The 50433-nt window shown below is 69.1% G+C and carries 41 protein-coding genes, 2 tRNA genes and 2 pseudogenes (1 of these 45 running past the window's edge); 28 read left to right on the top strand and 17 right to left on the bottom strand.

Annotated features, from left to right (window positions below; translation table 11 throughout):
• Nucleotides 1–743: 743 nt before the first annotated feature.
• The 3 genes from HKD39_RS12405 to HKD39_RS12395 all read left to right on the top strand — a co-directional run bounded on the left by HKD39_RS12405 (nt 744) and on the right by HKD39_RS12395 (nt 1111).
• Nucleotides 744–817, top strand: a tRNA-Ile gene (locus tag HKD39_RS12405).
• Nucleotides 818–848: 31 nt separating this feature from the next.
• The gene (locus tag HKD39_RS12400; RefSeq protein WP_246232622.1) at nt 849–1016 is read left to right on the top strand and encodes a DLW-39 family protein; all 168 of its coding nucleotides are present in this window, start codon (nt 849–851) and stop codon (nt 1014–1016) included.
• A 22-nt stretch (nt 1017–1038) separates the two neighbouring features.
• Nucleotides 1039–1111 (top strand) — tRNA-Ala (locus HKD39_RS12395).
• A 496-nt stretch (nt 1112–1607) separates the two neighbouring features.
• Here HKD39_RS12395 and cutA read toward each other — a convergent pair.
• Nucleotides 1608–2114, bottom strand: a complete 507-nt coding sequence (gene cutA, locus HKD39_RS12390; RefSeq protein ID WP_171200173.1) for a divalent-cation tolerance protein CutA — start codon at nt 2112–2114, stop codon at nt 1608–1610.
• A 453-nt stretch (nt 2115–2567) separates the two neighbouring features.
• On the opposite strand from cutA, the gene HKD39_RS12385 reads away from it, so the two are divergent.
• The gene (locus HKD39_RS12385) at nt 2568–4964 is read left to right on the top strand and encodes an Hsp70 family protein (RefSeq protein WP_171200172.1); all 2397 of its coding nucleotides are present in this window, start codon (nt 2568–2570) and stop codon (nt 4962–4964) included.
• A gap of 202 nt (nt 4965–5166) precedes the next feature.
• Here the strand turns inward: HKD39_RS12385 and HKD39_RS12380 are convergent, their stop codons facing one another.
• The 3 genes from HKD39_RS12380 to HKD39_RS12370 all read right to left on the bottom strand — a co-directional run bounded on the left by HKD39_RS12380 (nt 5167) and on the right by HKD39_RS12370 (nt 6906).
• Nucleotides 5167–5433, bottom strand: coding sequence for a hypothetical protein (locus HKD39_RS12380; RefSeq protein ID WP_171200171.1), 267 nt, complete (start codon nt 5431–5433; stop codon nt 5167–5169).
• 9 nt (nt 5434–5442) lie between these two features.
• A complete protein-coding gene (locus HKD39_RS12375; protein ID WP_171200170.1) occupies nt 5443–5811 on the bottom strand; it encodes a GNAT family N-acetyltransferase in 369 nt (122 codons plus the stop codon).
• Nucleotides 5812–5886: 75 nt separating this feature from the next.
• Nucleotides 5887–6906: a pirin family protein gene (locus tag HKD39_RS12370; RefSeq protein ID WP_171200169.1), complete on the bottom strand. Its 1020-nt coding sequence runs from the start codon at nt 6904–6906 to the stop codon at nt 5887–5889.
• Nucleotides 6907–7266: 360 nt separating this feature from the next.
• Here HKD39_RS12370 and HKD39_RS12365 point away from each other — a divergent pair, with 360 nt between their 5' ends.
• Nucleotides 7267–10632: a family 78 glycoside hydrolase catalytic domain gene (locus HKD39_RS12365; RefSeq protein ID WP_171200168.1), complete on the top strand. Its 3366-nt coding sequence runs from the start codon at nt 7267–7269 to the stop codon at nt 10630–10632.
• Nucleotides 10633–10845: 213 nt separating this feature from the next.
• Here HKD39_RS12365 and HKD39_RS12360 read toward each other — a convergent pair whose 3' ends face one another.
• Nucleotides 10846–11367 carry an ArsR family transcriptional regulator gene (locus HKD39_RS12360; RefSeq protein ID WP_212754495.1) on the bottom strand — a complete coding sequence of 174 codons (522 nt, stop codon included), beginning with the start codon at nt 11365–11367 and terminating at the stop codon, nt 10846–10848.
• A 230-nt stretch (nt 11368–11597) separates the two neighbouring features.
• On the opposite strand from HKD39_RS12360, the gene HKD39_RS12355 reads away from it, so the two are divergent.
• The 5 genes from HKD39_RS12355 (at nt 11598) to HKD39_RS12335 (ending at nt 20443) form a co-directional block, all read left to right on the top strand.
• Nucleotides 11598–13040 carry a sigma 54-interacting transcriptional regulator gene (locus HKD39_RS12355; protein ID WP_171200167.1) on the top strand — a complete coding sequence of 481 codons (1443 nt, stop codon included), beginning with the start codon at nt 11598–11600 and terminating at the stop codon, nt 13038–13040.
• 3 nt (nt 13041–13043) lie between these two features.
• Nucleotides 13044–15056 carry a vWA domain-containing protein gene (locus HKD39_RS12350; RefSeq protein WP_171200166.1) on the top strand — a complete coding sequence of 671 codons (2013 nt, stop codon included), beginning with the start codon at nt 13044–13046 and terminating at the stop codon, nt 15054–15056.
• Between the two features lie 489 nt (nt 15057–15545).
• The gene (locus HKD39_RS12345; RefSeq protein ID WP_171200165.1) at nt 15546–16979 is read left to right on the top strand and encodes a glycosyltransferase family 2 protein; all 1434 of its coding nucleotides are present in this window, start codon (nt 15546–15548) and stop codon (nt 16977–16979) included.
• The gene (locus HKD39_RS12340; protein ID WP_212754494.1) at nt 16976–17269 is read left to right on the top strand and encodes a hypothetical protein; all 294 of its coding nucleotides are present in this window, start codon (nt 16976–16978) and stop codon (nt 17267–17269) included. The genes HKD39_RS12345 and HKD39_RS12340 overlap by 4 nt, the downstream gene beginning before the upstream one ends.
• Nucleotides 17270–17389: 120 nt before the next feature.
• Nucleotides 17390–20443 (top strand): PQQ-binding-like beta-propeller repeat protein, encoded by a 3054-nt coding sequence (locus HKD39_RS12335; RefSeq protein ID WP_171200164.1) that lies wholly within the window; start codon nt 17390–17392, stop codon nt 20441–20443.
• 39 nt (nt 20444–20482) lie between these two features.
• Here HKD39_RS12335 and HKD39_RS12330 read toward each other — a convergent pair whose 3' ends face one another.
• Together HKD39_RS12330 and HKD39_RS12325 are read right to left on the bottom strand one after the other, a co-directional pair.
• Nucleotides 20483–21235: an ABC transporter ATP-binding protein gene (locus HKD39_RS12330; RefSeq protein WP_171200163.1), complete on the bottom strand. Its 753-nt coding sequence runs from the start codon at nt 21233–21235 to the stop codon at nt 20483–20485.
• On the bottom strand, nt 21232–22320 hold the full coding sequence (locus tag HKD39_RS12325) for an ABC transporter permease (protein ID WP_171200162.1): 1089 nt from the start codon (nt 22318–22320) through the stop codon (nt 21232–21234). Before HKD39_RS12325 ends, HKD39_RS12330 begins: the two co-directional genes overlap by 4 nt.
• Before the next feature lie 295 nt (nt 22321–22615).
• Between HKD39_RS12325 and HKD39_RS12320 the strand changes: the two genes are divergently transcribed.
• Both HKD39_RS12320 and HKD39_RS12315 read left to right on the top strand, forming a co-directional pair.
• Entirely contained in the window at nt 22616–24049 is a 1434-nt protein-coding gene (locus tag HKD39_RS12320; RefSeq protein ID WP_212754493.1) for a sensor histidine kinase, read from the top strand.
• Complete coding sequence (locus tag HKD39_RS12315) at nt 24046–24684, top strand: response regulator (RefSeq protein ID WP_171200161.1); 639 nt, start codon at nt 24046–24048, stop codon at nt 24682–24684. Before HKD39_RS12320 ends, HKD39_RS12315 begins: the two co-directional genes overlap by 4 nt.
• A gap of 45 nt (nt 24685–24729) precedes the next feature.
• Here HKD39_RS12315 and HKD39_RS12310 read toward each other — a convergent pair whose 3' ends face one another.
• Complete coding sequence (locus tag HKD39_RS12310) at nt 24730–25860, bottom strand: sialidase family protein (protein WP_212754492.1); 1131 nt, start codon at nt 25858–25860, stop codon at nt 24730–24732.
• Between the two features lie 390 nt (nt 25861–26250).
• On the opposite strand from HKD39_RS12310, the gene HKD39_RS12305 reads away from it, so the two are divergent.
• The 4 genes from HKD39_RS12305 to HKD39_RS12290 all read left to right on the top strand — a co-directional run bounded on the left by HKD39_RS12305 (nt 26251) and on the right by HKD39_RS12290 (nt 34226).
• Nucleotides 26251–30510, top strand: coding sequence for a DUF2961 domain-containing protein (locus tag HKD39_RS12305; protein WP_212754491.1), 4260 nt, complete (start codon nt 26251–26253; stop codon nt 30508–30510).
• Between the two features lie 149 nt (nt 30511–30659).
• The gene (locus tag HKD39_RS12300) at nt 30660–31910 is read left to right on the top strand and encodes a sigma-54-dependent transcriptional regulator family protein (RefSeq protein WP_171200159.1); all 1251 of its coding nucleotides are present in this window, start codon (nt 30660–30662) and stop codon (nt 31908–31910) included.
• Nucleotides 31911–32063: 153 nt separating this feature from the next.
• Complete coding sequence (gene exaC / locus HKD39_RS12295) at nt 32064–33587, top strand: acetaldehyde dehydrogenase ExaC (protein ID WP_171200158.1); 1524 nt, start codon at nt 32064–32066, stop codon at nt 33585–33587.
• Nucleotides 33588–33719: 132 nt separating this feature from the next.
• A complete protein-coding gene (locus tag HKD39_RS12290) occupies nt 33720–34226 on the top strand; it encodes a DUF779 domain-containing protein (protein WP_343074698.1) in 507 nt (168 codons plus the stop codon).
• Nucleotides 34227–34354: 128 nt separating this feature from the next.
• On the opposite strand, the gene HKD39_RS12285 is transcribed toward HKD39_RS12290, so the two are convergent.
• Nucleotides 34355–34861 (bottom strand): RrF2 family transcriptional regulator, encoded by a 507-nt coding sequence (locus HKD39_RS12285; protein ID WP_171200156.1) that lies wholly within the window; start codon nt 34859–34861, stop codon nt 34355–34357.
• 93 nt (nt 34862–34954) lie between these two features.
• Between HKD39_RS12285 and HKD39_RS12280 the strand changes: the two genes are divergently transcribed.
• Entirely contained in the window at nt 34955–35734 is a 780-nt protein-coding gene (locus HKD39_RS12280) for an SDR family oxidoreductase (protein ID WP_171200155.1), read from the top strand.
• On the opposite strand, the gene HKD39_RS12275 is transcribed toward HKD39_RS12280, so the two are convergent.
• Nucleotides 35731–37023 (bottom strand): DUF1015 family protein, encoded by a 1293-nt coding sequence (locus HKD39_RS12275; protein WP_171200154.1) that lies wholly within the window; start codon nt 37021–37023, stop codon nt 35731–35733. The genes HKD39_RS12280 and HKD39_RS12275 overlap by 4 nt on opposite strands.
• An 11-nt stretch (nt 37024–37034) precedes the next feature.
• Nucleotides 37035–37586, bottom strand: a complete 552-nt coding sequence (locus tag HKD39_RS12270; protein WP_171200153.1) for an SRPBCC family protein — start codon at nt 37584–37586, stop codon at nt 37035–37037.
• Between the two features lie 115 nt (nt 37587–37701).
• Between HKD39_RS12270 and HKD39_RS12265 the strand changes: the two genes are divergently transcribed.
• Nucleotides 37702–38346 (top strand): TetR family transcriptional regulator, encoded by a 645-nt coding sequence (locus HKD39_RS12265; protein WP_171200152.1) that lies wholly within the window; start codon nt 37702–37704, stop codon nt 38344–38346.
• Between the two features lie 42 nt (nt 38347–38388).
• Here the strand turns inward: HKD39_RS12265 and HKD39_RS12260 are convergent, their stop codons facing one another.
• On the bottom strand, nt 38389–39261 hold the full coding sequence (locus HKD39_RS12260; protein ID WP_171200151.1) for a helix-turn-helix domain-containing protein: 873 nt from the start codon (nt 39259–39261) through the stop codon (nt 38389–38391).
• A gap of 242 nt (nt 39262–39503) precedes the next feature.
• On the opposite strand from HKD39_RS12260, the gene HKD39_RS12255 reads away from it, so the two are divergent.
• The gene (locus HKD39_RS12255; RefSeq protein WP_212754490.1) at nt 39504–40217 is read left to right on the top strand and encodes an SDR family NAD(P)-dependent oxidoreductase; all 714 of its coding nucleotides are present in this window, start codon (nt 39504–39506) and stop codon (nt 40215–40217) included.
• Nucleotides 40218–40301: 84 nt separating this feature from the next.
• Here the strand turns inward: HKD39_RS12255 and HKD39_RS12250 are convergent, their stop codons facing one another.
• On the bottom strand, nt 40302–40526 hold the full coding sequence (locus tag HKD39_RS12250) for a type 1 periplasmic-binding domain-containing protein (protein WP_425488449.1): 225 nt from the start codon (nt 40524–40526) through the stop codon (nt 40302–40304).
• A 50-nt stretch (nt 40527–40576) separates the two neighbouring features.
• Here HKD39_RS12250 and HKD39_RS20580 point away from each other — a divergent pair.
• Nucleotides 40577–41173: pseudogene (locus tag HKD39_RS20580) on the top strand (TIM-barrel domain-containing protein); the annotation flags it as partial.
• Between the two features lie 8 nt (nt 41174–41181).
• On the opposite strand, the gene HKD39_RS19670 reads toward HKD39_RS20580, so the two are convergent.
• Nucleotides 41182–41379, bottom strand: a complete 198-nt coding sequence (locus tag HKD39_RS19670; protein WP_246232521.1) for a hypothetical protein — start codon at nt 41377–41379, stop codon at nt 41182–41184.
• On the opposite strand from HKD39_RS19670, the pseudogene HKD39_RS20575 reads away from it, so the two are divergent.
• The 5 genes and pseudogenes from HKD39_RS20575 to HKD39_RS12225 all read left to right on the top strand — a co-directional run.
• Nucleotides 41327–41443 (top strand): annotated as a pseudogene (locus HKD39_RS20575) (DUF5110 domain-containing protein); the annotation flags it as partial. The gene HKD39_RS19670 and the pseudogene HKD39_RS20575 overlap by 53 nt on opposite strands.
• A 178-nt stretch (nt 41444–41621) precedes the next feature.
• Nucleotides 41622–42590 (top strand): hypothetical protein, encoded by a 969-nt coding sequence (locus tag HKD39_RS19665; protein ID WP_171200003.1) that lies wholly within the window; start codon nt 41622–41624, stop codon nt 42588–42590.
• A 64-nt stretch (nt 42591–42654) separates the two neighbouring features.
• Nucleotides 42655–43764 (top strand): lipoate-protein ligase LplAB, encoded by a 1110-nt coding sequence (gene lplAB, locus HKD39_RS12235; RefSeq protein WP_171200149.1) that lies wholly within the window; start codon nt 42655–42657, stop codon nt 43762–43764.
• Between the two features lie 52 nt (nt 43765–43816).
• The gene (locus HKD39_RS12230; RefSeq protein WP_171200148.1) at nt 43817–44656 is read left to right on the top strand and encodes an aldo/keto reductase; all 840 of its coding nucleotides are present in this window, start codon (nt 43817–43819) and stop codon (nt 44654–44656) included.
• A gap of 207 nt (nt 44657–44863) precedes the next feature.
• The gene (locus HKD39_RS12225; RefSeq protein WP_343074697.1) at nt 44864–46555 is read left to right on the top strand and encodes a DEAD/DEAH box helicase; all 1692 of its coding nucleotides are present in this window, start codon (nt 44864–44866) and stop codon (nt 46553–46555) included.
• A 250-nt stretch (nt 46556–46805) separates the two neighbouring features.
• Here HKD39_RS12225 and HKD39_RS12220 read toward each other — a convergent pair whose 3' ends face one another.
• A complete protein-coding gene (locus tag HKD39_RS12220) occupies nt 46806–47087 on the bottom strand; it encodes a helix-turn-helix domain-containing protein (RefSeq protein ID WP_171200146.1) in 282 nt (93 codons plus the stop codon).
• A 79-nt stretch (nt 47088–47166) separates the two neighbouring features.
• Here HKD39_RS12220 and map point away from each other — a divergent pair, with 79 nt between their 5' ends.
• Nucleotides 47167–47946, top strand: a complete 780-nt coding sequence (gene map / locus HKD39_RS12215; protein WP_171200145.1) for a type I methionyl aminopeptidase — start codon at nt 47167–47169, stop codon at nt 47944–47946.
• A gap of 9 nt (nt 47947–47955) precedes the next feature.
• Here the strand turns inward: map and HKD39_RS12210 are convergent, their stop codons facing one another.
• On the bottom strand, nt 47956–48849 hold the full coding sequence (locus HKD39_RS12210; RefSeq protein WP_171200144.1) for a transporter substrate-binding domain-containing protein: 894 nt from the start codon (nt 48847–48849) through the stop codon (nt 47956–47958).
• Between the two features lie 75 nt (nt 48850–48924).
• Here HKD39_RS12210 and HKD39_RS12205 point away from each other — a divergent pair, with 75 nt between their 5' ends.
• Together HKD39_RS12205 and HKD39_RS12200 are read left to right on the top strand one after the other, a co-directional pair.
• A complete protein-coding gene (locus tag HKD39_RS12205; RefSeq protein ID WP_171200143.1) occupies nt 48925–49293 on the top strand; it encodes a TFIIB-type zinc ribbon-containing protein in 369 nt (122 codons plus the stop codon).
• 148 nt (nt 49294–49441) lie between these two features.
• Nucleotides 49442–50065 (top strand): L-threonylcarbamoyladenylate synthase, encoded by a 624-nt coding sequence (locus HKD39_RS12200; protein WP_171200142.1) that lies wholly within the window; start codon nt 49442–49444, stop codon nt 50063–50065.
• Nucleotides 50066–50188: 123 nt separating this feature from the next.
• Here the strand turns inward: HKD39_RS12200 and HKD39_RS20570 are convergent, their stop codons facing one another.
• A protein-coding gene (locus HKD39_RS20570; protein WP_171200141.1) for a cytochrome c oxidase assembly protein crosses the window boundary here: on the bottom strand, nt 50189–50433 show its final stretch. It continues 2017 nt past the right edge of the window; only the last 245 of its 2262 coding nucleotides appear in the window; its start codon lies beyond the right edge, outside the window; the stop codon is at nt 50189–50191.

Genomic DNA, 50433 nt, shown 5'->3' with positions numbered 1-50433 from the left:
AGCCGGCTGCACTACCAGCCACCCGCCGAGTACGAACAAGCCCACTACGATCGACTACTGACCGTGCTCCAACCAGAGCCGGCCCACACAACACGACCGGTACCAAACCCGTGACGCTTCAGTCGGCCCGACGTACGAGCCAAAGACTGAGGGATTGACTGGCGGGTACGAGCGCTCGGTGGTGCCGGTGGCGCCTGAGTTGCTGGTGCAGGCCGAGGCCAGCAGCGTGAGGGTGGCGCAGATTCCGGCGACCGCGACCGCGCGGCGTCGTCGAAGTGCCTTGCTGGGTAGCGAGGTCATGAGGCTTTCCGTCCGTCTGTCCGACCTGTCCGATGAGGACAACAGCAGAGTGCCTCATCGTCAACCGGGCGAACCGAGTTGTCCACAGTTGTCACCCGGCCGTGACGCGCCAGCTTCAGGTTGTGGATCGACCGTCCCGCCCGAACAGCCGTGACATGATGTTCGGACAAGTGGGGGTTCTGCTCATTGATGACTAGTCCACTGACCATGGCGGTTGTCCACAGCTTGTGCACAAACCGCAGGCTGGGGGTGTGGATAACCTGTGCACAGTGGTGTGAACGCGCCGCGTGACCAGCGCCGATCGGGCGTGTCGAGATCCCGTCGTCGGCGACTGGTCGGAGCCTGGGTAACTGATTTGGGTCGGCTCCACGGGGTGCGGTACCGTATGTGTACGCGGTGCCGATGGCCCAGCAGGGACATTGAGCGCCGCGATTCGCTGTTGCGGGCCTGTAGCTCAGGCGGTTAGAGCGCTTCCCTGATAAGGAAGAGGTCGGAGGTTCAAGTCCTCCCAGGCCCACTCCCAACGCAGCACCGTCGGAGGGTTGACCATGGGCCTGTTCAAGAAGTTGATCGTGGGAGGCGCGCTCGCCGGCGGCGCCAAGGTTCTCGCCGACAAGCGCAAGAAGCAGGCCGAAGCGGAGGCCAAGCTGTGGGACGAGGCCACCGGCCGCACCACCCCGCCGCCGGCGGCACCAGCCGCACCGGCAGCCAATTGAAATCCCGCGCCGACAGGCGCTCGGGGCCGTAGCTCACCTGGTAGAGCGCCGCCTTTGCAAGGCGGAGGTAAGGGGTTCGAGCCCCCTCGGCTCCACCCAAAGTGTCTTACGGGAACACGCGACATCGGAAGATGTGGAGTGTTCCCGTTTGGCTTCCTTGCCTCCGATCGCCTCGGCGACGATCGTCGCGAAGGGTTCCGCGAGGCACGGGCGTAGCTGCTCGTCTTCTGTGATCTCCAGTCGCGTGTAGAACGCTTGGTTTGCCAGCCGCCTGCTTCCGTCGTCGGAGTGGGTGTAGGCACGGTGAGCGTCGGTCAGCAGTCGCAAGGAGTCGTGGAGGAACGCGCGTCCGGCTGCTTTGACAGGCAAAGAACTTCGGGGCCGCCACCCGATTCGACAAGGGTCTGTTCGGCTGCATGGCCGGCCGTCTCGGCGAAGCGGTCGCCGTCGGCGAAGGGGGTGGTGCGTTGGTGAGCTACTGAGAGTGTTCGGCGCCGCGCAAGTCCTCGGCGCCACGCACAGGCTGCCCGCCGCGCAAGTCCTCGGGACACGCACAACCTTGGCGCCACGCACAAGCTCGGCGCTGCGTGCCTATTGCACGCCGGTCTCGTCGACTATCCACCGCAGGTACGCCGCGGTGCCATCGACGATGGGTGTCGCGACCAGCTCCGGCACGTCGTAGTCGTGCCAGCGCGCCAGGTGCGCCTCGATCGCCGGCAGCAGCGACGCGCGGGTCTTCAGCTCGACCCTCCACTCCTGGTCGGTCTGAACCGTGCCGTCCCAGCGGTACACGCTGGTGATCGGCCCGACGACCTGCGCGCACGCGGCCCACCGCTGCTGGACGATGGCGCTCGCCAGCTCCCGCGCCGCGTCTTCGGTTGCGGTGGTCGTGGTGACGACGATGAGGCTCTCGGCTGCTCTCGCCTGCTCCCGCGCCGCGTCTTCGGTTGCGGTGGTCGTCCTGGCGACGATGGGGCGCTCGGTGGCGTTCGGCGGCGGCGGCGCGGGTTTGGAAGCCCCGACGTCGCTGGGAAAGTGTGTGCTGCCGGGTGCCCGGATGCCGTCGGGTGTGCCCTTGGGGTGAACGCGGTCGTCCATCTTCGCCAGCGTAGGAGGGCAGCTGCGCGCCCTTGGCCAGGGATACGCCGGGGCGCCACCGCCGGCGCCACCCCACCGCCACCGGCTCGTCCGGGTGCTGTCGCGCTCACACCAGGTCGTGCTCACACCAGGGACTGCCTGCGCCGACACTCGTACCAGCTCAGCGCCGAGGACGGCAACCCCCGCCCCACCCAGAGCCGAGCATCTCGCCGCGCAACACCCCACAGCGATGGGTAGTCATGGGTAGTTCAGCCCTACCCGTACCCCTCGCGCGGGCCGGAAAGTGGTCCGCACCCCCAGTGTGGCGGCAGTAGGCTGCAGCCAGGGCCCGGCCCCGGGGGAGCGGGCCCGAAAGTGCCGTCGCAGGTAAGACGCCGGCACCGGCTCAGGAAAGACCGGCACCGGCTCAGGAATGACACGAAGCAAGTCGCAGGCAAGGGGGAGAGGGCTGACATGATCGTGCTGTCGATCGACTTCGGCACCTCGAACACGGTTGCCGTGCTGCGGCGGGACGACGCCGCGCCGTACACGCTGGAGTTCGACGGCTCCAGCCTGCTGCCCTCCGCAGTATTCCTCGCCGACGACGGCACCCTGATTGTCGGCCGTGAAGCGCTGCGCAGTGCCCGGATCGATCCGAGCAGGTTCGAACCCAACCCCAAGCGCCGCATCGACGACGGCGACCTGCTGCTGGGCCACAGCCTGCTCACCGTTGTGGACGTGATCGCCGCGGTGCTGCGCACCGTCAACGAAGAGGCCACACGGCAGACCGGCGGCGTGCCCGTCGACCGGGTGGTGCTGACCCACCCTGCGCAGTGGGCGACCCCGCGGCGCAGCACCCTGCTGGCGGCGGCGCGGCAGGCCGGGCTGTCCCAGATCACGCTGATCGTCGAACCAGTGGCAGCGGCAGCCAGGTTCACCCGCGGCCCCGGCCGGGAGATCGCACCGGGCGGGGCGGTCGCCATCTACGACCTGGGTGCCGGCACCTTCGACGCCGCGGTGGTGGGGCGCTCGAGAGGCGCTGGGCCGCAACAGCTTTCGGTGCTCGCCGAAGACGGCATCCCCGATCTGGGCGGTCTCGATTTCGACGAGCAGTTGAAGGATTTTGCCGGGCGGACCGCCAGGGGCCAGCATCCGGAGGCGTGGGACCGGCTGCTGCACCCCACCGATCCGGCCACCCGGAGGGCCGCGCGCGCTTTCGCCGAAGATGTGCGGGCGTCCAAAGAGACGCTGTCGCGCTACCCGCAAACCGACATCCCGCTGCCGCCGCCGGCCGAAGACGTGCACATCTCCCGTCCGGAGTTCGAGGGTCTGGTGCGGGCCGGCATCCAGCGCACGGTCGCGGTGCTGGACGCCACCATCCGCCGCGCCGGGCTCACCCCCGCCGAACTCTCCGGGATCTACCTTGTCGGCGGATCGTCGCGAATCCCGTTGATTTCCAAGACGATTCAGCAGCAACTCGGGGTCACCCCCACCGCGCTGGACCAGCCGGAATCGGTGGTAGCGCTCGGCGCGTCCGACTCGCCCACCGACGGCGGCACCCGCCGCACCGATCACGGTCCCACCCAGGCCGTCCCCTCTGGGCCGCTGCCGCCACCCGCCGGTGCCTTCCCTGCACGCCCGTCCTCCGACCCCGACGCTGCGGCCGACCAGACCACGATGTTCGTTCCGCCGGCCCGCCCGGCCGCCGGCGCCTGGTCCGAGTTGGACGCCGACGACCACCCGCGCACCCGGCAGGAACCCGCCGCCGGGCCGGCCGCGGGCGCCGCCGGTTTCGCCGGCGGACCGGGGCACGGTGGATCGGGGCACGGTGGATCCGGGCACGGCGGATCTGGGCCGGGCGGAGCTGGGCAGGGCGGCCCGCCTGGCCCACCCAGCGGGCCGGGCCCCGCCGGCGCGCTCGGCGCCTACCCGCACCCGGCCGGGGCGTCCCGCTCCGGCCCGCCGCACCAGGACGGTTCCGGACGCCGCCGCGGCAAGATGGCACTCGCCGTCGGCGGCGCGGCGCTGCTGGTCGCCGGCGTGATCACCGCGGGCGCGCTCTGGGCCAGCAGTACCAACGACAAGCCCAGCAACGCTTCCGGCCCGGTCACCACCACGTCCAGCCAGAACGGATCGAACGGTCAGCGACCGCCGGTGCTGCCAGGGCCGGATGCCAGCGGACCGTCCAGCTCGGAGAATTCCAAGCCTCAGCCGTCAACGCAGCCGCCGCCCTCGACAACGCAGCGCAGCGCGCCGGTCAAGAGCGCGCCGACCGTGTCGTCGTCACGCAGCAATCCCGCGCCGAAGCCGGCCCCCAAGCCGACGCCCAAGCCCAAGCCGACGCCGACCACCACGCGGTCCACCCCGCCGCCTCCGCCGACCACCGAAGTGGTCACCACGGTCGAGGTCACCACCGTCCGGCAAACTCCGGACGAGCCGACGCCTGAGCCCACCACCCAGCAGCAAACCCCTGATCCCACAACGGAAAAAGCCGACCCCACACCCGCCGAGAACGGCCCGCCGCCGGCGGAGGCGGAGAACGGTATCGATCTCGGGGTCAGCGTCCCGATCAGCAGCCCAGGCTGCAGCGGGCAGTATGTGGTGTTCGTCGGCTCGGCGGTGGTGCCCGGCAAGTACGCCGAAGACGTGCAGCGCTTCCTCAACAACTACCCGGATGCCCAGTATCTGCGCACCGACGCCACCTGCAGCAGCTTCAGCCCCGACTACAAGGGCAACCCAATCTATTCGGCCTACTACGGCCCGTACAGCTCCAAGGCCAGCGCCTGCGAGCAGCGCAACTCCCTCGGCGGCGACGCCACCGTCAAGCAGGCCATCGACTCCGGTGAGCCGCTCGAGAACGAAAAGTGTTGAGCCAGAACAGCATTCCCACGCGCGTGCGCGCGGTCATAGCGCCGACCACCGGTCATAGCGCCGACCACCGGGCCCAGCGCTAACCACAGAGCACAGCGCTAACCACCGAGCACAGCATCGACCACCGAGCACAGCGCCGACCGCCGGCCCAGCGGCGGCTACCGGGCCGAGCGGCGGCCGCGACCGGGCGCTCAGGCGCCGGCTACTGAGCTGACGATCCGCTCTGCTGATCCCGCTCCAAGGCGGACTCCCGGCGCCGGGTGGTGACGTCGATGGTGTTGTTCACCCTGTCGAGCAGCGGACGGGCTGGTGCGGCGTCACCGTCGCGTTCCACGGCCTCCAGCAGCTCCTGCTGCCAGGCCTGCAGTGCGGCCAGGTCGCGTTCGTAGCGTTCGGCGTCCTGATGCGGCGCGCGACCGCTGATTTCGTTGACGCCGATCTCAATGACGGACAGGTCGGGGCTGGTCATGCTGGCTCCTCAGGCTTGGCCGACGGCGGCGCGAACCGCTTGCAGCGCTTCGGGTGTCACCGGGTCGAGCACGTCGTCGACCTCGTGGTGCCTGGTGACGTACTTGGCAACGTAGGGACATACCGGGACGATCCGCAGCCCGGCGGCCTTGGTCTCGGCGAGCGCCGTCGACACCAGCACCGCCGCCAACCCCCGACCGGCATAGGCGTCGTCCACCTCGGTGTGGAAGAAGATCCGCCGGCCGTCGGAATCGGTATAGGCGGTCAGCCCGGCCAGCGCGCCGTCGACCAGCACCTCGTAGCGGTGTTCGGCGTCGTTGTGGCGGACTTCCGGCTGTCCCGGCGCCGGGCTCTGCTCTGACGGGTCGGTGTCGGTCATGGCTCCACTATGGCGGGAACCGCGCGCCGGTGCCACCGGGTGCCCGTTGTACCGCCGGTATTGCTGCCCCGCGGGTCAACTGTCGGCACGACGGTTTCGCCGGGAGCGCAGCCGACTGGTCGGCATGTCCGGCGCCGGCAGGGTCGTCTCCCCGGCATCGGGGAACCGGCCGAATCGGCCGACGGTGGTGGGGTCGTGATGCGCGTCCTGCCATTCGCGACGGAACTCGACCACCCCGTCGTGACTGCGACCGATGAAGTTCCACCACATCACGATCTCTTCGGTGAACGGCTCGCCGCCGAGCAGCAGCACCCGCGCTGGCTCAGATCCACTGCGCAGCAACAACTCCGGTCTGCCGGCCGGTTGCACCAGGAGTTCGCCGCGCGCCGCGGTGCTGCCGTTGGCGATCACCGTGCCGTTGGCGATCACCGTGCCGTTGGCTGTCACCGTGCCGGAGTCAACCAGCAGTCCGTGCTCGAAGCCGCGGTTCACCGGCAGCCGCAACGCCGAGTCCGGCGGCAGCCGCAGCTCGGCACCGAGTAGCGGCGTGTACGTCGTCACCGGCGAGCGCTGCCCTGCCAGCTCCCCGACGAACACCAGCACAACGGCGCCGTCCACCGAGACCGGCTGCGGCACAAAGTGTTCAAACCCTGCAGCGGTGAACCGGGCGGCATCCGGCAGTGCCACCCAGAGCTGCACACCGTGCAGCGTGGTGGTGTCGGCGGTGGAGAACTCGGAGTGCGCGATGCCGGCCCCGGCCGTCATCAGGTTCACCTCGCCGGGGCGCATGGCATGCGCGCCGGTGGTGTCGCGGTGCTCGATGACGCCGTCGAACAACCACGACACCGTCTGCAGCCCGGTGTGCGGATGCCCCGGCACCTGCATACCGCCGCTGCGCGCCACGTCGTCCGGCCCGTAGTGATCGACAAAGCACCACGCGCCGACGAACGAGCGTTCCTTGCCCGGCAGCGTCCGGTGGACCGTCATGGCTCGCGGCCCACCCAGCGGCACCTCCCGCGGGACGATCAGCTCGGCATCGCCGGGCCGCTCGGCCACGCCATCCAGCTCCGGTGGCGACACTTCCAGGTTGCTCATCCGATGCCCTCCCTGCGATAGGCGGCTGGACGACGGTCGCCCCGTGCTGTCGAGATCGCCACCAACGGTAGCGCTCCGGGTGCAGTTGCCGGCGGGAGCGCGGCGGCAAGGAGCAGAGCGCAGCGGCAAGGAGCAGCAATCATCACCAGCGCGCATGGCGCGCCATCCGCAGTGCGGCACAAGGCCGGGACGAAAGACCCGCAGCCGCAGCGAATCGGGCATCGGTCGATCTGGTCGATGCGATCGACAGGCCAGCGGTTTCGAAGTGACAGTCGCCGAGCTTCGCTTCGGCCGGAACCATTGTCAGGCCAGCGGGCCCCACCTACGGTCGGTAGCCATCGGTCAGCGAAGGAGCTACCTATGGCAACGATGCCGACACCGTCCGATCAGCCCGGCAGGTCCGGCCTCAACCGCCGCACCGTGATCAGGGGTGGCAGCTTGGCCGTCGGCATGGCCGGCGCGGCTGCGCTGAGCTCCGCGCTGCCGGGCCAGGCGTCGGCGGGATCGGCGCCGGCCGGCACCGCGCTGGCCGCGCCAGCCGCCTCCGGAGCCGCTCCGGTGGTGCAGGGCACCAGCGTCAACTACGCCCCCCAGTTGCTCGGTACCGACACCCGGCGTCCGTTGCTGCACTGGTGGTTGCGTCAGCTGGGAACGGAACCCGACGGCTACCAGGTGCAGGTGGCCAGCGCCGCCGCGCTGCTGCTCCGCGGCAACGCCGACGTCTGGGACTCCGGTCTGGTGAGTGGTGACGCGCTGGACGTCCGGTACGGCGGGCCGGAACTGTTGCCGCGCAAGCGATATCACTGGCGGGTCCGGGCCAGGGCGAATGGTCGCGTCGGGCCGTGGTCGTCGGCGAGCTGGTTCGAAACCGGTTTGTTGGACGATGGCTGGGCCGGCGCGCAGTGGATCGGCAACCAGCCGCCGACCACCGACGACCGCACCCTCGACGGCGCGAACTGGATCTGGACGCCGGGTTCCACCGCCAACGGCGGCCCGTCCGGCACCTATCAACTCCGCGGCGCCCTTGCCGTTCCGGCCGGCACCACCGTCAGCAGCGCCTACCTGGTGTTGACCGCGGACGACTACTACACCGCCTATCTCGACGGGGGGCGGATCCTCAGCTCGCCCAACGTCACCGACGGCTGGCGCACCGCAGAAACCGTCGACGTCACCGAGCAGGCCCGCGCCGCGGTCGGCGGTTCGTTGACGGTGGCGGCCGAGGTCACCAACGGCACCGGCGCCAGCATCAACCCCGGCGGGCTGTTGGGCAAGCTGGTGATCCGCACAGCGGACGGCGAGCTGCAGCTGCTCACCGACGGAACCTGGCGGATCACCCAGAACGCCCCGACCGGTTGGCAGCAACCAGGTTTCGACGATGCCGGCTGGGCAGCGGCGCAGCCGCTCGCACCGTACGGGCAGGGACCGTGGGGATCATCGGTGCGCATCGAACTGCCCGCCAAGCCCGCCCCGCTGCTCCGCAAGAACTTCACGACCAGCGCCGGCAAGCAGGTGTCCGCCGCGCGGCTGTACCTCGCCGCCGGCGGCTACGCCGTGTGCTGGATCAACGGAAAGCGGGTGGGCGACCACGTTCTCGACCCGGGGTTCACCGCCTACAACCAGACGGTCCAGTACGTGGTGCACGACGTCACCGCGCTGATCTCGGCCGGTACCAACAGCATCGGTGCCGAGGTGGGGCGCGGATTCTTCGGGCTCGTCACCCCGCCCAACGCCTGGAACTGGGACCGTGCCGTCTGGCACGGCGAACCACGGCTGCTCGCCCGCCTTGTGATCGAGTACCGAGACGGCAGCAGCACCAGCGTGGTCACCGATCCGACCTGGCGGATCAGCGACGGTCCGGTGGTGTTCGAGAGCATGTACGCGGGCGAGACCTTCGACGCTCGGCTGCAGCCGAAGGGTTGGCGCGACAAGGCTTTCGACGATGCCGATTGGTCGAACGCCACCGCCCTCGACCCGCCCGCCGGTGCGCTGGTGGCGCAGGAGTGCCAGCCGATCAGGGTGATCCAGACCGTGCCGGCGCAGGCCATCCGCTCGCCGAAACCGGGGGTGTGGGTGGTCGACTTCGGCCGCACCGTCGCCGGCTGGACCCGGCTCCGCATGACGCTGCCGCGCGGTACCGAGGTATCGGTGGTGCACGGGGAAACCCTCGCGTCCGACGGAACCGTGGTGGCGCGCAACGGCAATGCGGCGGGGCGCTGCCAGCAGAGCAGCTTCATCGCCGCAGGCACCGGCGACGTGGAGGAGTGGGAACCGCAGTTCACCTACTACGGCTTCCGGTACGCCCAACTGACCGGGCTGCCGGCCGGACAGGCGCCGACAGCGCAGAACATCGCGCTGCGGGTGGTGTACTCGGCCGTCGACGACGCCGGCAGGTTCAGCGCCGACGACGAGCTGTACCAGCGGCTGGAAGCCATGATGCGGCGCACCATTCACAACAACCTGCACGCGCTGCCGACCGACACCCCGATGTACGAGAAGAACGGGTGGACCGGCGACGCACAGGTCGGCGCGCCCACCATGGCGCAACAGCTGGCGATGCCCCGGCTGTTCACCAAGTGGCTGGCCGATCTGGCCGACAGCCAGGTCGATTCCGGGCAACTCCCGGTGATCGTGCCCAGCGGCGGTTGGGGCTACCGCGAACTGGCGCCGGCCCCGGAGTGGACAACGGTGTACCCGTTCCTGCTGCGTGAGATGCACCGGTGGTACGGCGATACCGCACTGCTGCAACAGCATCTGCCGGTGGTGACCCGCTACCTGGATTGGGAGTTGGGCCGGCTGCAGAACGGGCTGGCGGTGACGGCGCTCGGTGACTACCTCTCGCCGGGTACCGGCGGCAACCCGCCGGAGGACACCCGCCTCACCGCCACCGCGTACCTCAACAGGGCGCTGCGTTACACCGCAGAGTCCGCCGAGATTGCCGGTCTTGACGGCGCCGATGCCCTCGCCGCGCGGTACCGTGCTGCCGCGGAAGCGTTGCGCACCAGGCTGAACGAGGAGTTCCTGGATCGAGCTGCCGGCCACTACCGCACCAGCAAGGACCCCGGCTACCGGCAGACCAACAACGTGATTCCGTTGGCGTTCGACCTGGCGCCGGACGAGTTCATCACCCCGGTGTTCGAGTCGCTGGTTGCCGACATCACCGCCCGCGGCAACCACCTCAACACCGGATGCCTTGGCACCAGCGAACTTCTGCCGGTGCTGACCCGATTCGGCCGGGCCGACCTGGCGGCCGCGGTTGCTCGCCAGCGCAGCTACCCGAGCTGGGGCTACTGGGTCGACAACGGCGCAGACACCATGTGGGAGTTCTGGCAGCTGCCCGGACGCTCCCGCGACCACTACTTCCAGGGCACCGTTGTGCAGTGGCTGTTGCAGAACGTCGCAGGGCTGCGTCCGCTGGACGACGGCTGGCGCCGCTTCCGGGTGCGGCCGGACGCCAGGGTCGGGCTGAGCAACGCCGAACACGCGCTGACCACGGTGCGCGGCGAGGTGGCCGCGTCCTGGCGGCAGCAGGGTGCGCGACTGACCCTGCGGGTGACGGTGCCGCTGGGCTGCACCGCCGAGGTGCACGTGCCGGCCGCCGCGCTCGCCGATGTGCAGGCCACCTCTGAACTCCCGGCCACCCACAGCGCTCCGGTGCTGCGCGGCGGCTTCGTGGTGAGCACCGTCAGCGGCGGCCGCTGGACCTTCACCTCAACCTCCGCCGCCTGACGGCGACCGTAGATGACGCACCCGCCAGTGACGGCACCGCGTCGGTTCGTCCGACGCAGCGCGCCAACGGTTGCTCATCAGGCCCGGTGTCAATATTCAGCGCGGCTCGCTCCAGCAACAACTCGACGTGTGACGAGTTGGCCGGTATTGGCTCCAAGTGATTGACGCGCAGTAACTCCAGCACGGTGGCGCGGCCCTGTCCCCACTGATCAATCAGTAACCGATCGGTTCATCGCTCTCCTTGAGGTCGACGGCTGGGCCGGCCGCGATGGACGAGAGGAACGGGTCAGAGTCCCTGGCCGCCCAGGTGTCCGGCGATACGGTGACGTAGTTGACCTCGCGACAAAGTCTTTCCTCGACGCCGGTCAATGCATCATGCAGGGTCTCCGGGTCAGGATCGCCAACTATCAACACGTCGATGTCGTGAGGCGGTGGCCCCGTCTTTCCCGCGGACCGTGCGGCCCAGGAACCGTAGATCAGGGCACGTTCAATTCCCTCCACGTCGGCGAGAGCGGATGTGAGGAGTGCACTCGGACCGAACACAATCGTCAGCAATTGCCGCAGTGGCGGGTAGGCGGGGTTGGCCCGGTTCGCCGATACCAACCGAATGCGGCCAACCCACCGATCAACCAATATTTCCGCTTCGACCAGACGCGCTGTCTCCCGATGAACCGTCGGCTGCGGAGCGCCGAGGACACGCGCCAGAGCCGACACCCCGATCTCGTCGTCCGTCAACAGCAGCCGACTGAGGAGCTTGGCCTGCAGCTCCGAACGGAACAGCGGGAGCAGCGCTGGTGCCTTAGTCCTCATATGACGAATAGTATCATTCGCCAAACGAGTACAGTTTGGTCAGCCGGGGGCTGGTCTTCGGCGATCCGAGCACTCCAGATCCCGCGCTCAGCGCTCGGCATAACCGGCCGACGTGATCTTCCCGCCTGCCGCCCCGCGCTCGTACGCTGGGTGAAGTGACCACACCGAGCACCCAAGGCTCCGCCGGCGCCGAGCCCGGCCATGCCAGCCAGCCGCCGTCGCTGACCACCGTCGGCGAGCTGCGCGAAGCCGGCTACAGCTACCGTCCGGTCAAGGCCGAACTGCGCGAGAATCTGCTGCACCGGCTGCGCGCCGGCGAGCCGAGTCTGCCCGGCCTGCAAGGCTTTTCCGACACCGTTGTGCCCGCCGTCGAACGGGCCATTCTGGCCGGGCACGACCTGGTGCTGCTGGGCGAGCGCGGCCAGGGCAAGACCAGGTTGATGCGCACCCTCGCCGGGCTGTTGGACGAGTGGACGCCGGCGTTGGCCGGCACCGAACTTGCCGAACACCCGTTCGCGCCGATCACCGCGACCGCCCAGCGCATTCTGGCCGAGCGCGGTGACGCCGCGCCGATTCGATGGGTGCACCGCAGCCGCCGGTACACCGAGAAGCTGGCCACTCCGGACACCAGCGTCGGCGATCTGATCGGCGATGTCGACCCCACCAAGCTCGCCCAGGGCCTTTCGCTCGGCGACCCGGAGACCGTGCACTACGGGCTGTTGCCCCGCGCGCATCGCGGCATCTTCGGGATCAACGAGCTCCCCGATCTGGCCGAGCGCATCCAGGTCGGGCTGTTCAACGTGTTGGAGGAACGCGACATCCAGATCCGCGGGTACAACCTCGCGCTGCCGCTCGACCTGCTGGTGGTGGCATCGGCGAACCCGGAGGACTACACCAACCGCGGGCGCATCATCACCCCGCTGAAGGATCGTTTCGGCGCCGAGATCCGCACCCACTATCCCCTCGACACCGAGGCCGAAGTGGCGGTGTTGCAACAGGAAGCGGAGCTGGCAGCCGACGTTCCCGATCACCTGCTGCAGGTGATCGCTACGTTGGTCGGGTTGCTCCGCGAGTCGAGCTCGATCGACCAGCGCTCCGGCGTGTCCGCCCGGTTCGGGGTATCCGCCGCCGAAGAGCTCGCGGCCGCGGCGCTCCGCCGTGCGGCGCTCACCGGGGAAGACGTTGCGGTGGCGCGGATCGGCGATCTGGCCGGTGTGCTGGGAGTGTTGCGCGGCAAGCTCGAGTTCGAGATGGGCGAGCAGGATCGCGAGGACGAGGTGCTTGCGCACCTGCTGCGCCGCGCCACCGCCGCCGTGTTCGCCGATCAGCTGCGCGGGCTCGATCTTGCCGGGTTCGCCGCGGTGTTCGCCGACGGCGCCACCGTCGAGACCGGAAACCTGGTCACCGCAAAGGATCTGCTCGACCAGTTCGGGACCGTGCCCGGCCTGGCCGGGGTGCTGCAGGCGCTGCAGATCGATGAGGACTCGGTGACGCCCGGGCAGGTCGCGGCGGCCGTCGAGTTCGTGCTCGAGGGCATGTACCTGACCAGACGGCTGTCCAAGGACAGCGTCGACGGCAGCACCATCTACGGGAGCTGAGCGATGGCTCGCCCTCCCGGTCGGTACCGGTACGGCAGTTTCACCGGCGGCGACGACCCGCTGGCGCCGCCGTTCGACGTCGCCGCCGCTGTCGACCAGCTCGGCGAGCGGGTGCTGAACGGTTCGTCCGTGCGGGACGCCCTGCGTGAGGTGTTGCGCCGCGGCACCGAAGACCGCCAAGGGCTGGACGAGCTGCGCCGACAGATCAGCAAGCGCCGCCGCGAGTTGCGCCGCAGCGGCCAGCTCTCCGGTGCGCTGGATACCGCGCGGGCCGTGCTCGACCAGGCACTCGCCGCCGAGCGGGATGCGTTGCGGCAGCAGGACTCCGACGACGCCGCGCTCGCCCAGCTCACCCTCGATGCGCTACCGGACGATGTGCCAGGTGCGATGCGCGCGTTGACCGACTATCAGTGGCAGTCGCCGCAGGCTCGGGAGCTGTACCAGTCGATCACCAGCACCCTGCGTGACGAGGTGCTGCAGCGGCAGTTCGCCGGGATGAAGCAGGCGCTGCAGGGCGGCAGCCCCGAGGGGCTGGAGCGCATGCAAAACATGCTGGCTGACTTGAACAACCTGCTCGCCAAGCACGCCCGCCGGGAGGACGTTGGCAGCGACTTCGCCGAGTTCATGGACAAGCACGGCGAGTTCTTCCCGGAGAACCCGCGCAACGTCGACGAGTTGGTTGACGCACTGGCCAAACGCCAGGCGGACACCCAGCGCCTGATGGCGTCGCTGACCCCCGAACAACGGGCCGAGCTCAGCGAACTGATCGAGCAGGCGCTCGCCGATGTCGACCTGGCGTCGCAAATGGCCCAGCTCAGCGACAACCTCACCGCCCTGCGCCCCGGCATGATGCAACCTGGCGGCGAACGGGTATCCGGCGAGCAGGGCCTCGGCTACGGCGACGCGGTCGGCGTTGTCTCCGATCTTGCCGATCTCGCCGAGCTGGAAAACCAACTGGCACAGGACTATCCGGGCGCCACCCTGGACGACGTCGACGTCGACGCGCTGGCCAGGCAGCTCTCGCCGGCCGCCGCCAGCGATGTGCGCCGGCTGCAGGAGCTGGAGCGGCAACTGCAGCGTCAGGGTTACCTGCGCCGCAACGGCCAGGAGCTGACGCTGTCGCCGAAAGCCTTGCGGCGCTTGGGCGAGAGCGCGTTGCGGCACATCTTCACCGACCTGGGCGCCAGCGGTCAGGGCGCGCACGACGATCGGCGCAGCGGCAACGCCGGCGAGCCCACCGGGGCATATCTGCCGTGGGAGGTGGGATCCGATCGACCCATCGATGCCGTCCGGAGCGTGCAGAACGCGGTGCAGCGCAACGCTTCCGCGCGCGGCGACGACGACTCGGCGGGCACCGGCGGAGCAGCGGTGACGTCCGGCACGGTGACGTTGGAGCCGGACGATCTGGTCGCCGCCGAGACCGAGCGCCGCACCACAGCGGCGGTGGCGCTGTGTGTCGACCTGTCGTTCTCGATGGTGTTGGGCGATCGCTGGGCGCCGATGAAGCGCACCGCGCTGGCGTTGGCGCATCTGATCGGCACCCGATTCCGGTCGGATGCGTTGCAGATCATCGGGTTCGACCGCACCGCCAGGGTGATGAGCATTGACGAACTGGCCACCGCGGAACCGGACTGGGTGAAGGGCACCAACCTGCAGCACGCCCTGATGTTGGCGTCCAGGCACCTGCGCCGGCACCCCAACGCCGAGCCGGTCGTTTTGGTGGTGACCGACGGTGAGCCCACCGCGCACCTTGAACCCGACGGCGCGGCGGTCTTCGACTACCCGCCGCTGCCGCAGACCATCAGGGTCACCGTCGCGGAAGCCGACGCGGTGGCCCGCCTCGGCGCCACCGTCAACATCTTCCGGCTCGGCGACGACCCCGGGCTGGCCAGGTTCACCGATGCGCTGGCCCGCCGCGTCGCCGGCCGGGTCTTCGCCCCCGAGCCGACCCGGCTGGGCGAGTACGTGGTGAGCGACTACCTGCGCAGCCGCTCCGGGACTCGCCGGGCGGGCTGACTCCGCGCGGGCCGCGCAGGCCCCGCCGGTAGCCGCGCCGGTCCCGCCGGTCGCCCGCGGCCGGTGACGTCACGGCCAGGGCGTCCCGACACCCGTCACCGGGCGCGGCCGGCGCCAGCTGGGCGGCTCACCCGCCCGGGCGCACCGAGTTCTCACCCGATGCGACGAGCGTCACCGGTTTCCCAGCAAGATTCGGGCCAGTTTCACCCGTTCGTGGCGCAATGGAAGGTCCGGAGCGCAGTCCTACTTGGTGTAGTAGGGCAGCAAACGGGTACACCGGCTCCTTCGGCGTAAATGCGGCGGAACCGGCGCCCCTTCGTCGGGTGTTGCTCCCCACTCGCCCACAACTCATCCTTCCGCGCATCGCAGCGTGCCGATGACGGCTGCCGTCGTCCGGTGCTGCCCGATGCGCTCCCCAAGGTGCGAAACGTTTGCCATAGGCCAGTCGGCCGGGTGACCCGCCGCGCCGGAAAGCCAAGGTGTCCCACCATGGGTCGATGGCAGCGCGCGGTCGGCGTGTTCGTCTTGGGCGTCGCCGTGCTCGGCAGTGCGCTCCTGGTTCTTGGCGTCGCACTGACGCTCACCTCCCGGCCACAGCCGACCGATCACAGCGTGATCGTCGGCACCTGGCAGCTGCTCTACAACACCGAGGCGCCGTCCGCCAGCACGCTGTTGATGGCCGTCGGGATCGGTCTGGTCTGCGCCGCCGGCGTCGGGGCGATGGAGCGGCGGATCGCCAACCGCTCGCGCCGCGGATACAACCCGGTGCGTCAGCCGCTGGCCCCGCGGGTGGTGATGACCCGCACCCGCGGCGTCTTCCACGGCCCGATCACCGTCACCGTGTTGATCCCGGCGCACAACGAGCAGGCGTGCATCGGTGCCACCCTGCGCTCGCTCTTCGATCAGAGTGTGGTGCCGGACCGCATCATCGTGGTGGCGGACAACTGCACGGACGACACCGAGCTGATCGCCAGGGCCGCGGGTGCCGAGGTGTTCAGCACCGTCGACAACGTTCACAAAAAGGGCGGTGCGCTGAACCAGGCGCTGCAGCAGCTGCTGCAGCAACAGGGGCACAACGACCTGGTGCTGGTGATGGACGCCGACACCACCATCCACCGTGAGTTCGTCAGCGCCGGTGTGCAACGGATGACCAATGACCGCGCCCTGATGGCGGTCGGCGGGCTGTTCTACGGCGAAGAGGGCGAAGGGCTGCTCGGCCAGTTCCAGCGCAACGAGTACCACCGTTACCAGCGGGACATCCTGCGCCGGCACGGCCGACCGTTCGTCCTGACCGGTACCGCGACGCTGTTCCGATCGGTGGCGCTGCAGCAGGTCGCGGCCGCCCGCGGGCGCTGGCTGCCCGGTGTCCCCGGCGACGTGTACGACACCGCCGCGCTGACCGAGGACAACGAGCTGACCCTTGCGCTGAAATCGATGGGCGCCCTGATGGTGTCGCCGCAGGAGTGCACCGTCGTCACCGAGGTGATGCCGACGTGGCGGGCGCTGTGGGCGCAGCGGCTGCGCTGGCAGCGCGGCGCGCTGGAAAACCTTGGTGCGTACGGCTTCCGGCCGGCCACCTTCCGGTACTGGGTGCAGCAGCTCGGCATCGGATACGGGGTGATCGCGCTGGCCGCGTACCTGCTGCTGATGCTGGTGATGGCGGTGTCGATGAGCAGCTGGGTGTGGTTCCCGTTCTGGCTCGGTATCGGCCTGGTGTTCGTGCTGGAGCGGGTGGTCACGGTCTGGCGGGGCGGCTGGCGCGCCCGGCTGCTGGCCGCAGCGATCTTTCCCGAGCTGATCTATGCAATGTTCCTCGACCTGGTGTACCTCAAGGGCGTAGTGGACATTTCGATGCGGCGCAGCGCGCAATGGCGGCACCTGGTGCCGTCCACTCGCGGTGGGCGACTGGAGGTTTCCCGATGAGCAACTCTGCCGTGACCATCCTTGCCGGCCTGCAATCGACCGGAGCAGTCCCCGTGCAGCGCACCGGACTGCTGCTGCCGGACTCGGTGGTGAGTTCGCCGATCTTCGCCGTGATCGCCACCTTCGTGGCGATCAACACGGTGATTTATGTTGCGCTCGCGGTGGCAAAGATCTTGCCGCGCCCCAACTTCGGCAAGTGGCTGCACCAGCAGGACCGCCGCACCGAGACCCGCAGCATCTACCCGGACGGCTATCTCGCCGACGCGGGCCGGGAGCCTGCGCAGCGTTAGCCGCTCCCCACCCGCGCTGCCGGGCCGCTGCCGCGAGTTCCACCGTTGTGGATAACTCGGGCGCGCAGCTGTGCACAGCGCTAGCTTCAGCTCACTCATTGGTCGGACATTGGGGGAGCGATGGCAGCACGTCGGCAGCACATCACCGCGTTGGCAGCAGGGCTCGCGCTCGTCACGCTCGCCGGGTGCACCGGCGACGGGACGGCCGTCCCGGAGCCGCCGGCCGCAACGTCCGGCTCAGGTCCCGGCTCGGCTGCGGCCTCGGCTGACGGGACGACGAACGGAACGACGGGACGCCCCGCGGGCTCGCCCAGCGCGGCGACCACCGCGCCGACGCCGCAGCGTCCCGCGCCGGAGCAGATCAGGGAACGCTGGCGCACCAAGGGATTCACCCCCTCGGGACCGGTCGCCGTGTTCGATCGCACGGCCGTCGCCTACGGCCTCATCGGCAAACAGCTGAACCTGATCGGCATCGACCTGTCCGAGGGGTCGACCAAGTGGCGCAAGCCGGCCCAGCTGCCGGCCGATGCCACCCAACTGTCGTACGTTGGCACCGACGGGCGCGACGTACGGTTCCTGCAACCGGTGGCCGGACATCCGTTGTGGCAGAGCCAGTTGGCCTCGGTCGACCCGGAAACCGGACACGTCAACGTGATCAGCGCGCCGTGGGCATTCGTCGGTAACAACGGCTGCGCCGGTACCTGTTACGAGGTGGCGCCGCCGGACGACCTCATCGCCACCAAGACCCTGCAACTGGATCTTCGCACCGCGAAGCTGACGCCGGTGGACGGCTCCAACGACTTGGGCGGCTGGACCGCCCTGCGCAAGGGCATCGTGATGAAGCTGGGCGACGGCGCCGTCGAGATTTCCGTCGAGCGGAACGGGAAAGTACTTGCTCCGCAACGCATCGCGATGCCCCGTTGGTACCGCACGACCAGCAGGGTGCGGCTGCGGACGACGGCGCGCTCTGGTGGGGTCCAGATGGTCACCATCCTGCCCGCGGGTGCCGAAGAACCAGGCACCAGCAACCTCGCCGACGCCGTCGTTGTCACCATGGACACCGCGCGCGGAAAGAAGTTGTGGACGGCGCCAGGCGAGGCAATGTGCGGCGGTTTCGTGGTGCTGGACGCCGGGCTGGCGGTTACCTGCCGCAGCACCGGAACCCGCACGGTCGTCTCCAAGAGCGACGCCGTAGTGGCGGGCGAGATCACCTACCAGCGTCAGCGGACGGTGTTGTCCGGCCGGGACGCGCGGACCGGCAAGGTTCGGTGGACCTACAACGCGGGCGCCAACAAGGGCATCGATGTGTCCAACCCTGGCATGAACGCCATTGACGATCGCCGGGTGCTGCTGTCGGGCGGTGCGGGCGGTCCCGTCGTGATCGACAGCGACACCGGAAAGACCGCCCCCGCCAAGGCGGATCAGGTCAGTTGGTGTCTCGCCATCCGCCGCTTCGACACCGCTCAGACCGGATGGGTAGACGGTCGGCGCGTCGGGCAGATGGAGGGACTCGAGGCTTGGCAAACGTGCACACCCCAAGGGAAGGCTACGTCCGCGGTGCCGGCAACGGGTGCGCTCGGCCCGATCGCCAGTAAGGCAGGCGTCGACGGCGAGTCCCTCACCCTCGTCACCCAGGCGGATGCCGTGGTGGCCTACACGACCCAGCCGGCAGCCACCGCAGGTTCAGCGGCGGCGTCGACCTCGTCCGGTCCCGCGCCTCGCGGCCCTACCGCGCCGCGTACCTCCACCACGCCGCGCGGCCCTACCGCACCGAAAATCATTGGCCCGCCGAAGGGCTCGGCCGCGCCAACGGTCGCGTGGAAGGCCAGCGTGCGACCGGTCACCGATGTTGTCGAGCTGAGCGGCGTGCTCGTCTATTACGGGCTGGACCCGGCCGACCAGTTGTTGCTGATCGGCCTCGACCCTCGGTCGGGCAAGCAGAAGTGGCGACAGCCGGCCACCACATCGGGCCTGCACCCGGACAATGCACTGACAATCCGCACGTTTCGCGGGTACGTTGCCTACTTCCAGCCGGGCGGCCAACCGCTGGAAGGCGCCCCGGCGTTGCTGGATCCGCGCAACGGCACGGCGGTGACGGTCGGCGGCCCGCTGGAGTACTGGAACATCCCCCGCCGCTGTACCGATGAGACGGGCAAGGCCCGCAAGCCCGAAAAGCTCTGTGCCGAAGGGCGTGTCGAGGGTCAGTGGCGGAACATCGAGCTGGCCGACCGGGTCACCACCCCGGTGCCGGGGTCGGAGGATGCCGCCGGTAGCGGCAGGTGGGTCGATCTGACCTGGACCGACAAGAGTGTCAGTGCGAGCCGAGCGGGCCGCACCCTGTGGACCAGGAACTGGCGGCAACTACTCGGCGCCGATGCGACCGACGTCGGGTACCTGGCCTGGAACGCCTGGGAAGGCGACTCCGACACCGTCATCGCGACGGTGCGCTACAACTGGGCTGCCGGGCCGTCCGGCGACTTCCCGAGGCTTGATGCCCGCCGCAGCCTGATGACCGTCGCGGTGAGCATCAGCACCGGGGCGGTGCGGTGGCGCCGACCAGGCGCCGCGCTTGGCTGCTTGAGCCGCCTCGATTCGGTGGGTCGACTGCCAGACGGTGCCCAACCACTGCTGGCGTGCAGCTACACCGGATCCATCGGCGCGAGCGTCGGCCGCACCGACACCGACGAGCTTGCCGTTCCCCGCGACCAACAGGTCACGCTGCTACAGCTCGATCCCGTCACCGGCAAGCCCTACTGGAGCACCAAGCTCGGCTCGGCCCCCGATATCGGCACCGTCGACGGCCCCAGCGAGCTGGGCTGGCTCGACTCCTGGCGCATCCTGTTGTCCAGCAACGAGAAGCCGGTGGTGGTCGACCTGATCTCCGGGGCAGCGCGCCCGGCCAAGCCGACCGAACTGGGGTGGTGCACCAGCACCACCACCTTCGACAGCGGCGTCGCCTACGAGCAGGACGGGGCACCCAACACGTCGAGAACCGGCGGAGCGCTGACCCGGCCCTGCAGCTCGAAGGGGACCGCCGCCGCGGTTCCGGGACGGATGCCGTCCGGGGTGGGGTTGGACGTCACCGACACGGCGGGCTCATCGGACGCCGGTCCCGACCTGCGGGTGGTGGCGCAGTCGGATGCCGTTGTGGGGTACCGGATTCCACAGCCGTGAGGTGCTGGCCGCGTCGTTGGTCCGCCGGACGCGGCGCCGTCAGGCCGGGCGGCTGGCTGCCAGCTGAGCCGCGGCCGGCTCGGCGGGACCGCGCTCGGCGGGGGCGCTCTCAGCGGGACCACGCTCGGCGGTCATCCGGCCGTCACGCATCGACACCACCGCGTCCATCGCCGGTAGCTGGGACTCGTCGTGCGTCACCAGCAGGGTCGCGGCGCGGTGCTGGTGGGCCAGATCGACGATGAGCCGGACGATCTGCGCGCTGCGCGTCGAATCGAGGGCGCTGGTGGGCTCGTCGACCAGCAGCAGCGACGGTCGGTTCATCAGGGCCCTTGCCACGTTCACCCGCTGACGCTGCCCGCCGGACAGCTGGTGCGGACGCCGACCGGACTCCGCCGACAGACCAACGCTGTCCAGCAGCTCAACCGCCCGGCGCCGCGCCTGCCCGGTCGGACGCCCGTCCATGGCGGCGACCACCAACAGTTGTTCCAGTGCCGTCAGCGACGGCAGCAGGTTCGCCTGCTGGAAGACGAAACCGACGTGGTGCCTGCGGACCGCCGACAGCTCGCCCCGGCGCTGCCCGACCAGTTCGATGCCGTTCAGCCGGACCGACCCCGATTGCGGCCGGATCAGTGTCCCGGCCACGGCCAGCAAGCTGGACTTTCCGGAACCGGACTGGCCGATCACCCCCGTCACCGAGCCGTCCGGCACCGCGAGACTGACCTGGTCAAGGGCCGTCACCCGGCCCTGGCCGTCGGGGAAAGTCAGTGTGACGTCAGAGATTTCCAAGCTCATCGGGTTGCTCCCAACGCGGTCAGCGGGTCGACGGAGGTGATCTTGCGGACCGAAAGTGCGGCGCCCACCGCGCCCAGCAGCACCATCGCCAGCGCAGGCAGCACGGCGGTCGCGACGGTCAGCTCGAACGGCATCGCGGTGGCCGACAGCGCGGCGCCGATGGCCACCACCAGGGACGTGCCAACGGCGGTTCCGGCGACCAGCAACACCAGCGCCTGGCCGAGAGCGTCGCGCAGCAGCGCGCCGGTGGCGGCGCCCATCGCCTTCAACACCGCAACGTCGCCTTGCCGTTGTATGGTCCAGACCGCGAAGAAGGCCGCCATCACCATCGCCGAGATCACCAGCAGCAGGCCACGAATCAATTGCAGCGAACCGTTTTCCGAGGTGTACGAGCCGATCGCGGACAGCGAGTCCGCCGGCGCCTGGCTGACCGTTCCGGCAGCGGCGTCGGTGCTCGCCAGCACGTCGGCCGGAACCTCACCGAGGCCGAGCACGGTGGCGTAGGCAGCACCGTTCTGCGCGGCGGAAAGACCTTGCCACACCGCGAGATCGGTCCATACCACCGGCGTGTGTGAGTAGTAGGCGTCGCCGGTCACCGCTGCCACTGTCAGGGTGCGCCCGCCGATCTGCACCTGGCTGCCCATGCCGACGCCCAAGTCTTCGGCAGCGGCGGCGGACAGCACGGTCTGCCCCTGGTCGAGGTGCCGGGCCGGATCGGGTGCCAACGGCGATCCCGGCCGCACGCCGAAGACGGAAACCCCGGCCGTCACCGCGGTTGCCGGATTGCCGGCTCTGGTGGTGCTGATACCCAGCGGCTCTGCCCGGTCTCCGGTCGCCGACTGCCACTGCCGGTACTGCTGACGGCTGATGCTCGACTGGGCGAACGAGACGGCGGCGTCGCCGCCCGGCTTGGCGAACACCAGTTGCTGCGCCGGCAGCGAGGTGATCGCCGAAACGTTCTGTGCGGCCAACCCGGCCGTCAGCCCCGACAACAGTCCCACCAGCATGGTGAGCAGCACGATCACCGCACCGATCACCGCAAACCGCCCCTTGGCGAACTTCAGATCCCGCCATCCGACAAACATCGCTGCCTTCTCACTCGCTTCGCGTCGTCCACACCGCACAGCCGCCGACGCTGCCGGGCTGTCCCTCGGCCGGAACGTCACTGCTGCCGGCCGATGCCCAGCCTTCCGGCGCCGGCGCTCCGGCACATCCGTCACCGGTCGGGACGGCGACGCGCAAAAGCCGCGGTTGCCGCTCTGTCTTTCGATGGATTCGCGGTCCGTTCGATGGAACTCGGCTGCCGCCGGACGCGGTGACCTGGTGGATCGCGCGCGACGGCTCGGCGGCGGGCTGGTTGTTCTTTACGCTGAACCGGTCATGAACGCACACCTGACCGCCCGGACTTTGATGTGGTGCCTGCACGCACTTGTGGTGGGGCTGCTGGTGCTGGTGGTGGTGCGCGCCGTCCAGCCAGGGAGCGTTCATCCGGCGCTGATCACGGTGCTCGCAGCGGTATTTGCCGGGTGCTACTTCGCCGGCGCGGTGCTGTTGCAGCGCCGTGACGTGACCGGCAGGCACTACGGCTGGCTGGTGCTGCTGTGCCTGTGTTGGACAGCGCTGCTGGTGGTGACGCCGGACGCGCTCTACCTGGCGTTCCCGCTGTACTTCTTGCAGCTGCACCTGTTGCCGGCCTGGCCGGCCATCGGCGCGGTGGTGCTGACCGCGGCCGCCGCCGTCGTCTCGTTCACCGCCCACAACGGCGGCTTCACCCTCGCGGCGGCGCTGGGACCGGCGCTCGGCGCGGCCGTCGCCATTGCGGTCACCCTCGGATACCGCACCCTGCACCGCGAGAATCAGCGTCGCCAGCGGCTGATCGACGAGCTCACCGCCACCCGCGTCGAGCTGGCCTCGGTCGAGCACGCCGCCGGGGTGGCCGCGGAACGCGAGCGGCTGGCCAGGGAGATCCACGACACGCTCGCCCAGGGCTTTTCGAGTATCCAGCTGCTGCTGCGGGCGGCGCAGCGGTTGGACGCCACCGATGCGGCCGGCGCCGGCGAGACTGCGGTCAGCGCAGCCAGCTCCGGCTCCGGACTCAGCGTGGCGGACATCGCCGCCAAGCGCGGCGAATATCTGGAACTGGCCCGGCAGTCGGCCGCCGACAATCTGGCCGAGGCGCGCCGGTTGGTGGCAGCACTGGCGCCGCCGGTGCTGTCCACCAGTACCTTGCCGGACGCGCTGAACCGACTGTGCGACAACAGCACTGGGCACGACGGGCTGGCCGCAACCATGCGGCAGGACGGTGCGGCAGCACCGGTCCCCACCGCCTACGACGTGGCGCTGCTGCGGGTCGCGCAGTCGGCCGTCGGCAACGTCCTGCAGCACGCCGGCGCCAGCCGGCTCGAGCTCACCCTGCGGTACCGACCCGACCGGATGGAGCTGGTGGTCTCCGACAACGGCGTCGGTTTCGATGCCGGCGCGGTGACCAGTAACCCCGCGCCGGCCGACCCCGAGCACGGCGGGTTCGGCCTGCGGGCGATGACGAGCCGGCTGCGCGAGTTGGGCGGAACCCTTGCGGTGCAGTCGAATCCGGGATCGGGGACGACGCTGCGCGCCTGGCTTCCGCTGCCGCCGGTGGCACCTACTGATGCGCCGGCCCAGGCCGCCCCGACGGCGGCGCCCACAGCACCGAACCACTCAGCACCGAACCACACCGCACCGAACCACACCGCACCGAACCGCGCTGCACCGAACAGTGCCGCACCGAACAGCGCTGCGCCGAAACATGCTGCGCCGGAAGGGATGTCGCCGTGAACGCGCAGGTGCCCATCCGGGTGCTGCTGGCCGATGATCATCCGGTGGTCCGTGCCGGGCTCAGGGCCGTCCTGGAGACCGAACCCGGTATCGAGGTGGTCGGCGAGGTGGGAACGGCGGAGGACGCGGTGGCGCGCGCTGCCGTTGGCGGCATCGATGTGGTGCTGATGGATCTGCAGTTCGGTGCGGGCTCGTCCGGGGCCGAGGCAACGGCGCGCATCACCGCCGACCCGTCCGGCCCGAAAGTGGTGGTGGTGACCACCTACGACACCGACGCCGACACCCTGCCGGCCATCGAGGCAGGGGCCTCCGGCTATCTGTTGAAGGACGCGGCCCCGGAGGAGCTGATCGCGGCGGTGCGCACCGCGGCCGGCGGCGGCACCGCGCTGGCCCCGAGCGTCGCCGGCCGGTTGCTGCACCGGATGCGGCAACCGGCAACCGCGCTGACCAACCGCGAGACCGAGGTGCTTACCCTGGTGGCCGACGGTTTGTCGAACCAGGCCATCGCCCGTCGGCTGTTCCTCACCGAAGGCACCGTGAAGTCGCACCTGGTGCGAATATTCGCAAAGCTCGGCGTCGATTCCCGCACGGCTGCGGTGGCGGCCGCGAGCAAGCAGGGTCTGCTGCGCCGCTGAACCACCGCCGCGGCACCAGGTTTCTTTACCTGGTCGACGGGCCGATCAGTAGTCCGCGGTGGAGGAGTGCAACAGCCACAGGGTGCCCCCGCTGGACGACGCCGCCTTGGTCTTGGCGTTGTAGCCCGTTGTCAGGAAACTCCCGGCGGCGATCTCAACGCTCGACGGATTGGCCTGGTCGTTGGCGCCGGAGTTGTAGATTCCCAGCACCTTTCCCTTGACCCAGGTGCCGGTCGGATTGCTGATCAGCATGCCGACGGTGGGACGCACCGATTGCGACTTGTCACCGTAGGTGAACAGCACCTTGCCGTCACTGGTCTTCAACAGATGATGCGAGTTGGCCAGCACCCCGGTGAACGACTGGAAGGTGTAGGAGGGTGCTGCCGTGTACGGGTTCCACCTGGCGATGATCACCGGGGAGCCCGCCCCGTTCTGCTCGGCCCGTACCGCGCACACCACGGTGGAGCCGAACTGCACAAAGCTGGGCTCGGTATAGGTGCGGCCGACCGGGTTGTTGTTGCTGATGATGCGGCGGGCACCCTCCAGCACCACCAGCTTGTTGGTGGACGCATCCCACCGGGTGCGGATGTACCAGGCGCCGCCGCTGGTTCCGGTGGTGTAGACCGGAACGAGCACGTGATTCACCTGAGAACCGTTGTTGGCCAACGCCAATGCGCCACCATGTGAGTACTTGCCGCCGATGCCGGCGGCCACCAGCTCGGTCGGGTCGGTGAAGTAGCCCCAGCCCGGCTTCCACACCGAGTAGTACACCTTCCCGCCGGGGACGAAGAAGGTGAGAATCACGCTGCCGTCGTTCATCTTGCCCAACTTGGGATCTCGGGTGTCGATGCCCGCCATGGTTCCCGGATTGGCCAGCGCGACGTGCGGTGTGGACCAAGTCTTGCCGTCGGCGCTGCCGTACGAGACCTGAATGGTGCCGACCGTGCCGGAGTGGCTGGCGGCGCGGTGCCACACCGCCATGATCCGCCCGTCGTTGAGCTTGAGCAGATCGGGGAACCTGGCCTCGTAGTCGCCCGGCTCCTGGACGATCTTCCCCCAGAAGGTGACAGCGGCCTGGGCCGGAGCGGCTCCGAGCACACCGACCAGGGGTGCTGCTGCCGCCGCCGGCAGCACGGTGTTGAGCAGCCTACGGCGACTGAAAGGTGCGGGCGACATCGACGAACTCCGTCCGTTGGTGGGTAGTGCCGTGAACCTACTACTGAAATGGCTTTTCGGCTCGTTCGGAGGGCGGGCTGGACGTGGGCCGAACTCCCCAGGTGCCTGCACTGGCCCTGGCGTTCAGCTGGACCGCGGACGGCAACCCAGGCTCGGCGCGCGTGCAGATCGATTGGGTGACAATCTTGCCAGGCGGTGTGAACGCCGGTCGCCACCCAACGTGAACGACGGCCACCGTTCCGGTTGCGGCGATGCTGAACCCAGCTCACGATTCCCTTCAAGTATCCGATTTCTCACCCATCGATCGAAGGGACTTGGATGCGTCACCACTGTGCGCAACGGGGCGGGCGGTTAGGTAGCTCCAGATTTACCGGACAATCATTGGTCGCCGTGGCTACGGTCGCTGCCGTGGTCGCCGCGTTGGGCGGGTCACCGGCGGCGGCGGCACCGGCACCGAGCCAGGACCAGGCGGCGGGAACGTCATCGGAGGCACCACCGGCGGCAGAACGGAGCGCACCAACAGCTGCGCCTCGCGCTGCCGCAGCCGCTGCCGCCGCCAACATCTGCAACAACTATTGCGACGGAAGGGATCCGGCGCTGGCCGGGGCGGACCGCACTGCGGTGTCCACCTCGGTGTGGGGACGTTCCATCACGCTGCACCTGAACGACACCGATGCCATGGGCTGGGCCAACATCGCCAACGGCGACCCCGGCGATCAGGTCTGGATCGATCGAAGCTTCAACAATGGTGCGACCTGGGAACAGCTGGGTGTCACCAGCATCCCGGCCGGCGGCAGTTCGTGGCGCACGCTGATGTACAACAACGACAACTGGGCAACGGCGGGTGTCGGCGCGCTCCGGGCGTGCGGCAAGGCCGGCAATCGTACGGAGATTGCCTGCACCGAATGGGCCCGCACCACCTGGAATGCCGGTAACCGGCAGACCGCGGCCGCCACCGGATTGATGGGCTACTACAACCGGTCCACCGGCCAGTTCGACACCGGCGGCTGGTGGCAGACCGCGAACGGACTCACCGCCATGATCGACAACATGCGCATCACCGGCATGGGCTCGTACCGGTTCATCATCGGCGAGATCTACGACCGCAACCGCGGTGCCACCGGCGACCGTGACACCGACTTCCGCAACGTCTATGTCGACGACACCGGTTGGTGGGGATTGGCCTGGCTCAACGCTTATCGGCTCACCGGCGAACAGCGGTACCTGGATACCGCCAAGGCGGACGCCGAGCACATGAACAAGTCGTGGACGCCGGAGTGCGGCGGCGGCGTGCTGTGGAAGTCCGACGACCCGGCGAAGAAGAAGGTCGCGATCGCCAACTCGCTCTACATCCAGCTCAACGCCGAGCTGCATAACGCTCTCCCGGGCGACACCGAGTACCTGCGGCGGGCGAAGGCCGGCTGGGACTGGTTCAAGCAGACGGGAATGATCAACGCCGACAACCTGGTCAACGACGGCGTCGACCAATCCACCTGCGGCAACGACGGAAAGCCGGTCTGGAGCTACAACCAGGGCGTGCTGATCTCCGCTCTTGTCGAGTTGAACAAGGCCACCGGGGATGCCAGCTATCTCGACCAGGCCAAGAAGATCGCCGACGCGGCAACGACTTCGGCCGTGTTGAACGTCAACGGCATTCTGACCGACAAGAGCTGCACGGGAGATTGCGGAAACGACGGCGGGGTCTTCAAGGGCCCGCACGTGCGCGGACTGGCGAAGCTGAATGCCGCGCTGCCCGACCGTCCATATACCGGCTATCTGTCCAAGCAGGCGGACACCGCCGAGAGCAAAGATCGCACCCCGCTGAACCTGTACGGGCTGGACTGGAACGGCCCACCGCAGTACGTCTCGGCGAGAACCCAGGTCGCCGCGCTCGACCTGATGAACGCCGCGCCGTTCCCCGCCAAAGCAGTGACCTCGGCGGACCGGCGCGGCAGCATCGGCTGGGACACCCTGCTGCGTCCCGACCGGATCGCAGAGATTCCCGCGGGAGTGGAGACCAAACAGTTCTCCAGCTACGACAGGGCCGGCGGCAACAACGACGGCTTCGGCGGCGACTACAGCTGCCTCAACGGCAAGGAAGCCAGTCCCTGCGTGCTCGCCGAACACCGCGGTGCCGGCGAGATCGACTCGATCTGGTTCACCAACTTCAACTATGCGGCCGACGTCGCTCAGGCCGGCAACCTGCGGATCGAACTGGACGGCGAGACGGTGCTGGACAAGCCGCTGATCGACATCGTCGAGGGCCGCGCCGGCGCACCGTTCGTCTACCCACTGGTCACCAACAGGGACCAATCGTCCGGTGGAGTCTCCATCAAAGTGCCGATGACGTACCACTCGTACATGCGGGTCTCGACCACCCGAAGGTCGCCCTTCTACCACGTCGGCTATCGCACCTTCGCCAGCGCAGAAGGAGTGCCGACGTTCCGGGTCGGACAACTCGGCCAGGACGCCGCCATGCGGGCCGCCGCCACTTGGGGAAAGCAAGACCCCAAGCCCGCGGCACCCGGGTCCACCAGCTCCACCGCCCCCATCACGCTGGCACCCGGCGCCACCGCAAAACTGTTCAGTACCAACGGGTCCGGCATGCTCGATCAGCTGAGGTTCCGGCTGGACGGGCTGGTCGCCGACGGTGACGCCGCCCGCGTGCAGGCCACCCAGGATGTGCTCCGCAAGCTGCAGGTGCGGCTCACCTTCGACGGCCAGACCACCGTGCAGGCGCCGATCGGCGAGCTGTTCTCCTCCGGCTGGACGCTGGCCAAGGTGGCGTCGATGTTCCACGCCGTTGCCCCCGACGCCGGCGGCGCCACCTTCACCTCGTGGTGGCCGATGCCGTACGGCAGCGCCGCGACCGTCGAGCTGGTCAACACCTCGGGCCAGTCCGTCTCCGGCTCGCTGCAGGTCAGCAAACACGACGACGCGGCGGTGGCCGGGCGACTGCGCGGCACCGACGGGGTGCCGCTCGGCTACTTCCGCGCCCAGCACCAACGCGGCGACACCACCGCGGGCGTCGACTGGCCGCTGCTGGACGCCAAGGGCGCCGGCCGGCTGGTCTCCATCAGCCAGACCATGATGAGCAAGGAGTTCGGCGCCTTCCGCGGGTACCTGGAAGGGGACGAGCGGCTGCTGACGGATGGGTCGCGCTCCCCGTCCTGGTACGGCACCGGCACCGAAGACTTCTACGAAAGTGGTTGGTACTTCAATCAAATCGCCGACCGGGAGAATGACAACCCGCGCGGACCCAACACCGCCGGCTGGCCATTCACCACCCCGTTCACCGGCGCCACCGCAATGGCAGAGCAGGGGCTGACCAACAAGGTCGGCTGCGAGAAGGCCTGCGATTCGCCCTACCGGCTGCTGATCGCCGACTCGATGGCGTTCGCGTCGGGCATGCGATTGTCCATCGAACACGGCGCCCAGAACGACGTGCGGGCCGACTATTCGTCCACCGCGCTCTGGTACGGCGCGAACCTCACCATGCAGCGGCAGACCGACACCCTCGACCTTGGTGATGCCGCCAGCCGCCAGGCACACAACTACACCTCGGCCGCCGGCGCGCAGAACTTCACCGCCAGCTACGAAGGCGACGACGACACGACGGCTGTGACCGATCAGGTCGAGTACACCTCAAGCCCGGTGAGCTTCACCGCGAAGGTCGACCCGGCCAACACCTCGGTGACCCTGCGCCGTTCCGCCGATCAGGCCGACCACTACCAGCAGGCGACGGTGACCGTCGACGGGCAACCCGCCGGCACCTGGATGCAGCCGCGCGGCAACACCTTTGACCGCTGGATCGACGACACCTTCGCGCTGCCACTGGCCCTCACCGCCGGCAAGAGCAGCGTCAGGGTGGAGCTGAAGCCGACCGGGCCACGGTGGAGTGCCGCCCAGTATGAGGTGCTGTCGGTGGTGCCGAGCTACGCCGACACCACGGCGCCGACGGCCCCAGGCGGCGCCACCGCGACCGGAACCGCGCTGAACGCGACCAATCTGGCGTGGACGCCGGCGTCGGATGCCGCCGGTGTCGACCATTACGAGGTGTACGCCTCGACCACTGCCGGCTTCGCGCCGTCGCCCGCCACCCTGATCGGCAAACCGGCCACGGCAGCGTTCCGGCACGAGAACACCGATGTGAACCAGACCTGGTACTACCGGGTGCGGGCGATCGACGGGCGCGGCAACGCCTCCGGCTACTCGGCCGAGTTCACCGGGCGCACCGGATCCAGCGCACGGACAGAGGCCGAACTCGGCTGGCACTCCGGCGGCAACGACCAGACCGACACCTTCGGCGCCAACTGGTCCAACCATCGGCAAATGTTCCTCACCACACCAGGTGTCAGCGAGACCATCTTCCAGGTCAGGGCACCGAGCGCTGGCCAGTACCAGATCGTCGCGGGCGCCACCACCGCTCCCGACTACGGCACCGTCGAGTACTCCATCGACGGCAACCGGATCGGGGCGCCGTTCAACGGCAAGCGGGACGGTGGCGTCCGGGTGGAACGGGTCTCGCTCGGCACCGCAACGCTGACGGCCGGCCCGCACGACCTCAAGGTGCGGATCACCGCGCCGGCCCCCGGCGACAGCACCTACCGGGCCGGCCTCGACTACGTCGACCTGGTGAAGGTGGGCTGAGCGGCGCGCACCAACCGGTGACGCTTTCTGCACGCAGATCGCCGGAACCCGGCCGGCGATCTGCGGTGCCAGAAACGGCAGGCCCGCGGCTGGTTCGGCCCTGGGCGGCGAACGCACCGACGGCTACGCTGAGGGCAGGAGGCGTGGCCATGCCGATGGCATCTGCGGATCGAGCACCGCGATGGGCCGCCCTGCGGCCCGGCGACGATGCCGATCAGGTGGCGGCGGCGCTGGCGGCTGTCCGCGAACGGGCATTGACCAACGCCGCCGCCGACATCGGCCAACTGGTCGGGGTGCGATCCGTCGTCGCAGAGTCCTGGCAGCGCAGCCGCAGCAACGGCGTCGACCCGCAGCACGCGGCCCCCGCCGGCTGGGACGACGACCGCGACCTCGACAGCTACCGCCGCGACCATCCGATGGCCGCGGTGCGCACCCTGGTGCAGCAGCTGCTGCTGCCGGACGCCGCCGACGGCGGGCTGGTGGTGGCGATCAGCGACGAGCGCGGCCGGCTGCTGTGGGTGGACGGCCACGCAGCCACCCGAAACCGCGCCGCCACCATGAACTTTGCCGCCGGCGCCGACTGGAACGAGCGCGCTGTCGGCACCAACGCACCGGGCACCGCGATCGCACTGGACCATGGCGTCGCGGTGTTCGGGCTCGAGCATTACAACAACTCGGCGCTGGGCTGGAGCTGCTCGGCCGCGCCGGTGCACCACCCGGCCACCGGCGCGATTCTCGGCGTCATCGACATCACCGGCGGTCCCGCGGCCGCCGCCCCCGAGGTGTTCGCGCTGGTGCGGGCGACCGCGGTGGCGACGGAGTCCGAGCTGCGGCTGCTGCAGCTCACCGACCCGGGCCGGTTGACTGCGGCGGGCGCGTCCTCGCCCACCCGCACCCTGCACACCCTGGGCCGGCACCGCCCGGTGCTGAAGGTGGGCAACGACGAGCGGCTGCTCACCCGCAGACACGGCGAGATCCTGCTGGTGTTGTCCGAACATCCGCAGGGGCTGTCCGGTGAGCAACTCGCGGTGCAACTCGACGAGGCCGAGCTCGACCCGGTGACCGTGCGCGCCGAACTCTCCCGGCTGCGCCGGGCGGTACCCGAGCTGGGGCTGACGTCCCGGCCGTATCGGCTGGGCCGCCCACTGGACACCGACGCCGCCGAGCTGCGCCGGCTGCTCGCCGCCGGTGACACGGCGAGGGCGGCGCGGCGGTACGCCGGCCCGGTACTGCCAACGTCCGTCGCACCCGGTGTGGTGACACTCCGCGACACCCTGCACACCATGCTGCGCACCGCGGTGCTCACCGCGGGCGACCGTGCCGCCCTTGCCGCCTGGACCGAAACTGCCCATGGCGCAGCCGATCTGCCGGCCTGGCGTTCGCTGCTCGCCGGGCACTGAGCCGCTGCCCGGTGGCGTGTGGCTCTTTGGAGGTGACCGTGGGTTTGCCCCCGGCGGTGGCTTTGCCCCCGGTGGTTGCAACGGTTCTGCAACCCTCGCGCGCCTACCCTCGGCGGCACCGAACAGCACGGCTCGGCTCAAGGAGGAGACGACATGCCTACGTACGCGCGCCCGGGCACATCCGACGCGAAGATGGCCTACCAGCCCAGGTACGAGAACTGGATCGGTGGTGAATGGGTGAAGCCGGCGGGCGGCGAGTACTTCGAGAACGTCAGCCCGGTGACCGGACAGGTGTACACCGAGGTGGCCCGCTCCACCGAGGCGGACGTCGAGAAGGCGCTGGACGCCGCGCATGCAGCGGCTCCGGCCTGGGGCAAGACGCCGCCAGCCGAGCGCGCGCTGATCCTGAACAAGATCGCTGACCGGATGGAAGAGAACCTCGAGTCGCTCGCGGTCGCCGAGACCTGGGACAACGGCAAGCCGGTCCGCGAGACCCTGGCCGCCGATCTGCCGCTGGCGGTCGACCATTTCCGCTACTTCGCCTCGGCCATTCGCGCGCAGGAGGGCGGCATCTCAGAGCTGAACACCGATACCGTCGCCTACCACTTCCACGAGCCGCTCGGCGTTGTCGGGCAGATCATCCCGTGGAACTTCCCGATCCTGATGGCCACCTGGAAACTCGCCCCGGCGCTGGCCGCCGGCAACGCGGTGGTGCTCAAACCGGCCGAGCAGACCCCGGCATCCATCATGTATCTGATGTCACTGATCTCCGACCTGCTGCCGGACGGCGTGGTGAACATCGTCAACGGGTTCGGCGCCGAGGCCGGAAAACCGTTGGCGTCCAACCCGAGAGTCGCCAAGGTGGCCTTCACCGGCGAGACCACCACCGGCCGGCTGATCATGCAGTACGCCAGCCAGAACCTGATCCCGGTGACCCTGGAACTCGGCGGCAAGAGCCCCAACATCTTCTTCTCGGATGTGTTGGCCGCCAACGACGATTACCAGGACTCGGCGCTCGAGGGCTTCACCATGTTCGCGCTGAACCAAGGTGAGGTGTGCACCTGCCCGTCACGCTCGCTGATCCAGGAAGACATCTACGACGAGTTCCTCGAGCTGGCCGCGATCCGCACCAAGGCCGTGCGGCAGGGCGACCCGCTCGACACCGAGACCATGGTCGGCGCCCAGGCCTCCAACGACCAGCTCGAGAAGATCCTCTCGTACATCGAAATCGGAAAGAACGAGGGCGCCAAGGTACTGGTCGGCGGTGAGCAGGCCAACCTCGGCGGCGATCTGTCCGGCGGATACTACGTGCAGCCCACCATTTTCACCGGCGACAACAAGATGCGGATCTTCCAGGAGGAGATCTTCGGCCCGGTGGTGTCGGTTGCCCCGTTCTCCGACTACGACGACGCCATCCGCACCGCAAACGACACCCTGTACGGGCTGGGCGCCGGGGTGTGGACCCGCGACGGCAACCGCGCCTACCACGCCGGCCGCGACATCCAGGCCGGCCGGGTGTGGGTGAACACCTACCACCAGTACCCGGCCCATGCCGCATTCGGTGGGTACAAGCAGTCCGGGATCGGCCGCGAGAACCATCTGATGATGCTGGAGCACTACCAGCAGACCAAGAATCTATTGGTCTCGTACACCGGCAAGCCCCAGGGCTTCTTCTGAGGTGACTTCTGAGGTGACTTCTGAGATGACGCAGCGATGACGCGAGGGCTTTCAAAACCCGAGGGCGCGGCAGCATCGGCCGGCGCAGACTCCGGGGCGGGATCGGTTGGCGCGCACAGCGTTCCACCGCGCGTGGTGTCGACCGCCGGGGCAGTGGACCTGCTCCGGCGGCTCACCCCGCGGCACGGCGCGCTGATGCTCCACCAGTCCGGCGGCTGCTGCGACGGATCGGCGCCGATGTGTTACCCCGACAGCGATTTCATCATCGGCGACCGTGACGTGTTGCTCGGTGTACTGGACCTGAGGATGTCCCCCGGCGACATTTCGAGTGACGCCCCGCAGGGTGCCGATGCGGTGCCGGTGTGGATTTCCGGGCCACAGTTTGCCGCCTGGCAGCACACCCAGCTGGTGCTGGACGTGGTACCGGGCCGCGGCTCCGGGTTCAGCGTCGAGGCGCCGGAGGGGGTGCGGTTCCTGTCCCGTGGCAGGGCCTTCGACAGCGACGAGCTTGACGCCCTGCTGCAGCAGCCCGCGCTGACCGGCCGGGATTGGGAAAGTGGTGCACGGCCTGCACTTTCGCTGCAGCCGACGGTGGTTGCCACGGCGGTGGACGCCTGCCCGGTGCCGGTTCGTCGTTAACCGGCGTCGGTGTACCTGCGGCTGTCCACCCGCCCGGTCGCCCAGCGCCTGGCCGCGGTGCCCACCGACCCGGCCGCGCGGGAACGCCGACGCCGCAAAGTGGTCGCCGGGGCTACCGGGCGCGCTGGTCAGCCGTGCGATTGGCCGGTGCGCTCGGTGAGCCAGTCGGCGTTGCGCTGCTGGACCGCGGGCGGCACTGGTCCATTGTCGCGGTAGGTGTCCACCAGCGCAGCGATGGTGACCTCGGCAAGGCTGTCGCGCCACGCCTGCTCCGCCCGCCACATGGCCACCGCCACCCCACAACTCTTGCGGTAGCAGCGTTCCGGCGCAGGGAACGGTGCGTTCTGCCGAATCTCGGTGCAGCGGAACGCCGGCTGATCGCCCTCGACGGCGTTCACCACATCGAACAGGGTGATCTCCTGAGGGCGTCGGGCCAGCCGGTACCCGCCGGACCGTCCGGCAGTGGTGGCCACCAGGCCGGCTCTGGACAGTGCCTGCAGTGCTTTGGCCAGGTACGGGCGAGGCACGCCGTGGTACTCCGCCAGGGTTGTCGCCGACACGGTCGCGGTCGGCGGTAGCCATGCCATCAGCAGACAGCAGTGCACCGCCCACTCCACCCCTTGGCTGAGTCGCATCAATCGACGATATCCGATGTCCGTGTTTCACTCTCCCAACCCGACAACGCGGATAATCAATATCCGCGTAACACCGAAGACCGGGAGAGTGCGATGAAGGTGGCAGTGGCAGGCGGAACCGGCATGGTCGGCACCGCGGTGGTGGCCAACCTGAGGGCCACGGGCGTCGAGCCGGTGATACTGAGCCGCAGCGCGGGTGTCGACCTGGTCTCCGGCTCGGGATTGGACGAGCTGCTGGCGGGGGTGACGGCCGTCATCGACGTCACCAGCTCGCCCGATCGGGACGCCGGCCACTTGGTCGCCTTCTTTAGTTCGGTTGCTCAGCAGCTGCAACGTGCCGCCGCCGCTGCCGGTGTCGAGCGGATCGTGACGTTGTCGATCGTCGGGATCGACGGCAACGAGGAGCGGCCGCACTATGCCGGAAAGCTGGCGCAGGAGCGGGCCGCCAAGGCCGGCCAGGTTCCATGGATCATCCTGCGGGCGACGCAGTTTCACTCGTACGGTGGCCAGGTGCTGCAGTGGATGCGCCGGGGACGGCGGGTCTCGGTGCCGACCCAGCCAACCCAGCCGGTCGACATCGCCACCGTGGCGGCCCACCTGGTGCGGTTGGCGATCGGCGACGATGCCATCGGTCAGACCGTCGAGCTGGCCGGCCCGCAGCGCAGTACCGTCGCCGATCAGGTCAGGGTCGCGGCCGAGCTCGCCGGTGACGAGGTGGAGGTGGCTGAGCAATGGCTGCCCGGCGGCACCGAAGAACGCATGCGGGCGGGCGGGGCACTGCCGCCCCCGCCGGCGCGATCATCGACGGGCCGTCGTTCGACGAATGGACAGCGGCACAACGGGTCTGAGCCTGCCCGGCCGGTGCGCGACTAGTCGGCAGGGGACACCTCGGCGATCACCAACCCGGCCCGCGCCTTCGGCACGAACCAGGTCGACTTGCGCGGCATCTGTTCGCGCTCGAGGTTCACCGCGACGAACTGCTCGACGCTCACCGGGGCAATGGCGATCGCCAGATCGGCCGCACCCGAGTCCACCTGGTCGGCCAGGTAGCTGGTGGGGTAGGAGCCGCCGACATAGGTGATCCGCTTGTCGCCGGGGTCCAGCCGCAGCAGCTGCCCGAGAATTACCTCCTCAACCCGTGAATGGTCGAGATTGCCGACGGCGCCGGCGGTTTCGGCGTCGGCCGGGGTGGGCGGCGGCAGCCGCACGGCGGCAGCGCGGCCTGGTCCACCGGAGCGGCCGTACAGGACCACGGTTCCCGGCGCCGGGTCGGGCAGCCGCGGATCTTCTCCTGCCGCACCGGTGGCCTGTGCGTCGGTGACGGTCGCGCCCGCGGCCTGCAGTGCGCCGAGCAACTCGTCGTAGGGCATCGGCAAGGCGCGCACCAGCCGGTGATACGGCGCGATGGTGAGGGCATCGGCTGCGGTGATGACGGCGAGAAACCGGGGAATGCCGGACTGCTGGGCCGCCAGGCTGCGGTGGTTGCCGTCAGCCACCACCAGCGCGCCGCCGCCGGCCAGCGCCAGCAGCCTGGCGGCGACCGGATCGGCCGCCGGAACCGGCCAAATCTCGTGCACCGTACCGTCTTCGGCGTTGTCGGAGACGGCCGGTGCGCCGGCCCGCTCGACAAACCGGGCCAGTTCGGCGCCCAGTTCGGCGCCGGTTTGGGTCTGGATCAACAACACCGGCGACAACGCCCGCCCGAGAGTTCGCAGTAGTTGGACGCGTTCGGCCACCTTGGCCGCGAACACGTCCTCGTTGCGGATCACCAACCCCGGCTCGTCCGCGGACGTGGAGATCTGGTCGGTGTCAACCATCGCCCACAGCCCGAGCCCAGCCCGGCCGGTGGTCGGGTCGGTCACTCGATACACCAGCACCGCGTCCGACACCGGGCGCAGCGCTCCGGATCGCTCCAGCGCCTGCAATCGGGTGCGAGCCAACGGGAGTGCCGCGTCGAACGTTTCCGGCGAATCCGGTGCCCGGTGCGGCATCTCGACCGCGAGCGCCGACTCCGGCCGCCGGCGAATCGCCTCGGTGATCTCGGCGTCGTCGGCGAACTCGTCGTAGTTTTTCGCGCCGGTGCGCTCGCTGCCCAACCACGCGCTGGCAATCGGATGGACGGCGGTGGGTGCGTCGGAGCCGGACTCGACCTGTGCTGACATGAGCACAGACGCTACCGCCGACCCACCCGCCCGGCCGCCTTCGCCGGCGATTCGACTCGCTCCATCAACCACAGCCGGGCCCGCACCCCGCGGGAGAGTGTCCGCCTGCGCAGCGGCCGCTGCCGCATCGCGGCGTCGGCGCCGTCGAGGAGGTCCTCCAGCAGTGCATCGTGCAGCGGGACGACGATCGCGCGGATCAGCAGGGACGGCCGTTCGATGACGAGCTCATGGCGCCAGCACACCTGCTCCGGTTCGCCAGGGCCGCCCGGGACCGGCTCGACGCTGAGCGTGTGTCCACCTCGAATGGAATCGTCCATGGCGAAGCGCACGCTGCGCCCGGGTTGGTGCTCGACGACCCGGTACCTGATCGGGCCGTGGCCGCCGTCGCTACCGGGTTCCAGCCCGTTGTCGAGCACCAGCGGCGGCCAGCGATCGCTGGGCCACAACGGGTTTTCCGGTGCGGCGACCAACTCGAGCAGCTCGCCGGCCCGGCTCAGCGGTCCGGGCGTGTGGCGCTGATGGACGTTGCTGATTCCGGTGGCTGTGCGGGTGGTCCAGCTCATCGCTCGCTCCATTCGGTGGCGTATGGTTGAGCGTACTATACGCCACCGTATGGATAGTGGAGTGCGCTGTGGCCGACGTCGCCGTCCGGGCACTGGGGTCGCTACGGTTGACGGTGTGCCGCCCAGCCACCGCAGCCGATTGACCCGCGCCGACTGGATTGCCGGCGCCGCGAACATGATCGCCGAGCGCGGCGTTGCCGCGCTGGCGGTGGAGCCGCTCGCCGTCCGGCTCGGTACTACCAAGGGCAGCTTCTATTGGCACTTCACAGACCGGGCCGCGTTGCTGGACGCGGTGCTTGCCGACTGGGTTGAGCGCGCCACCGCCGACGTCATCGTTGAGATCGAGTCGGGAGCCGGGTCGGATCCGGTAGCCGGGCCCGATTCCGGGACCGTTGCAGGAGGCGACAGTGACGCGGACAACGACCGGTTGGCCGCGCTGCTGGCGGTGGCGCTGGCGGACCGCGCCGTGGTCCCGGCCCTGGAGTGGGCGCTGCTGTCGGCCGTGGACGATGCCCAGGTGGCGCCCGCGGTGGCGCGGGTGCATCGGATGCGCATCGACTATCTGCGAGAGTTGTTCAGCCGCCGCGGTCTGCCGCAGCGCCGCGCCGAAGCCAGGGCCCGCATCTGTTACGCGGCCTATCTCGGCACGCTGCAACTCCGCATTGGATCCGGGGCCGACTCAGGAGCCGAGGCAGGCTCGAAAGTATTGGCGGGTAAGGAGTATCGCGCCGAATTGCTCAGAATGCTGGCCGCGGACTGAGCGCGGACGTCTGCTGGTGAGCGGCTCGCGCAGCTGGCACATTCACCATTCCCAGCGCAGGCCGTAAGTGGCCGGTGGCAGGTCTTGGCCGGCCATCGTCAAGCCGCCCCAGGAGTCCAGCTCCACCGGCGTCAATTCGTCGGTGGCGGTAGGGCCCGGCCGGACGAGGGTCCAGGCCTTTTCCGGTCGCGGCCCGTCGAACTGCACGTGGATCACCAGGCTGTCCACCCCTCGGCGAAAGCCGGAGGTGACGACCCGTTGCGGCTGCAGGGTGCGGCCCCGGCTGGACTGTAGTGGCCCCGGCCGATGGGTGTCGGCGCGGAACGACATGAATCGCTGCTCGCCGGTTGCCAACGGTTGCCCCAGATCGATCTCGACCACAAGAACGTCTTGTACCAGTCGCTGATCAAGACCGCACGACTCGACCTCGCTGAACGCCATGTCGGCCGGATCGAACGACGGGTCGGACGGAAACAGCATGAACAGCCGCTGCACTCCGTCGTTGTTGGCGACCACCAGCTGTTCTTCGGTCTGCCACAAAATGGTGCGGTCGCTACCGATCTTGATCCGTCGGGTGCGATGCAGCACCCGGTAGTCGGCGTTGTTGGCGACGCCGGAGGCGCGCAGCGCGTCGATGATGACGGCCAGCCGCAGGTCGAGATCGGCAAAACTCTTGCTGCTGTTGGCGGCATTCCAGCTGTCGAGCAGCGCCGCCCGTTCCTCCAGCGACATGCGGAGCGCGTCGCCCAGCGCGGCGATGGTGGCCGGGAACGGTCTGGTGCTGTGGCTGCCGTTCTCCAGGTTGCGTACCGTGCGCACGCTGACACCGGCGACGGCAGCCAGCTGTTGCTGTGACAAGCCGGCGGCCCTTCGTCGCTGCCGCAACAGGTCTCCACCCGGCCGGATTTCCGACATAGCTGCCAACGTAACCGGTAGTTGCTGTCGGCGCGCACATTTCGCGCCAGGGTTCGCGCGGCTGGTCGGGCTCCGGCGGCGCCGGCGCAACGCCCGGTCCGATACCCGCCAGCGCCGGACCGCCGGCCTCGGCAACACTGAAACCGTTGCCGCGCAGCGGAAAGCTCGGCGCAAGCATCACCGCCACCATCACCAGGAGTGCTGAGATGTCGCAAGAATCAGAACCAACCAGGGTCTCCGTGGTGACCGGAGCAAGCCGGGGCATCGGCGCGGCGGTTGCCGACCGGCTGGCCGACCTTGGATTCGCGGTTGTCGGGACGGCGCAAACGCCGGCCGCCGCCGACGCTGTCGCCGCGCGGCTACGTGCCAGGGGCGCCGAGGCCACCGGAATCGCGGTCGACGTTGCCGACCCAGAAGCGGTGGCACAGTTGGCCGATGCGGTCGCCGACCGCTACCCGGCCGTCGACGTGTTGATCAACAACGCCGGTGCGGTACCCGAGGCCACCGCGCCGCGGGCGCCGCTGGCCGACCCGGGCGCGGTGCGGCAGACCCTGGCGGTGAACCTTGCCGGTCCGATGTACGTGACCGACGCGCTGCTGCCATTGCTGCGGAACAGCCCGGCGGCCCGGATCGTCAACGTTTCCACCCGGATGGGCTCGCTCGCCGAGCAGGACGATCCGGCCGCGCCGTTCTATGCCATGACGGTTCCGGCCTACCAGGCCGCGAAGGCCGGACTGAACAGCCTGACCATCAGCCTGGCAAAGCTGTTGTCCGACACCGGCATTGTGGTGACGTCGGTCTGCCCCGGCTTTGTCAGGACGGACCTCACGCCGGCCAACAAGGACGCCCCGCTGGCGCCGGAACAGGCCGCCGAGGTGGTCGTCCGCGCAGCCACCGCGCCGGCCGGCGCCGCCTCCGGAACCTTTGTGGACGCCAGCGGTCCCATCCGCTGGTAGGCCCGTGGCCCGGCCGGTGCACACCGGCGCCGGCGCCGGTGCATAACAGCGCCGGCGCCGGTCAATCGGCCATCCGTCAGCGGCTCAGCACTGCGACTTGTAGGCAGCGGTGGTGGCGTCGACGTTCTCCGGGGTGATGATCGAGAACCCGGTCTGGATGTCCGGCGTCACCGTTCCGCCGTCAAGCGCGAGCACCGCCTGCTGCACGGCGTCCACCCCGATGGTCTCCGGCTGCTGGGCGACCAGCGCCTGCACCGTGCCGGCCTTCAACGCCGCGATCTGGTCAGGTCCCGCGTCGAAACCGACCACCTTCGCCGTGCCCTTCTTGCCGGCCTGCTCGATGCCGGTGGCGGCACCCTGTGCTGGACGCCATCAAATTTGTCTACCAACCGAACTCGTGGGCCGGAGCGCAACGGTGTGCGGTGCTGTGGTCCGGCGATCAGGCCGGCTCGTGGGACTACATCCGCTGGCAGATTCCCACCTACGCCGCCTCGACCATGTCGGGGATCGCCTACAACACCGGTGATGTCGACGGCATCTTCGGCGGTTCGGCCCAGACCTACGTTCGTGACCTGCAGTGGAAGGCGTTCCTGCCCACCACCATGACGATGGATGGTTGGGCCGAGTCCGACAAACAGCCGTGGCGGTACGGGGAGCCGTACACCGCCATCAACAAGAAGTATCTGCTGCTGAAAGAACGGCTGCTGCCCTACAGCTACAGCTACAGCCGGCAGGCCGCGACGACAGGCGTCGGGCAGGTACGCCCGCTGTACCTGGAGTACCCGGACGATCCGGTCGCGGCGAGCGACAAGGCCAAGTACGAGTTCTTGTCCGGCAAGGACTTTCTGGTGGCTCCGGTGTACTCCGACACCGAGGTGCGCAACGGCATCTACCTGCCCAAGGGCACCTGGGTCGACTACTGGACGGGCCGCACCTACACCGGTCCGACCACCATCGACGGTTATCACGCGCCGCTGGACAAGCTGCCGCTGTTCGTCCGCGGCGGCGCGGTGGTGCCGATGTGGCCGGAGGGCACAACGTCGTGGCAGACCCGCGACACCTCTCGGCTGACGCTGGACGTGTATCCCAAGGGCAAGGGCGAGTTCTCGCTGTACGAGGACGACGGCGTCACCCGCGCCTTTGCCGCCGGAAAGTCCGCCACTCAGCAATTCACCGTGCAGGCGCCCGAGGCGGGCCGGGGCACAGTGACCGTGAACATCGGTGCGGCGCAAGGGAAGTACGACGGACAGCCCAGCCGGCGCAGCTACGACCTGACGGTGCACAGTCCGGCAGCGCCCAGCACCGTCACCCGTCGGCGGCCAGCCGCTGCGCAAGGCCGCAACCGAAGCCGCCTTCAAGCGGGCCGTCACCGGCTGGTTCTACAACACCGCGACCGGCGTCGCCATGGTGAAGACCCCGGCGGTGCCGACCGGCAGCAACGCAACGGTGGTGCTCGACGGCGCGTCCGCGGTGGTCGCCGACCCCGACTATTCGCAGGCGAGGGTCAGCATGGACGTGCCCAAGCTGGCCGCCGCCGGCACCACGGTTCGGGTGCCCGTCACCTTCACCAACAGCACCGGCGCCGAGGTGACTGCCGCGACCGCCACCGTCACCACCGCCACCGCCGGCGTCACCGCCGAGCCGGTGACCTTCCCGACCCCCATCGCCCCCGGAGCGTCGGCCACGGTGCAGGTACCGGTGAAACTCGCGGCCGGGCTGAAACCGCAGCGGATAACGCTGACCGCACAGGCCGACTACACCGCGGGCGGCTCGCGGTACCGCACCGATGTCAGCGCGGAGTTCACCGTTCCCTACGCCGATCTGGCGCAGGCCTACAGCAACAACGGTGTGACAGATGCGGGCAGCTACTCCGGCGGCAACCTGGACGGCAGCGGCAACAGCCTGGCCGCCGAGCAGTTGGCGGCCGCCGGCGTGCAGCCGGGTGAGCCGGTCGCCGCCGACGGGCTGCAGTACACCTGGCCGGCGGTACCGCCTGCCGCCGCCGACAACGTCCCGGCAGCAGGGCAGACCATTTCCGTCAGCGGTAGCGGGAACACCCTGGGGCTGCTGGGCACCGGCATCGGCGGCAACGGCGCAGGCGGTCAGGTGACGCTGCACTACAGCGACGGCACCACCAGCACCGGCGAGGCCGGCTACCCGAACTGGTGCTGCACCAACACCAATCCTTACGACGCGACGTTGGCCGCGACCAGCAAGGGCCGCTACACCCAACAGGGCCTGGCCAACACCACCACCGACTACAAGCTGTTCTCCTCGACCGTCCATGTGGCGGCCGGCAAGGAACTGGTGGCGGTGACGTTGCCGGGCAACAGCGGCATGCACGTGTTCGCCATCGCCGTGGGCAACACCTGAGTCGGCGGCCGGGCAGATCCCGGTGCCGGGGAACGAAAATCGCCGCGGCGGGGTTGCACCACACATGAGCGAGCTGAGTGTTGGCGGCGTTGATCCCGGCGTCAAACCGGAGGTGGCCGACGGCGACTACCACGGCGAGTACAAGGTGCCGGCAGGCAAACTGGTCGCCGTCGACGTCGCCGCCCGGGGTGGCCGGCTGGCCAGGGTGAGCTTGTCCGGCGACTTCTTTCTGGAGCCGGACGAGGCGCTCGAGGACATCGACGCCGCGCTGACCGGCATGCCGACCTCGGCCGGCGCCGACCAGCTGGCGCAGGCCATCACCGGCGCACTGCGTCCCGGCGTGCAGATGATCGGCTTCAACCCGGAGGCGGTCGGCATCGCGGTGCGCCGCGCCCTTGGGCACGCCACCGGGTGGGATGACCACACCTTCGACGTGGTGCCGGCGACGGTGCTGGCGCCGGTGCTGCACGTGGCGCTGGACGAGGTGATCGCCAAGGAGGTGGCCGCGGGTACCCGCCCGCCCACCCTGCGCTTCTGGGACTGGGACTCGCCGTTGGTGGTGATCGGCTCGTTCCAGAGTTACCGCAACGAGATTGACCCGGACGGTGCCGCCAAGCACGACATCGACGTGGTGCGCCGGATCTCCGGCGGCGGCGCCATGTTCATGGAGCCGGGCAACTGCATCACCTACTCGCTGGCGGTACCGACATCGCTGGTGGAAGGACTCAGCTTCGAGCGCTCGTACGCCTTTCTCGACGAGTGGGTGATCGCCGCGCTGGCCGACGTGGGGGTGAACGCAAAATACTTGCCGCTCAACGACATTGCCTCGGACAAGGGCAAAATCGCCGGGGCGGCGCAGAAGCGCTATCCCGGAGTGGTGCTGCACCACGTCACCATGGCGTACGACATCGACGCCGACAAGATGCTGGAAGTGCTGCGCATCGGCCGGGAGAAGATGAGCGACAAGGGCACCACGTCGGCCAACAAGCGGGTGGACCCGATGCGGTCGCAGACCGGCATGGCCCGCGCCGCCATCCTCGACTCGTTCGCCGACTCGTTCCGGCGCCGGTACGCCACTCGCGACGCCGGCTACACCCGGGACGAGCTGGCCGCCGCCGAACGGTTGGTGGCCGATAAGTTCGGCCGCAGCGAATGGACGCACCGGGTGCCGTGATCGGGCCTGCTGTTGCCGTGCTGTTTCGTGGCACAGCCGTTAGCGTGAGCCCATGACGGAGATCCCCACCCGCACGCTGAACGACGGCAATGTGCTGCCCGCGATCGGGTTCGGCACCTACCCGCTGGACGGTTCCGAGGGGGTCGAGGCCGTCACCAGTGCACTGCGGGCCGGGTACCGGCTGCTCGACACCGCGGTGAACTACGGCAACGAGCAGGCGGTGGGAGAAGCGGTGCGGCGCAGCGGGATTCCCCGCGACCAGATTCAGCTCACCAGCAAGATTCCCGGCCGCGACCACGGCTACGACGAGGCGATCGCGTCGGTACGCGGCTCGCTGCAGCGGCTCGGCACCGACTATCTGGACCTGCAACTGATCCACTGGCCCAACCCGCGGATCGGCAAGTACGTCGAGGCCTGGAAGGCGCTGGTACAGCTGCAGCGGGACGGTCTGGTGCGTTCCATCGGCGTCTCCAACTTCACCGAACGGCACCTGCGCACGGTGATGCACGAATCCGGGGTGGTGCCGGCCGTCAACCAGATCGAACTGCACCCATACTTCCCGCAGATCGGCATGCTGGAGGTGCACCACACCCTCGGCATCCAGACCGAATCGTGGAGTCCGCTGGGTAAACGTCAGGCGCCGTTCACCGAGCCTGCCGTCGTGGCGCCGGCGCAACGTCTCGGCGTCGACCCGGCACAGGTGATCCTGCGCTGGCAGTACCAGATCGGCTCCATCCCGATCCCCAAGTCGGCCGACCCGCAACGGCAGGCCAGCAACATCGACATCTTCTCGTTCCAGCTCACCGACGGCGAGGTCGCCGCCATCTCCGCGCTCGGCCGTCCGGACGGCAGGCTCTTCGGCGGCGACCCTGACACTCACGAAGAGATGTAGTCGTTCGGGTAGACTTGGTGCATCGGGCTCGCCCAGTTTCGCCTCGGGCCCGCATTCTTTCGGTGTTGTCAGCTCTTGCGCCGCGAGTACGGCTTCTCGTTCTGCTACCGATCGACTGCCTTGATCCCCGGATCGATGCGCAGCGCCGATCTGCTGAGACTCGCGCCGGGCGAAACACCCCAACGACGTGATTGGACGTACCCACCCGTGTCCTCAGACACTGATTTCGCTGGTTTCGACCTGCCCGCAGCACTGGTAGATGTGTTGCGCCGCAACGGAATCACCCAACCAACCCCGATTCAGGCTGCCACTCTTCCGGATTCGCTTGCCGGCCGCGACGTGCTCGGCCGCGGCCGCACCGGATCCGGCAAGACGTATGCCTTCCTGCTGCCGGTGCTCACCCGGCTGGCGGCTCAGCCGCATCGCAGGGCGCCGAAACAGGCGCGTGCGCTGATCTTGGCGCCCACCCGCGAGCTGGTCAGCCAGATCGTCGCGGCCATGCAGCCGCTGGCGGCCGCGCTCGGGCTCACCCACCAGACGATCTTCGGTGGCGTCGGCGCCGGCCCGCAGATCGACGGTATGCGGCGCGGTGTCGACGTTCTCGTCGCCTGCCCCGGCCGGCTGGAGGACCTGATGCGGCAGGGTTACGTCGACCTGTCGGCGGTGCAGATCACCGTCCTGGACGAAGCCGACCACATGGCCGACCTCGGGTTCCTGCCCGGCGTGCGGCGGATCATGGACAACACCCCGAAAACCGGTCAGCGGCTGCTGTTCTCGGCAACCCTCGATGCCGGGGTCGACGTGCTGGTGAAGCGCTTCTTGAGCAACCCGGTCACCCATCATGCCGACCCGGCCACCTCTCCGGTGGGCACCATGCGGCACCACGTACTGCAGGTGCGTACCGACGAGCATCTGCCGGTCTTGGTCGACCTGACCTCGGCTCCCGGTCGCACCGTGGTGTTCGCCAGGACCAAGCACCGCGCCAAGAAGTTTGCCCGCCAGCTGAACGCCGCCGGTGTTCCCGCGGTGGAACTGCACGGCAACCTGTCGCAGGGCGCTCGCACCCGGAACCTCGACGACTTCCACTCCGGCGCGGCAAAGACGTTGGTGGCCACCGACATCGCCGCCCGCGGTATCCACGTCGACGACGTTGCCCTGGTGATCCACGCCGATCCGCCGGTGGAGCACAAGGCCTACCTGCACCGGTCCGGCCGCACCGCCCGGGCCGGCGCCGACGGCACCGTCGTCACCTTGATGACCGATGAACAGGTCAAGGACGTCCGCGACCTGACCCGTAAGGCCGGCATCACCGCCACCACCACCGCCGTCAACCCGCGGCACCCGCTGCTCGCCGAGCTGGCACCGGGCGAGCGCGCCCGGGTCAGCTCCGCCCCCGCGGCACGGACGTCCACGGCGGCGGCCGCAGCAGCGTCGAGTTCGGCGTCCGCTTCCACGGACAACACCGGCGGTGCGCGCAGTGCCGGTGGGCGAGGACGGGGCGCTGGCGGTCGCGGCCGCAGCGCACGGGGACAGCACCAGGCCGACGGGCGTCCGGCCACTGCCGCCGATTCGGACCGGCCGCGCCGCCGCCGCCGGTCCCGGGGCCCGGCCGCCGCGTCCGGTCAACAGGGCAACTCGCGCACCCGCGGCGCCCAGCCGGCCGACGTTCGCGCCGGCAGCGGTCAGCGTCCGGCCGAACGCGGAGCGACGAACGCTCGCCGGCGCCGCGGCGCCGAGTCGGCCGCACCGGCACAGGGTCGTGGCGGTGCCCGCTCGACCGGTGCTCACTCGGGCGGCGCTCGCCCTTCCGGTGCTCGCGCGGCCAGTAATCGCTCGTCGGGCGGCCGCAGTGCCCGCACGGTCTACTCCTCGCAGTCGGGCGCCGGTCGCGGCCGCTGACCCGCGACGGCGGGGTCAGGCGTGGTGAGCCCGTGCGGCAGCCAAGCCGGGTGCCCGATCTGACCACCAGCACAGCTGAATTGGTACGTCACAACCGTTGCAGTCTGCTGGAACGGTTGTGGCGTACCGGAACGGTTGTGCTCGTGGCAGGCCCGGCCCGATCGCGCCGGTTGGGGAGATGCCGGCCGTTGTCGCGCTGACGCCGGTGCGGGCGGAGCACCGCTCTCGGCGGACGTTCGGCCGTTCCGGGTCAACCTGCCGGTCGTTGCTCGACCGCCAGCTCGTCGCACGGTGCGGTGAGCGTCCGCGCCAGCTCGTCCAGCGACAACTCGAGTTCGCGGCACAGGCCGGCGACCACGGTGAACGACGGCGTCACGATGCGCCCGGTCTCGATCTTGCGCAGCGTCTCGGCGGACAGGCCGGCGGCGACGGCGACGTCCGGCAGCGAACGATCGCCGCGGGCCTCCCGCAGCAGCGCGCCGAGGCGGCGGCCGTAGTCCCGTTGCTCCTGGCTGAGGGGAAGACGCACCATGCTCGGTATAGTAATACCGAACAGCTGGGTATAGTAATACCGCGAGCTCGGCGGGCACGTCGGCAGGAAAGAGGAACAGATGGAACTCCGCACGCCAGGAGAGATCGACGCCATGGCCGAAGCCGGCCAGGTGGTGGCGAAGGTGCTGGCCGCCACCCGGCAGGCAGCCGTCGAGCAGCTCGACTCCGGGGTCACCGGTAAAGATCTGGATGCCGTTGCGGCGCAGGTGCTTTCCGACAACGGCGCGGAATCGTGCTACGTCGGGTACCACCCGGCATGGGCGCCGTCGCCGTACCCCGCTGTGCTGTGCGTCAGCGTGAACGACGTGGTGGTGCACGCCATCCCGGACGGCACCCAGCTGCAACCCGGCGATGTGGTGAGCGTCGACTTCGCCTGCAGCAAGGACGGATGGTGTGCCGACGCCGCCCTCACCTTTGTGCTCGGTCCCACCCCCGACCCCGCGGTGCTGAAGATGATCGACACCGCCGAACGTTCACTGGCCGCCGGCATCGCCGAGATGCGCCGCGGCAACCAACTCGGCGACGTGTCGCATGCGATCGGTGAGACCGCGCGGGCCGACGGCTACGGTCTGCTGGCTGATCACGGCGGCCACGGCATCGGCCGGGAGATGCACGGTTCGCCGTTCGTCGAGAACGAGGGCAGGGCACATCGCGGGCCGAAGCTGAAGTCTGGCCTGGTGCTGTGCCTCGAGCCGATGCTGCAGCTCGGTGGCCGCGACGATTACCGGCACACCGCAGACGGCTGGGGCGTGGCCACCGCCGACGGGTCGGTGGCCTGCCACGTTGAGCACACCGTCGCCATTACCGACGACGGACCTCGGGTGCTCACCCAGCTCTGAGCCTGAAGCTCAGCCGTACCAAGGCTTTTCGGCGGCCGCGTAAGTGCCGTTGTGCAGCGCGATGGTGAGCCAGTGGTCGACGTACTGCTGGAACACCACGTCCCCGAGGGGGAGCAGGTATGCCTTCTGGCTGAAGTCGAAGGGCTTGTCCGGGTGCACGGCGCACAGCTTCGGGGTGGTGTGCGCCACCCACTTGGTCTCCGACGCGTCGGTGACCATCACATCGGCCTTGCCGGCAACGATCTGGTCGAAGATGGAGTTGTTGTCGTCGAACCGGATGATCTGCGCCTTCGGGAAGTTCTTGTCGGCGAAGGCCTCGTTGGTGCCACCCACCGGAGTGATCACCCGCACCCCCGGCCGGTTGATCTGAGCCACCGTCGAGTACTTGGACTCGTTGCCGCACAAGGTGATCGGCGTCTTTCCCTCGGTCAGCGTCGGCACCGAGTAGAACGCCTGCTTGGCCCGCTGGGTGGTGATGGAGATGCCGCCGGCGGCGATGTCGCAGCTGGAGGTGAAGGTGCTCAGCAGATCCGACCAGCTGGTCTGGACGAAAACCGGTGTGGCGCCCAAACTCTCCGCAAGATCCTGCGCCATGGTGATGTCGATGCCGGTGAACTTCTTGGTCTTCGGGTCGAGGTAGCTGAACGGCCGATAATCGCCGGTGGTGCACACCCGCAGCTTCTTCGCCGCCTGAACGGCAGCCAACCGCGACCCGCTGGCCCCGCCCGACGACGGCGCCCCGCCAGCGGTTGCCGCGTCGGCGCCGGAAGGCGGCGGCGTCGACGATGTGGTGGCGCTGCTCGCCGCCGGTGACTGCGAGGTGCACGCCGCCGCCAACAACAGCAGCGGCGCGAACGCGACCGCAGCAAGACCTGGCCGGCGCGAGGGGGATGCTGACGTCATCGGCTGACGGTAGACCAGCCGGTTGCGCGGACGCGAGACCTCCCGGGAACGCTGTTGTGCTGGAACACTGGTGGCATGAGCCAGCTGCTGTGCCCGAAATGTCACAACGTGATGACGCAGTACGAGCGGAACAACGTCGTGGTCGACCAGTGCCCGGAATGCGGCGGCCTGTTTCTGGACCGTGGTGAGCTGGAGCGCCTGATCAGGGCCGAGGCGTCCTACTACGCCCAACCCGGCGAGCCGGTTCCGGCCGCGCCGGCGTCGCGACCGGCGCCGCGGGAGTCGCACGGTGATGCCCGGGATTCCCGCGACTACTACGAAGACTCCGGAGACGAGCACTACTACGACAGCCGGGTGCGCCGTCCGATGAGCAAGGACGAGTACAAGAAGTACAAGCGCAAGAAGAAGGCCAAGAGCTTCCTGGAAGACCTGCTCGACTTCTGACGACGACGCTGGTGCGTACCCGTGCGGCTCGCGCACCCGGCGGCGCGCCGCACGCCCGCAGCCGGACCGCAGGCGTGCGGGTCGGCCGACAACTGCGCGAACCCGAGCGTATTCCGGTCGAAGGGGCTGGTGGGCTAGCGTCTGGAGAGTGGCCCGCTACCTCGATGTGCATCCGGACAACCCGCAACCGCGGGCCATCCGCCAGGCCGTCGGCATCATCCGCGACGGCGGCCTGATCGCCTACCCGACCGATTCCGGTTATGCGCTCGGTGCGCAACTCGGTAACGCCGAGGCCAAGGACCGCATCGTGCGTATCCGTAAGCTCGACGACAAGCATCACTTCACCCTGATGTGCCGCGATTTCGCGCAGCTCGGCCAGTTCGTACATCTGGACAACGCGGTGTTCCGGGCAGTGCGCGCCGCCACCCCCGGCAGCTACACCTTCATCCTGCCGGCAACCGCAGAGGTGCCGCGAAAGATGCTGCACCCCAAGAAGCGCACGGTCGGTGCCCGCATTCCGGACCATCCGGTGGTCAACGCGCTGCTGGCCGAGCTCGGCGAGCCGATGCTGACCTCGACGCTGCTGCTGCCCGGCCAGGCGGACCCGCCGATCAACGGCTGGGAGATCAAGGAAGAGCTCGATCACCAGGTGGACGCCGTGATCGACTCCGGTGTTGTCGGCCTCGAGCCGACCACCGTGATCGACTTCTCCGACGGCCACCCCGAAGTGGTGCGGGTGGGCGCGGGCGACCCGGCGCCGTTCGACTACTGAGCCCGCCGACCGATCATCGGCTCCGGAATCAGTTCAGTACTGAATCAGTTCAATACCGAATCATCCAAACCGAACCATTCAATACCGAGCCATTCAAGACTGAATCGTTCGGCTGCCGAGCCGTCAACCGCGCGGATCGCCGCGCTGGTAGGGGTCCGAGCCGTCACGCTGGTTCAGCTTGGCCAGCATGTCGTTGTAGGCGGCCAACTCCTGGTCCGGCCGACCGGCGGCGAACCGGCGATCGATGCGCCGCGACTCCCGCTCGTCGTTGCGGAACCACTGCGCTACCAGGGATACCACCACGATCGCGGTGGGAATGTCGGCCAACGCCCACGCGATGGCGCCGCCGAGCTTCTGATCGCTGAGCA

Origin of the sequence: Nakamurella aerolata (genome assembly GCF_013002705.1) — a bacterium.
Taxonomy (GTDB): domain Bacteria; phylum Actinomycetota; class Actinomycetes; order Mycobacteriales; family Nakamurellaceae; genus Nakamurella; species Nakamurella aerolata.
Note: the sequence above shows the minus strand (reverse complement) of the source record. Positions and strands in the feature narration are given on the sequence as shown.

Excerpts from the sequence above, each read along its gene's own strand:
- HKD39_RS12400 (WP_246232622.1), top strand. The coding sequence starts at position 849 with ATGGGCCTGTTCAAGAAGTTGATCGTGGGAGGCGCGCTCGCCGGCGGC.
- cutA (WP_171200173.1), bottom strand. The coding sequence starts at position 2,114 with ATGGACGACCGCGTTCACCCCAAGGGCACACCCGACGGCATCCGGGCA.
- HKD39_RS12385 (WP_171200172.1), top strand. The coding sequence starts at position 2,568 with ATGATCGTGCTGTCGATCGACTTCGGCACCTCGAACACGGTTGCCGTG.
- HKD39_RS12380 (WP_171200171.1), bottom strand. The coding sequence starts at position 5,433 with ATGACCAGCCCCGACCTGTCCGTCATTGAGATCGGCGTCAACGAAATC.
- HKD39_RS12375 (WP_171200170.1), bottom strand. The coding sequence starts at position 5,811 with ATGACCGACACCGACCCGTCAGAGCAGAGCCCGGCGCCGGGACAGCCG.
- HKD39_RS12370 (WP_171200169.1), bottom strand. The coding sequence starts at position 6,906 with ATGAGCAACCTGGAAGTGTCGCCACCGGAGCTGGATGGCGTGGCCGAG.
- HKD39_RS12365 (WP_171200168.1), top strand. The coding sequence starts at position 7,267 with ATGGCAACGATGCCGACACCGTCCGATCAGCCCGGCAGGTCCGGCCTC.
- HKD39_RS12350 (WP_171200166.1), top strand. The coding sequence starts at position 13,044 with ATGGCTCGCCCTCCCGGTCGGTACCGGTACGGCAGTTTCACCGGCGGC.
- HKD39_RS12345 (WP_171200165.1), top strand. The coding sequence starts at position 15,546 with ATGGGTCGATGGCAGCGCGCGGTCGGCGTGTTCGTCTTGGGCGTCGCC.
- HKD39_RS12340 (WP_212754494.1), top strand. The coding sequence starts at position 16,976 with ATGAGCAACTCTGCCGTGACCATCCTTGCCGGCCTGCAATCGACCGGA.
- HKD39_RS12335 (WP_171200164.1), top strand. The coding sequence starts at position 17,390 with ATGGCAGCACGTCGGCAGCACATCACCGCGTTGGCAGCAGGGCTCGCG.
- HKD39_RS12330 (WP_171200163.1), bottom strand. The coding sequence starts at position 21,235 with ATGAGCTTGGAAATCTCTGACGTCACACTGACTTTCCCCGACGGCCAG.
- HKD39_RS12325 (WP_171200162.1), bottom strand. The coding sequence starts at position 22,320 with ATGTTTGTCGGATGGCGGGATCTGAAGTTCGCCAAGGGGCGGTTTGCG.
- HKD39_RS12320 (WP_212754493.1), top strand. The coding sequence starts at position 22,616 with ATGAACGCACACCTGACCGCCCGGACTTTGATGTGGTGCCTGCACGCA.
- HKD39_RS12310 (WP_212754492.1), bottom strand. The coding sequence starts at position 25,860 with ATGTCGCCCGCACCTTTCAGTCGCCGTAGGCTGCTCAACACCGTGCTG.
- HKD39_RS12300 (WP_171200159.1), top strand. The coding sequence starts at position 30,660 with ATGCCGATGGCATCTGCGGATCGAGCACCGCGATGGGCCGCCCTGCGG.
- exaC (WP_171200158.1), top strand. The coding sequence starts at position 32,064 with ATGCCTACGTACGCGCGCCCGGGCACATCCGACGCGAAGATGGCCTAC.
- HKD39_RS12285 (WP_171200156.1), bottom strand. The coding sequence starts at position 34,861 with ATGCGACTCAGCCAAGGGGTGGAGTGGGCGGTGCACTGCTGTCTGCTG.
- HKD39_RS12280 (WP_171200155.1), top strand. The coding sequence starts at position 34,955 with ATGAAGGTGGCAGTGGCAGGCGGAACCGGCATGGTCGGCACCGCGGTG.
- HKD39_RS12275 (WP_171200154.1), bottom strand. The coding sequence starts at position 37,023 with ATGTCAGCACAGGTCGAGTCCGGCTCCGACGCACCCACCGCCGTCCAT.
- HKD39_RS12270 (WP_171200153.1), bottom strand. The coding sequence starts at position 37,586 with ATGAGCTGGACCACCCGCACAGCCACCGGAATCAGCAACGTCCATCAG.
- HKD39_RS12260 (WP_171200151.1), bottom strand. The coding sequence starts at position 39,261 with ATGTCGGAAATCCGGCCGGGTGGAGACCTGTTGCGGCAGCGACGAAGG.
- HKD39_RS19665 (WP_171200003.1), top strand. The coding sequence starts at position 41,622 with ATGGTGAAGACCCCGGCGGTGCCGACCGGCAGCAACGCAACGGTGGTG.
- lplAB (WP_171200149.1), top strand. The coding sequence starts at position 42,655 with ATGAGCGAGCTGAGTGTTGGCGGCGTTGATCCCGGCGTCAAACCGGAG.
- HKD39_RS12230 (WP_171200148.1), top strand. The coding sequence starts at position 43,817 with ATGACGGAGATCCCCACCCGCACGCTGAACGACGGCAATGTGCTGCCC.
- HKD39_RS12220 (WP_171200146.1), bottom strand. The coding sequence starts at position 47,087 with ATGGTGCGTCTTCCCCTCAGCCAGGAGCAACGGGACTACGGCCGCCGC.
- map (WP_171200145.1), top strand. The coding sequence starts at position 47,167 with ATGGAACTCCGCACGCCAGGAGAGATCGACGCCATGGCCGAAGCCGGC.
- HKD39_RS12210 (WP_171200144.1), bottom strand. The coding sequence starts at position 48,849 with ATGACGTCAGCATCCCCCTCGCGCCGGCCAGGTCTTGCTGCGGTCGCG.
- HKD39_RS12205 (WP_171200143.1), top strand. The coding sequence starts at position 48,925 with ATGAGCCAGCTGCTGTGCCCGAAATGTCACAACGTGATGACGCAGTAC.